The following is a 57,671-nucleotide window of genomic DNA, read 5'->3' as shown; positions in this document are numbered from 1 at the left end:
GCCGGCGTCGCGCGCCAGGGTCGACGGGCTGCACGACACATACACGATACGTTTCGGCAGCAGGTCGGGGCGCACTTGCGACAGGCCGACCAGCGCCTGGCACAGGGCCATGGCGCCATCGCGCGGCGGGTCGACGAGGATGCGATCAAAACGGCCCAAGGCGATCAGGTCGTCGGTGGTGACTTCGAACAGGTTGCGCGTCGAGAACGAGGTTTTTTCCGCCAGGCCATTGGCCAGTGCGTTTTCCAGCGCCCGCTCCGTCAGCGTGGTGCTGCCTTCGATGCCCACCACTGCGCTGCATTGCGTGGCCAGCGGCAAGGTGAAATTGCCCAGGCCGCAGAACAGGTCGGCCACGCGGTCGGTCGGCTGCACTTCCAGCAAACGCAGGGCTTTCGACACCAGCACGCGGTTGATGTGGTGGTTCACCTGCGTGAAATCGACGGGCTTGAACGGCATCTTGACGCCGAATTCCGGCAGCAGGTAATGCAATTGCTTGTCCAGCGGATAGAACGGCACGGCCGTTTCCGGCCCTTTCACCTGCAGCCACCATTGCACGCCGTACTCGTCGGCAAAGGCTTTCAATTTCGTTTCATCGTCCGCCGTCAACGGCGCCATGATGCGCAAGACCATGGCGGTGACGTCTTCACCGACGGCCAGCTCGATCTGCGGCATCTGCTCGAAGATCGACAGCGAAGCAATCAATCCACGCAGCGGCAGCAGCATGGCGGAAATGTGCGGCGGCAGGATTTCGCAGCTATCCATGTCGGCGACAAACGCCGATTTCTTTTCATGGAAGCCCACCAGCACGGCGTCTTTCTTCTTGACGTGGCGCACGGACAGGCGCGCGCGGTAGCGGTAGCCCCACGTCGGGCCATACATGGGGCGCATGATGCTTTGCGGACGCACCTTGCCGATATGCCACAAGTTATCTTCCAGCACGCGCTGCTTGATCGCCACCTGCGCCGACGGCTCCAGGTGCTGCATCGAGCAGCCGCCGCAGTTATCGAAATGCTTGCACTTGGGCGTCACGCGCATGGACGATTCGCGGTGCAGCGCCGTCATGCGGGCCATTTCCCAGTTTTTCTTTTTCTTGAACGTCACAAAGCTGACGCGCTCGCCCGGCAATGCGCCTTCGACAAACACGACCTTGCCCGGCGAGCCGTCTTCGTTTTCAATATGGCCAACGCCACGGGCGTCCATGTCGAGCGATTTGATTTCGATGATATTTTCTTGCATAGCGATCAATAGGTAAGAGTGGGCCAGGACGCAGGGCCGCGCTGGAACTTGAAAGAATCGGGGAAAGGTCAGGCGCCGCGAGCGGGGCGTATGATAGCAGATGCGGCCCCGGAAATACCGGGATCGGGCGTCCTACAATAACGAGTCGCGCACCACGCCGCGCGCCGCCATGGCACGTTTGAGTTTAATCAGGGCTTCCTGCTGGATCTGGCGCACGCGCTCGCGCGTCACGCCCATTTCCTCGGCCAGGGTTTCCAGCGTGGCCGGATCGTCGTTGTCCAGGCCGAAACGGCGCATGATGACGACGCGCTGCTTGTCGGGCAGCTTGGTCAGCCAGTCGCGCACCAGCACCGTCATTTCATGGTGTTCCGCGCGCGCGTCGGGGCTGTCTTCGCTGGCGCCGGGCAACATGTCCATCAGCGACGACTGCGGATCGTTGTCGAGCGGCGCGTCGAGCGAGGTGGCGTGCTCGGACAGCGCCAGAATATCCTGTACCTCTTCCACGGGACGGCCCACCAGGTGGGCGATGTCTTCCGCGGTGGCATCCTTGCCATCGTGATGCTGGGCTTCCAGGTGATACTTGCCGCGCAAAATCTGGTTCAGTTCGCGCACCATGTGCACGGGCAGGCGCACCGTGCGCGCCTGGTTCATGATGGCGCGCTCGATGCTCTGGCGTATCCACCAGGTGGCGTAGGTGGAAAAACGGAAGCCCCGTTCGGGTTCGAACTTGTCGATGGCGCGCATCAGGCCGATGTTGCCCTCCTCGATCATGTCGAGCAAGACCACGCCGCGGTTGATGTAATGCTTGGCGATCGATACGACCAGGCGCAGGTTGTGCTCGATCATGGTTTGCCGGGCTTCGAAATTGCCCTGCTTGGCCAGCGTGGCGTAATGCACCTCTTGCGCCGCCGTCAGCAATGGCCGCGTACCGATCTGGTTCAGATAGTGCTGCGTGGTATCGGTCGACAGCTCGGCCGCCAGCACTTTTTTGAGTTCATCGACACTTTCGACCAGCACGCTGACACTGGCCGCCTCGCCGCCCTCGCCCGCGTCGACGGCATCAATACCGTCGAGTTCGCCGGCATCGTCCGTCACGACTTCGTCTGTCCCGTCTTCCGGCAGGTCCGGCTCATCGTCCAACTGATCGTGCGGCGCGTGTGTCATTGCTTTACCTAACGGTTAGGCAGGAATTTCGAAGGGTCGACAGGCTTGCCCTGCTGGCGGATTTCAAAGTGCAGCTTCACGCGGTCGGCATCGGAATCGCCCATTTCGGCGATGGCCTGGCCTTTGTTGACGTTCTGCCCTTCCTTCACCAGGATGCTGCGGTTATGCGCATATGCCGACAATAAACTATTACTGTGCTTTACGATGACAAGATTACCATAACCACGGATTCCGCTCCCGGCATACATGACTTTTCCCGCGCCGGCCGCCACCACCTGCTGGCCCGCCTTGCCCGCGATATCGACGCCCTTGTTCTTGCCTTCATCGAAAGTGCCGATGACCTTGCCTTCGGACGGCCACATCCAGCTGATCTTCTCGTCGCCAGGCGCCGATGCCGCAGGGGCTGCCGCGGCGGCGGCCGGTGCGGCGGCGACAGTTGCGGCCGGCGCTGGCGCCGGCTTGGCGTCGGCACTGCCGCCCTCGGCGCGCAACTCGGCCAGGGCGGCGTCGGAATACGCGCGCTTCTCGCCGCGCGGGCCGGTTTTCTTCGGCACGACGGGTGCGGCCGGCTTGGTTTCCGTCACCGGCGGCATGACGATGGCCGATGTTTGCGCGCCGCCCGTGTCGCCATTCGGCGGCAACACGCGCAATACCTGGTCGACCTTGATGTCGTTCGGGTTGCTCAAGTCATTCCAGGCCACCAGGTCGCGGTAATTCTGGCCGTGTTCCAGGGCGATGCGCAACAGGGTGTCGCCGCGCTTGACCGTGTAGTAGGCCGGGTCGCGGTCGCGCGGATCGCTGGCGGCGGCGCTGCTGCTCGATGTATGGCGCTCCACGACGGGTGCCTGGACGCCCGTGGTGCCGCAACCGCTCAACAGCGCGGCCAAGGTGAGGCTACATAGAAGTATGTTACTTTTCTTAATCATTCGCATGTAATTGTATGTCCTGCTTGCTAGCTGATCCGGGGATCATATGGTGCCCGGGCGCAAAGGCACGAAATGGCAGTCTTCCAGGGTCTGGCTGGTCCATTCCATTTTCCCCACCCGGGTAATGAGTTGTAAGTGTTGCAATTTAGCCCCCACCGGCGCAACCAGACGCCCGCCGGGCGCCAGCTGTTCCAGCAAGGCTTGCGGGACTTCCAGGCCGGCTGCGGCAAGGATGATCCCGTCGAAGGGCGCCGCCTGCGGCAGGCCAAGCATACCATCTCCGTACTGCAAGCGCAGATTTGACACGCGCAGCGGGCGCAGATTGGCCTTCGCCAGCTCGTGCAGGGGCCGGATGCGCTCGATCGAATACACCTCTTTCGCCACCAGCGACAGCACCGTCGCCTGGTAACCGCAGCCCGTGCCGATCTCCAGCACGCGCTGCAAGTTGCCGCCCTGGCGCATCACTTCGATCATGCGCGCCACGATATACGGCTGCGAAATGGTCTGATGGTGGCCGATGGGCAAGGAGGCGTCGATATACGCCTGCGACGCCAGCGCCTCGTCCATGAACAGATGGCGCGGCACGGCTTGCATGGCGTCGAGCACCACCTGGTCCTTGACGCCCTGTTTCGCGATGCGCGCCACCATTGCCCGGCGCACGGCCTCCGACACGAGCGGATTTTGCCGTGGCGGCGACAGCACCGCCGGCTGCGCCCGCTCATTGGCGATGGCCTGGGCACGCGACGGCGCGATGGGCAGCGTGGCGCCATGGTACGGCGCGCCTCCCCTGGCCGCATTTTGCGCCGCATTCTGCGTCGCCGTCTGCGGCGTGGCAATGCGCGACTGCGCCAGCGACTGCCCCCCGCCCTGCCTGGCGGGCTTGCCGGCCAGCGAATCGAGGGTCAGGGGGAAGGTACGCGGCTTGTCAGTCATAGTGAGCGGTCATGCCAGGCCTTTTGCCAGTGCATCGAGTTGGGTGGTATGGGTCAGGTCGATCTGCAGCGGCGTGATCGAGACTTGTCCATGTTCAATGGCGTAAAAGTCCGTGCCAGGACCGCCTTCCTTGGCGGCGCCGGCAGGGCCGATCCAGAAGATTTCACGGCCACGGGGGTCGAGGGCGCGGATCACGGGCTCGGCCGAATGGCGCTTGCCCAGGCGCGTGGCGACCACGCCTTGCAATTGTTCATATGGAATGGCGGGGATGTTCACATTCAGCAAATACGGTTTCTGCAGGGCGTCGAACTGGCGCTCGACGATTTCCCGTGCCACGCGGGCGGCCGCGTCCAGGTTGGCCCAGCCGAACTGCGACTGGGAAAAGGCGATGGCGGGAATGCCGAACAGATAGCCTTCCGTGGCGGCCGCCACGGTGCCCGAATACAGGGTGTCGTCGCCCATGTTGGGACCGTTGTTGATGCCGGACACCACCAGGTCGGGGCGCTCGATGAGCATGCCCGTCAGCGCCACGTGCACGCAGTCGGTGGGCGTGCCGTTGACAAAATAAAAGCCGTTGGCCGCCTTGTGCACGGACAGGGGCCGGTCCAGGGACAGCGAATTGGACGCGCCCGAACGATTGCTGTCGGGCGCCACCACGACGATTTCCGCAATGGGCGCGAGCGCGTCGGCCAAGGCCGCCAGGCCTGGCGCCAGGTAACCGTCGTCGTTACTGATAAGAATTCTCATAACGAGATTTTACCTGAAGCAATGCCAACACTGCGCGTGCCACGCGCCGAATGGCAGCATTATTTATGCCGCCGCGCTGACATGGCGCAAGGCGTCAGCGCTGCTCGATGCGCGCTTCCGATAACGCCCCTTCCAGCGCCTGCACTTCATCCTCCTGCAAGGCCAGCAAGGCATTCAGGTCGCCTTGCAATTTATACATTCTTTTCATCTGCGCCATGCCGCGCCTGCGCAGCTTGCCCGGCACGCCCGGGCGCAGCAGACCGGACTTCAAATGTTCGGCCAGTTCGCCCGCCTGCGCATACTGTTCGCGCTCGATCATGCCTTGCAACATCGAGATCATGCTGGCCAGGGTGTCCGGCTCGGCCACGTCCTGCCCGCTGGCGCGGCCGGCAAGGATGGTTTCCTGCAAATGCCGGGCGCCGTCCAGCACGCTGTCCGCATGTCCCGTGACGGGCGCATTCAGCAAGCGGTCGCTGCCGCTGAGCACGGCGTCTTCCAGCAGGCGCGCCGCCTCGCTGTCGCCCTGCTGCTGCAGGGTGCCGGCCAATTGCTTCTTGCTGTGCAAGGTATCGAGGTGGTCTTCGCCCAGCAGGCGCGCATGCACTTCCAGCACCTGCTCCTGCACGCTGCGCGCCGCATCGAGCTCGCCACGCCGCAGCAGCGCCTCGGCCAGCTTGCGCTGGCTCATCAGGGTTTCAGGATGGTCGAGCCCGTGCGTGCGCTCACGCGCCGCCACCTGGTCTTCGTGCAACTGGCGCGCGCCGGCCCAGTCGCCCTGCCCGGCCACGATATCGGCCAGCAAGTCGCGCGTGGCCAGCGTGGCCGCATGGTCGCTGCCCAGGCGCCGCTCCTGCACCTGCAGCACGGCAGCGAGCAGGCGCCGCGCGCCTTCCAGGTCGCCTGCGCGCCCCAGGGCCTGCGCCAGGGCCAGCTTGCTGCGCAAGGTATCGCCATGCTCGGCGCCAAACAGGCGCTCGCGCGCCGCCACCACCGTGCCCAGCACTTGCTGCGCCTGCGCCAGCCGCCCCATGCGCAGCAAGGTGGCGGCGCGGCCATCCATCGCTTCCAGCGTCAGCGGATGCTCGCTGCCCAGCTGGCGCGCGTAGCTTGCCAGCACGGCATCGCGCAGCAGCAGCGCCGCCGCCAGCTCCCCCTGCAGCAACAGCGTTTGCGCCAGGCAGGCCCGGGCGGCCAGGGTGTCGGGATGCTCGCTGCCCAGCACGCGCTCGCGCACGTCGAGTACGTCTTCTTCCAGGAAGCGCGCTTCATCGAGCTTGCCCAGCTGGCGCAGCAGGCGCGCCATGCCGCTCTTGCACGCCAGGCTGTCGGGATGCTCCTCGCCCAGCAGGCGTACGCGGATCTCGACGCTCTGGCGAAAGGCATCGAGCGCCTGCGCGCTGCGCCCGTCCTTGCGGTACAGCTCGCCCAGGCGGGCCAGGTCGCGCGCCAGCGGCAGGGCCACGGCGCGGCCCGGTCTGAGCAGCAAGGCCTGGCGCGCTTCGCCGATGGCGCCCAGCAAGGCGATTTCACGGCTCGATTGCCAGGGAAAGTAGCCGCCCGTCATCCAGTGCAAAAAGGCTTCGAAGGTGCGCGTGAGAGAAAAGCGGTCGCCGCCCTGGTCGATGCGCACGGCCAGCTGTTCGCCATAGGCAAAGGTTTTCGTCTGCTGCAGCTGGACTTCGTCGAAATAGCTGTCGAGGGCAATCTGCGGCAAGCCGTAGGAGGTGCGCAGCAGGCGCTCGAACATGGGCTGGAAGCCGGCGATGCCCTTGTGCGCGTCGCCGCGCCGCCACTCTGCCCGCTGCGCACCATCGCCCATTTCTATGCGCGAAGGCAAGGGGTAGACGAGCAGCGGACGCTGTTCATCCTCATGACTGCGGCGGTATTCGATGGCACGGGTGACGAGCGCGTCGACGCCTTCCAGGCTTTGCCGGTTCGGCGTGAAGACCACCACCAGCTTTTTCGGCAGCAAGGTGGTGCAGATGCCGGCGCTGTCCGTGCGGCCGGTGCGCGAATCGACCAGCACGTAGCGGAAATGCTGGGCCAGGGTATCGGCGAAGCAGCGGAACAGGGCCGGGCAAGTGTCGAACAGCTGATCCCAGCGCATCTGCGCCAGGCGTTCGCTGTAGCTGGCATCGAAACGCCCCGCGCGCATCAGGTACAGCGGGCTGCCCTGGTCGACGCGCACCACGTATTGCTGCCAGTCGATGGCGTCGAGCACGCGTTGCGCCAGCGCCGCATCATCGCGGCCTGCGCCCTGCCCGCCGCCATTTTCAAGGCTGATGCGCTCGAGCTGCTGGCGGCACGCCTCGAAGAACTCGAGCACGCCCGGCCGTTCCTCGTGCTGCTCGAAATAATGGTGCAGGCCCGGCGCTTCCATGTCCCAGTCCAGCATCAGCACGGGCACGCTGGCGTTTTCACGGCGCGCCAGCAGGACGGCGATGTTCGACAGGGCCATGGTGCGGCCGGTACCTCCCTTGTAGGAATAGAAGGTGACGACTTCGCCAGGGGCGCTCAAAGGCGGCAGGGAGAGGCGTTGGCATTCCATGACAGGACCTTTTACGTGATTAACGCGGAAAGTGGGGAGGCGGAATGGCGCGCCATTCCGGTGGAATATCGGGCAACACGAAACGGCTGCAATCGTGGCCGGGCGGCGTTGACCGCTTGAGCAAGTGGTAATGCTTGGCGATGCGCTGCACGATGCGGTCGATGTCGGGCAAGTATTGCGGATTCGACTTCAGGTCGCCGCTGGCCAGCGTATAGCCGGAGAAATCGACGTACAGCCCCGACTCCGTGATTTGCGGTGGCAAGCCGTCCGGATGGCGCGTCATGATGATGGGGATGATCAGGTGGCTGGGCAGCTCATACCAGGCGCGCCGCTCCTGTTCGATTAGTTGCATGGCAGCAAATTCACGCCGCGTATAGCCGTGCGCTTCATATTTGGGCGTGTACAGCACGATCATGCAGACGCTCTGGCACATGGCGCGCGCCACGCGCAGGTCGATATCGTCGCCGCCGCCCAGTTGCTCGCTGTCGATGAACAGCACTTCTTCACGGTCGAGGTGCGGTTCCAGATAGCAAGCCAGCGCCTCGATGAGATCATTCTTGAACTTGTTCATGAACGCATATTGGCAGTGTGCATAGCTCAAGAAACAGCCGTAGCGGATCTCCATGGCATCCCCCTGTTCCCCGTGCGGCGCTGCCATCGCCGCGCCTTCATCCTGCAAGGCATGAGCTCACTGTAGACCGCCCGGCAACAAGCCTGTTTGCGCTGGCGCAAAGATGTGTCCGGCGTCCTGGACATGGCGGAAAAAGCCAGAAACTGGCGCGATCACGCCCATTTCTGGCATGACTGGCGCGCAGGCAAACACGGCGCAAAAACGCCAGGGGCTTGATAACAAAGGGAAATATGCCGGCGCGCAACTGGCGCCGGCAACGAAGACTTAAGCGCCCTTGGCGGGCAGGTTGCGGAAGAACTCCACCACTTCGTTTGTGTCGCGCGTGCGCTTGAACGGTGGCAGGCTTTGCCAGATGCGCTTGCCGTACGGCTTGGAAATGAGGCGCGGATCACAGATCATCAGCACGCCGCGGTCGCCCTCGTCACGGATCAGGCGGCCTGCGCCCTGCTTCAGGTTGATGATGGCTTCCGGCAGCGAATGGTGCATGAAACCGTTCTTGCCCTGCTTTTCCATCACTTCGATGCGCGCCGCCAGGACCGGGTCGTCGGGCGGCGCGAACGGCAGCTTGTCGATGATCACCAGAGAGAGCGCATCGCCGCGCACGTCGACGCCTTCCCAGAAGCTTTGGCTGCCGATCAGCACGCCATTCCCGGCGGCGCGGAACTGGTCCAGCAATTCCGTGCGGCCCTTGTCGCCCTGCACGAACAGGGGGAAGTTCAGGCCGCGCTGCTTGAATTCGTCGGTCAGGCGCTCGGCCGCGCGTTTGACGGCCCGCAAGGTGGTACACAGGAAAAAGGTGCGCCCGCCCGCCGCCTCGATGATGGGCAAGGCGCAGTCGATGACGGCGTCCGTGTAGCCCAGCGAGTTCGGTTGCGGCAGGTTTTGCGGCACGAACAGCAAGCCCTGCTGGCCATAGTCGAAGGGGCTCGGCCACGTATGCGACGGTTCGCCCGTCAAGCCCATCTGTTCCGAAAAATGCTTGAAATCGTTCTTCACGGCCAGGGTGGCGGACGTGAAAATCCAGCTGCGCGGCGTGCCTTCGCGCTGGTTGTTGAAGATCGGCGCGATCGACAACGGTGTTTTATGCAACTGCAAGGAGCTGGAAAACGCCTCCACCCAGAACACGGCTTCTTCGCCGGCCGCCACTTTCGCCTTCGGATCGAACTTCCAGCCGCTCAGCTGCTGCGCCAGTTCGACGCCGCGCACGCGGCACTGTTCCAGCGTTTCCGCCCGTTCCGCCTGGGTTTCCAACACGGCCACCATGCCGTCGAGCTCATCTTTGAGCGTGTCGAGCGCGGGAAAGAAGTCGCTCGACGGGGCGATTTGCGGCAGGGACAGGCGCACGATATCCTGCGAGAACGTCAGGCGCAGGTCGCGCGCCGCCTTTTCCACCACCGTCACCGTCTTGGCCCAGTCGATGCCGCGCGCGTGCGCCAGGCCCTCGGCCAGCACGTCGCGGCACAGTTCCAGGATTTGCGAGGTCGACACCGTGTTACCGAAGAACAAAGTGGCCGTGTCGGGCAGCTGGTGCGCCTCATCGAAGATGATGGTATTGGCCGAAGGCAGCAATTCCGCCACGCCCGTGTCCTTCAGGGCCACGTCGGCAAAGAACAGATGGTGGTTGACCACCACCACATCGGCCTGCTGGGCTTCCTTGCGGGCCTTCATCACAAAACAATCCTGGTAATACTGGCACTCGGCGCCCATGCAGGTGTCGCGCGTGGACGTCACCAGGTTCCAGATCATGGCGTTTTCCGGCACCTTGGCCAGTTCCGCCTTGTCGCCGGAGCTGGTCATCTTGATGAAGCGCGAGATTTCGCGCAAATGCCCCACGTCGTCGCGCGAGGTCATGCGCCCGTTCTGCAGGGTGCGTTCCAGGTGATAGTGGCAGACGTAGTTCGAGCGGCCCTTCAGCAGGGCCACCGAGACGGGTGCCTGCAGCGCGGCGCGCACGGTGGGGATATCGCGCAGGAACAATTGATCCTGCAAGTTCTTCGTGCCGGTGGAAACAATGGTCTTGCCGCCCCACATCAGGGCCGGCACCAGATAGGCAAAGGTTTTACCTGTGCCCGTGCCCGCCTCGGCGATCAGCGTGGTCTGGCTGTCGATGGCGTGGGCGATGGCCTTGGCCATTTCCGTTTGCGAACGGCGCGGCTTGTAGCTGCCCACGGCGGGACCGAGCGGGCCACCGGCACCGAACAGGCGCTCGATGTCGGCATCGTGCTTGCCAGGCGCCGCCTGCGGTTCGGCTGGCAGATCGGCAGGCTGGCCTTCTGGGTTTACGGGCAATAAATTGTGATCGGTCAAAATATACTTAGGTGAAGGCTGGACTGGACGCTACTGGCGCCCCTCAGGCGGGAACGTCGGGCACCAACTGCATTTTCAGCAAGGTGATGTGATCCTTCAATTGCAATTTGCGCTTTTTCAGGCGGCGCAGCTGCAGCTCGTCATGGTGACCATCGAGTATCAGCAACTCGATGACGGCATCGAGGTCACGGTGCTCCACGTTGAGTTCAATCAGGCGCCGCTGTATATGCTGTGCATCGCTCATGTGTTGCGTTCCAGGCAGTGTTGGTAACAGGCGCGCGCAAGGTACGCAGGCAGCCATTGATGCCGGCATCACCGGCAAGTGCATAGTTTAACCCGCCGCGCGCGTTAGGGCACGCCATTTCCGGCATGCCCCACGCGCGCAGCTCTTTCTTATTTGGCAGGAGGTACAGGCACAACAACGGCCGGCGTGCTGGCAGCATCCGCGGCCGCCTTGGCAGCCTTGGCCTGCGCTTCGGCCTGGCGCTCGGCCAGGCGTTGCGCCACTCTTTTCTGGCGCGCCACGGCGTCAGCCTGCTTGCGCGCATAGTCTGCCTCGCGGGCCGCGCGGCGCGGCGCGTCGGCGGCATCGGCGGCGGCCTGTTTCGCCACCTTCGCCGCTTGCGCAGCTTCGCGCTCGGCAACGCTCTTGCCTTCCGGCTTGGGCGGCGCCGGCTCGGGCGCGACGACCTTCACAGGCTTGGGCATGGCCGCAGCCCGCTGCTCGGCGTCCAGGCGCGCATCTTCCTGCGTCCTGGCCAGGTCGATGTCGCGCAGGCGCACGGATTCGGCCCGCTTGAAGTAATTCGCTTCCGCGTCGACGGCGCGCAGGCGCACGAGGATCAGGCGGCGCTTTTCCTTGGCCTTGTCGAGGCAGTTATTCACGAAAAACCTGTCGTAGCACTCCAGTTCCCGCGCGGCAAACTCATTTTCCGCCGCCTCGCGCTCGCTGGCTGACTGCTTCAGCTTGGCGTCCGCTTCCTCCACCGACAAGGTGGCGGGCACCTGCGGTGCGCCAACCTCATCCAATGCCGCGGCCCCCTGGTGCGCGCAGGCGGACAACGCCAGGACCAGGCCCAGCGCGGCGCCCAGCTTGTATAGTGTATTTGCCATCATCTTCATTATCCCTGCCTCAAACGATCGCGTCGGCCGCGCCGCGCTGTTCTTTTTCCATGTATTCGCGCGATTGCATCTCGATGATACGCGAAACGGTACGGTGAAACTCGTTGGCCAGCATGCCGTTCGTGTACAGCTGCTCGGGCGCCACTTCGGCCGACATGATCAGCTTGACCTTTTGATCATAAAACACGTCGATCAGCCAGGTGAAGCGGCGCGCTTCGGACGACTGCGCCGCCGACATGGCCGGTATGCCGGACAATATCACCGTATGGAAGCGGCTGGCGATTTCCAGGTAATCATTTTGCGAGCGGGGTCCGCCGCACAGGGTGGCGAAATCGAACCAGATGATGCCGCCGGCGCGGCGCAGGCAATGGATTTCGCGGCTCTCGATGCGGATGCGCGCGTCTTCGTCGGCCGTCTCGGCGATGCGCGTGTAGGCGTCGCGCAAGGCCCGGTCCGTGTCCGCGCCCAGCGGCGTGTAGTAGCTTTCCACCTGTTCCAGCGCGCGGCCGCGGTAATCGACGCCCGCGTCGACGTTCATCACGTCGAGCTTGTCCTTGAGCAGCGCGATGGTCGGCAGCATGCGGTCGCGGTGCAGACCGTCCGGATACAGCAGGTCCGGGTCGTAATTCGAGGTCATGATGAACGACACGCCATTGGCGAACAGGGCCGACAGCAGGTTGTACAGGATCATCGCGTCGGCGATGTCGGAGACGTGGAATTCATCGAAACAGATCAGGCGGTATTTCTTGGCGATGCGCTTGGCCACTTCGTCGAGCGGGTCGGCCACGCCTTTCAATTCATCGAGCTGCTGGTGCACGCCGCGCATGAATTCGTGGAAGTGCAATCGCGTCTTGCGCACCAGGGGCACGACCGAGTAAAAACTATCCATCAGGAACGATTTGCCGCGCCCTACCCCGCCCCACATGTACACGCCTTTCGGCACGGCGGGACGGTTCAGCAGGCGCTTGAAGGTGCTCGAACGCTGGCCCTTGTAGGCCACCCACTCGTCATAGCACAGCTGCAGGCGGTCGACCGCGCGCCGCTGGGCGGCATCGGCCTTGAAATCACGCTTCTGCAACGCGTGCTGGTAAAACTCTTCTACGTTCATGGGATTCGCTTTAACGCACAAGGGCGCCGGCGGAAAAAATCCGCGAGCGCCCCTGTAGGACTAACTACAATTAAAAGTTCAACGTGCGCTTGTCAACCGCCAGTGCCGCTTCCTTGGTCGCTTCCGACAAGGATGGATGCGCGTGGCAGATGCGCGCGATGTCTTCCGCCGAAGCCTTGAATTCCATCGCCACGACGGCTTCGGAAATCAGTTCGGAGGCCATCGGGCCGACGATGTGCACGCCGAGGATTTCATCGGTGGTCGCATCGGCCAGGAATTTCACCATGCCCGAGGTATCGCCCAGCGCGCGCGCACGGCCGTTGGCCATGAACGGGAAGGTGCCGGCCTTGTAGGCGATGCCTTCCGCCTTCAGGGTTTGCTCGGTCTTGCCGACCCACGCGATTTCCGGCGAGGTGTAGATCACCCACGGAATCGTGTTGAAGTTGGTGTGGCCATGCTGGCCGGCGATACGCTCGGCCACGGCAACGCCTTCTTCTTCCGCCTTGTGCGCCAGCATCGGGCCGCGCACGACGTCGCCCACTGCCCAGACGTTCGGCAGATTGGTCTTGCAGTCGCCATCGACGGCGATGAAGCCGCGCTCGTCCAGCTGCAGGCCGACCTTGTCGGCACCCAGGCCATTCGTGTTCGGCGTGCGGCCGATCGAGATGATCAGTTTGTCGAACACGGCTTTTTGCGCTTCGCCCTTGGCGTCCACGAATTCCACGGTGACGTCTTTCTTGCCTGGCGTGATCGCGCCGATCTTGCAACCGAGGTTGATCTTCAAGCCTTGCTTGATGAACAGCTTCGACGCTTCCTTGGCGATCTGCTCGTCGACGGCGCCCAGGAAGACCGGCAGGCCTTCGAGCACGGTGACGTCGGAACCCAGGCGGCGCCAGACGCTGCCCATTTCCAGACCGATCACGCCGGCACCGATGACGCCCAGCTTGGCGGGTACGGCGTCGATGGTCAGTGCGCCCGTGTTCGACAGGATCAGTTTCTCGTCAAATGGTGCGCCCGGCAATTCGCGCGCGTTCGAGCCCGTGGCGATGACCACGTGCTTGGCCGTCAGGGTTTCGTTGGCTGCGCCCGTCACGCTGATCTCATACGTGCCAGCGGCGGCGGCGGCGAAAGCGGCGCGGCCGTGGAAGAAGGCGATCTTGTTCTTCTTGAACAGGTACAGGATGCCGTCGTTGTTTTGCTTGACGACCGTGTCCTTGCGCTTGAGCATCTGGCCCAGGTTCAGCTTCAGGCCGGCGACGTCGATGCCGTGCTCGGCGAAGCTGTGGCCCGCGTGTTCGAAATGCTCGGACGATTGCAGCAGCGCTTTCGACGGGATGCAGCCGACGTTGGTGCAGGTACCGCCAGGAGCGGCGCCGCCCTTGGCGTTCGACCACTCGTCGACGCAGGCGACGGAAAAGCCCAGCTGCGCTGCGCGGATGGCGGCGATGTAGCCGCCAGGGCCCGCACCGATGACAACTACGTCAAATTGTTTAGTACTCATGTTTTGTTATTCCAATCTCTTCGTCTGGTACGAAAATCCACAATAGAAGGTAAATCACCACGCCGAAGCCGAAGGTCAATGTAAACAGGACGAAGACGAGACGCCAGATCCACGCTTCCATGCCGGAAGCGCGGCCCAGGCCACCGCAGACGCCACCGAGCCAGCGGTCGTTGCGCGAACGGCGCAGGCGGTTGAATTCCTGCACCAGGTCGTTCGACGCGTTCGACGGGCCGGAGGCGGAGGGACTGTCCGATTTATCCAGGTTGATATTGCTCAGGAGCTTGGCTTTCGCTTGCGCGAATTCCGCGTCGCTCAGGGCGCCCGCCAGGTGCAACTCGTGCAGACGCTTGATTTCTTCAGAGACGTTCATGGGAATCCTCTTTCATTGAGATCAGCCAGCTGCGTCTTCTGGCAAGGGGTATCAGCTACATTGCCCCGGCGGCGACGCCGGGGGACTACAGTGCTTACAGGTCCAGCAACAGGCGTGCGGGATCTTCCAGCGCTTCTTTCATCGCCACCAGGCCCAGGACGGCTTCGCGGCCGTCGATGATGCGGTGGTCGTAGGACATGGCCAGGTAGTTCATCGGACGCACCACGATCTGGCCGTTTTCGACAACGGCGCGGTCCTTGGTCGCATGCACGCCCAGGATGGCCGATTGTGGCGGGTTGATGATCGGGGTCGACAGCATGGAGCCGAAGGTGCCGCCGTTCGAGATCGAGAACGTGCCGCCCGTCAGGTCGTCCAGGGTCAGCTTGCCTTCCTTGGCTTTCGCGCCGAATTCACCGATTTTTTTCTCGATGTCGGCGATCGACAGCTGGTCCGCATTGCGGATGATAGGCACGACCAGGCCGCGTGGCGAACCGACAGCGATGCCGATGTCGAAGTAGCCGTGGTAGACGATGTCGTTGCCGTCAACGGAGGCATTGATGATCGGGTATTTTTTCAGGGCGGCGACGGCGGCCTTGACGAAGAAGGACATGAAGCCCAGCTTGACGCCGTGCTCTTTCTCGAACTTGTCCTTGTACTTGTTGCGCAGGTCGATGACCGGCTGCATGTTCACTTCATTGAACGTGGTCAGGATGGCGTTCGTCGATTGCGATTGCAGCAGGCGTTCGGCGATACGTGCGCGCAAGCGGCTCATCGGCACGCGCTCTTCAGGGCGGTCGCCCAGGCTGGCGGCCGATGGCGTGGCAACTTGCTGCAGCGCCGGCTTGGCGGCGGCTGGCGCCAATGGCGCGACAGCTGGCTTGGCGGAAGCGGCCAGGGCGTCGCCCTTGGTCACGCGGCCGTCTTTGCCGGAACCGGCGACGTCGCCAGCGGACAGACCTTTTTCGGACAGGATCTTGGCAGCGGCAGGCATGGCGACATCGCCTTTGGTGGCAGCGGCTGGTGCGGATGCGGTCGCGGCGTCCTGGGCGGCGGCAGCCAGGGCTGGCGCAGGCACGGCGGACACTTCCATCGGGCTGACCTTGGCCGAGCCATCGGTATCGATGATGGCGATGACTTCGCCGGCGACGACAATGGCGCCGTCAGCCTTGATGATCTGCACGATCACGCCAGCGGCGGGCGCCGGCAGTTCCAGCACCACTTTATCGGTTTCGATATCGATCATGTTTTCGTCGCGCGCGACTGGCTCGCCGACTTTCTTGTGCCATGCCAGCAGGGTCGCTTCTGCAACCGATTCCGACAACTGGGGAACTTTGACTTCGATTTGTGCCATGTAAAACTCCGTTTATTTTGTTATTGCGGCGCCGCCCCTGCGTAGCAAGGGCGGCGCTCCGTCACGATGTATGCGAACAGGCGCCATGCATACACATGGCGCCCGTTACCCTGCCACTTACTTGGTCAGGATAAAACCCTTCAGCTTCGAGAATGCCGTTTCCAGCAGATCTTTTTGCTGGGCGTAGTGCTTGTCATAGTAACCGACAGCAGGCGACGCCGAAGCAGGACGGCCGGCGTAAGCCAGACGCTGACCCGATTCCAGGCCTTCGAAGATGTTGTGCTGGATCTGGAACCAGGCGCCCTGGTTTTGCGGCTCGTCCTGGGCCCATACCACTTCGACCAGGTTCGGGAACTTCTTCAGTTCAGCTGCGAACGACTTGTGCGGGAACGGATACAGCTGTTCCAGGCGCACGATGGCCGTGTCGGTCTGGCCGCGTGTCTTGCGTGCGTTGACCAGGTCGTAGTAGACCTTGCCCGAGCAGGCGACGACGCGCTTGACTTTCTTGGCATCGATTTTGTCGTCGACTTCGCCGATCACGGTCTGGAAACCACCCTTGGCCAGGTCGGTCAGCGGCGAACCGGCATCCTTGTTGCGCAACAGCGACTTCGGCGTCAGGATGACCAGCGGCTTGCGGAACTGGCGCACCATCTGGCGGCGCAGCAAATGGAAGATCTGCGAAGCCGTCGTCGGCTGCACCACTTGCATGTTGTTGTCTGCGCACAGCTGCAGGAAACGCTCGGGACGCGCGGACGAGTGCTCAGGACCCTGGCCTTCGTAACCGTGCGGCAGCATCATGACCAGGCCCGAAGCGCGGCCCCACTTCACTTCGCCGGAGCTGATGAATTGGTCGATCACCACTTGCGCGCCGTTGGCGAAGTCGCCGAACTGGGCTTCCCAGATCGTCAGCGTGTTCGGTTCAGCGGTCGAGTAGCCGTATTCGAAGGCCAGTACGGCTTCTTCGGACAGCACCGAGTCGATGACGGTGAACGGCGCCTGGTTGTCCGACACGTTTTGCAGCGGAATGTAGGTACCGGCATCCCAGCGCTCGCGGTTCTGGTCATGCAAGACGGCGTGGCGGTGCACGAAGGTGCCGCGGCCCGCATCCTGGCCCGTCAGGCGGATGGCGTAGCCGGACGATACCAGCGAAGCGTAGGCCAGGTGTTCGCCCATGCCCCAGTCCAGGTTCATTTCGCCGCGGCCCATGGTGGCGCGGTCGCCCAGGACTTTTTCCACCAGCGAGTGGACCTTGAAGTCTTCCGGCACGGTGGTGATGCGCGTGGCCAGGCGTTTCAGCTCCGTCATCGGCACGGCGGTGTCGGCCGAATCGGTCCATTTCTTGTTCAGGAACGGCAGCCAGTCGACGGCGTACTTGTTCTTGAAGTTCGAGATGACCGGATCGACGGTATGCTTGCCGGCGTCCATGGCGTCGCGGAAAGCGGCCACCATCTTGTCGCCGCCATCGGCAGGGATCACGCCTTGCGCCACCAGCTTGTCCGCGTACAGCTTGCGGGTGCCTGGATGCTGGCCGATCTTCTTGTACATCAGTGGCTGCGTCAGTGCCGGCGTATCCTGCTCATTGTGGCCCAGCTTGCGGTAGCAGATGATGTCGAGGACGATGTCCTTCTTGAATTCCATGCGGTAGTCGAGCGCGATTTGCGTCGCCAGCACCACGGCTTCAGGATCATCGGCGTTGATGTGCAGGACCGGTGCTTCGATCATCTTGACGACGTCCGAGCAGTACAGGGTCGAGCGCGCATCGCGCGGATCCGAAGTGGTGAAACCGATCTGGTTGTTGATCACGATATGCACCGTGCCGCCCGTATGGTAGCCACGGGTTTGCGCCAGATTCAGCGTTTCCATGACCACGCCCTGGCCGGCGAAAGCGGCATCGCCGTGCACCAGGATAGGCAGCACTTGCGCGCCCTGCGCGTCGCCGCGGCGATCCATGCGGGCCTTGACGGAACCTTCGACCACAGGGTTGACGATTTCCAGGTGCGACGGGTTGAACGCCAGCGACAGGTGGACCGGGCCGCCCGCGGTGGAGATGTCCGACGAGAAGCCTTGATGGTACTTCACGTCGCCGGCAGGCAGGTCGTCGCCATGCTTGCCTTCGAATTCTTCGAACAGTTCCTGCGGCGCCTTGCCAAGGGTGTTCACCAGTACGTTCAGGCGGCCGCGGTGGGCCATGCCGATGACGATTTCCTGCACGCCTTTTTCGCCGGCGCGCTGGATGGTTTCATCCATCGAGGCGATGAAGGTTTCGCCGCCTTCCAGGGAGAAGCGCTTCTGGCCCACGTAACGGGTGTGCAGATAGCGTTCCAGGCCTTCAGCCGCGGTCAGGCGGTCGAGGATGTGGATTTTTTTCTCTGGAGTGAAATTCGGGGTGGAGCGGATCGATTCCAGTTTCTCTTGCAACCAGCGCTTTTCGGCCGGGTCGGAGATGTACATGAATTCGGCGCCGATCGAACGCGTGTAGGTATCGCGCAGATAGTTCAGCAGATCGCGCAGGGTGGCGGTCTCGGGGCCAAAATAGGTATTGCTGATGTTGAACACGGTGTCCATGTCCGCATCGGTGAATCCGTAGAAGCTCGGCTCGAGCTCAGGGATCATCGGACGTTCCTGGCGTTGCAGCGGATCCAGGTTGGCCCAGTGCGAACCGAGGTAGCGGTAAGCGGCGATCAACTGTGTCGCGGCGACGCGCTTGCGGCCCATTTCAGCATCGAAGGAAGCGGTCACGGTGCGGATCGGACCAGCTTTTGCGCGCTCGGCGAACGAGGCGACGACGGAGGCATGCGCCACGTCAGGCTTGTTGCTGCCATCGACGGCAGGCACGTGCTGCATCGCGTCGAAGTAGGAGCGCCAGTTATCGGGTACCGAGCCTGGGTTGTTCAGATACGCCTCGTACAGGTCTTCCACGTACGGAGCATTCCCACCGAACAGGTAGGAGTTGGTCGTTAATTGCTGCATATATTGCTCACCTTTCTTCGCGTTTCGCGAGGAATTAGCGGGTTAATCTAACCTTCCGCGACACGGCCTGACCGGTTAGCGGATTGCACATCAAGTTGTGGGGAAGGGCTTTTTTATTGCACCAGCATTCTGCATACCGTCATTTAGAATAGCACGCGGTATTGTAACGCAACAACGACAAGTTGAATTTTATTTGGCAAGCAAATGTAAGCTGCGTGCTGATTTTACCGGGCTTGCCAGCCTGTTACTGTTGCGCTTACGGCACTTTCACACCCGCGCTGGCGTGCCGCTTGCGCCCGACTGGTCTGCCCGGCAACGGCGCCGCCGCGATGGCCGCCAGCCAATCGGCATCGCCGGCAAACCAGTCCACCAGGAAGTCGAGCATGGTGCGCAGCAGCGGCGACATGTGCTGGCGCGAGGTGTAGATACCATAGATGCCCATGTCCTGCGGCACGTAAGCGGGCAGCAGCTCCACCAGTTGCCCGCTGGCGATCAGCGGCGCGGCCGAATAGCGCGGCTGCATGGCGATGCCCGCCCCCGCCACCGTCGCCACCAGCAGCACCAGCGACTCATTCGCCGACAGGCGGCCGCTGACGGGGACAGTGAGCGCTTCCCCGTCGTGCGTGAACTGCCACAGGCTCTTGCCGAAATACGTATAGGTCAGGCAGTTATGCAGGGCCAGGTCTTGCGCCCGGCGCGGCGTGCCGTGCGCCGCCAGATACGATGGTGCGGCGCACACCACCGAGGCGCAACTGGCCAGCTGGCGCGCGATCAGGTTCGGTTCGAGCGCGTTCGTGATGCGGATCGCCAGGTCGATGCGCTGCTCCACCAGGTTGACGGCGCGGTTCTCCATCTGCAGGTCGACGGCGGCGCGCGGGTAGCGCCGCAGGTAAGCGGTCACTGCGCCAGCGAGCGCCGTCTGCGCCAGTGATTGCGAGCAGGTAATGCGCAGCAAGCCGTGCGGCGTGTCGACCTCCCCGGGCGAGGCGACGGCCATGGCGCCGGCCACTTCCAGCATCTGCCGGCAGCGCGCCAGCGTGGCCTCGCCCGCGTCCGTCAGGCTCAGCCGGCGCGTGGTGCGATGCAGCAGGCGCGCCCCCGCCCACTGCTCCATCTCGGCCAGGTAGCGCGTCACCATGGCGCGCGACATATCGAGCGCCTCGCTGGCGGCCACCATGCTGCCACGCTCGGCGATGGCGACGAATACTTGTGCGGCGGTGATGCGATCCATGCGGGTACTCCCTTGATTCATCCGATCCATGCAACTAAGTATTGCAATCTACCCTATTTGTCGCATTTGGTCGAAAGGATAATATGCAGCAAGAGTATCGAATATCGAAAGAATCCTATGCTGGCACGCGCCGCCCGCCCCTCCGGCACCCTTGACGCCTTCCGCCTGGACGTGCTGGGCCGCGCGCCGTCCACCTCGCTGCTGCTGAGCGGCATGGCCGATGCCATCCTCGTCAATGCCCAGTTCCTGCGCGACGATGCGGCGCAGTTAGCGCACACCATCACCGCCAGCGGCAAGCGCCTGACCACCATCTATATCAGCGCGGCCGAACCGCAAGCCTATTTCGGCCTGGGCGTGCTGCAGCAAGCCTTTCCGCACGCCGACATCCTGGCCAGCGGCGCCACGGTCGAGGCAATCCGGCGCCAGGCCGGCGCCAGGGTCGCCCACTGGGGCGGCATCCTCAAGCACAATGCGCCGCGCCGCATCGTCATGCCGCACATCCATGAGGGCGCCAGCCTGCAGCTCGAAGGCGGCAGCGTGTGCCTGCAGTCGCTGCTGGCGGCGCTCGACTGATCCGGGCATCTTCCGCGCATAAAAAAACGGGCCGAAGCCCGTTTTTTGTTTGCTCGATACCGCCGTGGATTAACGCTTGTCCAGTGGCAGTACTTCGCGCGTGGTCGAACCGACGAACAGCTGGCGCGGACGGCCGATTTTTTGCTCTGGGTCGGCGATCATTTCGTTCCACTGGGCGATCCAGCCGATCGTACGGGCCATAGCGAAGATACCGGTGAACAGCGACACAGGGATGCCCAGCGCCGATTGCACGATGCCCGAGTAGAAGTCGACGTTCGGGTACAGTTTGCGCGACACGAAGTACTCGTCGTTCAGCGCAATCTTTTCCAGTTCCATCGCCAGCTTGAACAGCGGGTCGTCTTGCAGACCCAGTTCTTGCAGCACTTCGTAGCAGGTTTCACGCATCAGCTTGGCGCGTGGATCGAAGTTCTTGTACACGCGGTGGCCAAAGCCCATCAGCTTGACGCCGGAGTTCTTGTCCTTGACTTGCTCGATGAAGGCAGGGATGTTCTCGACGGTGCCGATTTCCTTCAGCATGTTGAGTGCCGCTTCGTTGGCGCCACCGTGGGCAGGGCCCCACAGGCAGGCGATACCAGCAGCGATACAGGCGAACGGATTGGCGCCCGACGAACCGGCCAGACGGACGGTCGATGTCGATGCGTTTTGCTCGTGGTCCGCGTGCAGGATCAGGATGCGGTCCAGGGCGCGCACCAGCACGTCGTTGACCTTGTACTCTTCGCACGGATTGGCGAACATCATGTGCATGAAGTTGGCGCTGTACGACAGGTCGTTGCGTGGGTACACGAACGGCTGGCCGACCGAGTACTTGTAGGTCATGGCGACCAGGGTTGGCATCTTGGCGATCAGGCGGATGGCCGACACTTCGCGGTGACGCGGGTCGTTGATGTCCAGCGAATCATGGTAGAACGATGCCAGCGCGCCGACGGTGCCCACCAGGACCGACATCGGATGCGCGTCGCGGCGGAAGCCACGGAAGAAGAATTGCATCTGTTCGTGCACCATCGTGTGCTTGGTGACGGTGTCGACGAACTTGGCTTTCTGCGCCGCGTTCGGCAGTTCGCCGTTCAGCAGCAGGTAGCACGATTCCATGAAGTCGGCGTTGACGGCCAACTGTTCGATCGGGTAACCACGGTACAGCAGCTCGCCCTTGTCGCCGTCGATGTAGGTGATCGACGAGTTGCAGGCGGCCGTCGACATAAAGCCTGGGTCGTAGGTGAACTTGCCGCTACCGGCGTACAGTTTGCGGATGTCGATGACGTCCGGGCCAACCGTGCCTTTGTAGATTGGAAATTCAAGCGATGGGCTGCCATCGGAGAACGACAGGGTAGCTTTTGTGTCAGAGATATTCATGGGCTCTTCCTTCTCGGGAGTGAGTCGAAATTAAAATCAAAAATTCTGGCTGCAATTCGCACAGCAATTCGGCAGTGCTACAGCGCGCCACTCGCACCGTTTGCAATATATCGCCCAGGCGTCTAGGCAATGCGCAGTCGTTGCAGCAGTGCGCGCACATGCGGCAGATCGACTTCGCCTTCCGGCTCTTTACGGGCCAGTACCAGATCCATTAATGCATTGTCCGATAAATCCAGCAAACGCGTCAGCGCGTCAACTTCTTCATCGGTCAATTCGGTTTCATACGCATCGAGAAAACGGGTCAGGATAATGTCGTTTTCCAGCAAGCCACGGCGTGAACGCCAGCGCAGGCGGGCGCGGTTGGCCGGGTCGGCCTGATGCGAGGACAAAATTGATTCTGTCATTTGGTTTACCACTTTACGTACTGCTTTGCAGGCGCCGCCTGCAGACAAGAGAGGATACCCTCTTCCCGCAAACGGCGCCCGGCGGACGCGATCAGACGAATCAGATCGCGCGGCGGACCATCAATTCCTTGATCTTGCCGATCGCCTTGTTCGGGTTCAAGCCTTTCGGGCAGACGTCGACACAGTTCATGATCGAATGGCAGCGGAACAGGCGGTACGGGTCTTCCAGGTTGTCCAGACGCGCGCCGGTGGCTTCGTCGCGCGAATCGGCGATGAAGCGGTAGGCTTGCAGCAGGCCGGCCGGGCCGACGAATTTGTCCGGATTCCACCAGAACGACGGGCACGACGTGGAGCAGCATGCGCACAGGATGCACTCGTACAGGCCATCGAGTTCTTCACGCTGTTCCGGCGACTGCAGGCGCTCTTTTTCAGGCGGGATCGAATCGTTGATCAGGAAAGGCTTGATCGAATCGTACTGCTTGAAAAATTGCGTCATGTCGACGATCAGGTCGCGGATGACTGGCAAACCTGGCAACGGACGCAGCACGATAGGCTCCGACAGTTCGTTCAGGTTGGTGGTGCAGGCCAAGCCGTTCTTGCCGTTGATGTTCATCGCGTCCGAACCGCACACGCCTTCGCGGCACGAGCGGCGCAGGGCCAGCGAGTCATCGACGTCCGCCTTGATGCGCTGCAATGCATCGAGCAGCATCTTGTCGGTGTCTTTCAGTTCGACCGTCAGGTCTTGCATGTACGGCTTGGCATCCTGGTCAGGATCGTAGCGGTAAATTTTGAATTTAAGAGTGCGTGCCATGGTATAGCCTTAGAAAGTACGTGGTTTCGGTTTGAAGGTATCAACCGTCAGCGGCTTGGTCACGACTGGCTTGTATGCCAGTCGGTTGCCTTCCGAATACCACAGAGTGTGCTTCATCCAGTTGTCGTCGTCACGTTGCGGATAGTCGTCCTGGGCGTGGGCGCCGCGCGATTCCTTGCGGGCGGCTGCCGAAACGATGGTCGCTTTCGCCGTTTCGATCAGGTTGTCCAGTTCCAGCGCTTCCACGCGGGCCGTGTTGAAGACCATCGATTTATCCTTGAAGGAGACGTGCTTGCGGCGCTCGTCGAGCTTCATGATTTCTTCGACGCCCTTGTTCAGCATCTCGTCGGTACGGAACACGCCGCAGTACTTCTGCATCGTTGCGCGGATGTCGTTCGCCACGCCCTGCACGGTTTCCGAACCGGTCGAATTTTCCAGGCGCGCCAGGCGGCCCATGGCAAATTCGGCGGCGTCGGCTGGCAAAGGCTTGTTTTCCTTGGCTTTCAGGCCGCTGTTGACGATGTGGTTGCCGGCCGCGCGGCCGAAGACCACCAGGTCGAGCAGCGAGTTCGTGCCCAGGCGGTTGGCGCCGTGCACGGACACGCAGGCGCATTCGCCGATCGCGTACAGGCCATTGACGATCTTCGCCGAATTATCCGGACCGGTCGGGGTGACGACCTGGCCGTGGATGTTCGTCGGAATACCGCCCATCTGGTAGTGAATCGTCGGCACGACAGGAATCGGTTCCTTGGTGGCGTCGACGTTGGCGAACTTGTGGCCGATTTCCAGGATCGACGGCAGGCGCTTGGCGATGGTGTCGGCGCCGATATGGCGCAGGTCCAGCATCACGTGGTCCTTGTTCGGACCGCAGCCACGGCCTTCCTTGATTTCCTGGTCCATCGAACGCGAGACGAAGTCGCGCGGCGCCAGATCCTTCAAGGTCGGCGCATAGCGCTCCATGAAGCGTTCGCCTTCGCTATTGATCAGGATGCCGCCTTCGCCGCGCACGCCTTCGGTGATCAAGACGCCCGCGCCGGCCACGCCGGTCGGGTGGAACTGCCAGAATTCCATGTCCTGCAGCGGCAGACCGGCGCGTGCCGCCATGCCCATGCCGTCGCCCGTGTTGATGAAGGCATTCGTCGAGGCGGCGAAGATGCGGCCTGCGCCGCCCGTTGCCATGACCGTCGTCTTTGCTTCCAGGATCATGCATTCGCCGGTTTCCATTTCCAGCGCGACGACACCGATCACGTCGCCTTCGGCGTCACGGATCAGGTCGATGGCCATCCATTCGACGAAGAAGTGCGTACGGGCGCGCACGTTGCGCTGGTACAGCGTGTGCAACAGGGCGTGACCGGTACGGTCGGCTGCCGCGCAAGCGCGCTGCACCGGCTTTTCGCCGAAGTGGGCCGTGTGGCCGCCGAAGGGACGCTGATAAATGGTGCCGTCAGGGTTGCGGTCGAATGGCATGCCGAAGTGTTCCAGCTCGTACACGACCTTCGGTGCTTCACGGCACATGAATTCGATGGCATCCTGGTCGCCCAGATAGTCGCCACCCTTGACGGTGTCGAACATGTGCCAGAACCAGTTGTCTTCGGCCATGTTGCCGAGCGACGCGCCGATACCGCCCTGCGCCGCCACGGTGTGCGAGCGGGTCGGGAAAACTTTCGACAAAACAGCGACGTTCAGACCGGCTTCAGCCAGTTGCAACGACGCGCGCATGCCGGAACCGCCGGCGCCAACGATGACCGCGTCAAAGCGGCGGGTAGGGATTGCAGATTTATATGCTGCCACGATTACACACTCCAGAGTATCTGTACCGTCCAGCCGGCACAAGCGATCAACCACAGCATGGTGGCAATTTGCAGGGTCAGACGGAGGCCAGCGCTTTTCACGTAGTCCATCCAGATGTCGCGTACGCCGACCCATGCGTGGTAGAACAGGGCGACGAAAGTCACCAAGCTGAACAATTTAAACCACTGCTGTGCGAACAGACCAGCCCAGCCTTCATAGCTGAAGTTGCTGCCAGTCAAGAAAGAAATCAGCAGGATGGCCACATAAGCCACCATGACGATGGCGGTGACGCGTTGCGCCAGCCAGTCGCGCAAGCCGTAATGGGCACCGACGACGAGGCGTTTCGGTCCGATGTTATTGTCTGCCATTAAAATACTCCAAACAGTTTCAAAGCGACCAATACCGTCAACACCACGCTCACGACCAGTACGGACGTCGCGGTCTTGCGGGCCGAATCTTTTTCGATGGCAACGTGCACATCCATGAACAGGTGACGGATGCCGGCGCAGAAGTGGTGCAGGAAGGCCCAGACCAGAGCCAGGGTGATCAGCTTGACGAACCAGTGCGAGGCGATGCCCTGGAAGTAAGCGTAGGACATTTCGGAACGCAAGCTCTGTTCCAGCATGTACAGGATGCAGGGCAGCAGGGCGAACATGATGAAACCGCTGATGCGATGCAGGATCGAGACGATGGCGCCGACGGCCATGCGGTAGTTCGACAATTCGGTAACATGAATGTTACGGAATTCCGGCCGTTCTTTTTTTGGTACTTCTCTTACGGCTTCAGACATAACAAAAACCTCCCCTTGATAACTAAATATTGAAGCGAAGCCGCGATTTTCGCCGATTTTCGCAACCCACACCAATATCTATTGTTGCATATAACCAAAATGGTTTTTTACTACAAAATATCGCGCTACTTTCCGTAGTTCACGTAATTTAATTACAGAATCGCCGGCAAAGCACGGCCCGCCGGAGCGGGCCATGCTTTAGCTGCGCTTTCTGCTGTCTCCGCTGCCCGCCTTGCGACAGGCATCTTGCAAGCGATGCACTTCAGCCTTGCTGCTTGTCCGGGCACCCGCAGGCGCCCCGCCGCTTCAGCTGAGTTCATTCTGATAATGATGGCGACTGGTCAGATACAAGCCCCGGCGCAGTTCGACCGGCTTGTCGCCGTAGGTAAACGACACGCGCTCGGAACTGAGCAAGGGCGTGCCGAGGTCAATATTTAACAATTGCGCGGCGCCCGCGTCGGCGCACACGGCGCGGATCTGTTCGGACGCGCGGATCATGCGCGTGCCAAATTCCGTTTCGAACAGGCCGTACATGGGGCCCTTGTATTCCACCAGGCGCTCGGCCGTCAGGCCCTTGAAGATCAGGCCGGGCAGCCACAGCTCCTCGACGATGGTCGGCACGCCGTCGAAATACTGCACGCGCTTGATGAAGATGACGGCGTCGCCGGACTTCAGGTCCATCAGGCGCGCCACGTCGGCCGGCGCGCGCACGCGCTTGACTTCGATAAATTTACTTTCGGGATAATGCGGCACGCCTTCGTCCGGCACCAGGCGCAGGAAACGGAAATGCGCGCGCGCCTCATGGTGGGTGGAAACGAAGGTGCCCTTGCCCTGGCGGCGCATGACGAGGTTCTCGGCGGCCAGTTCGTCGATGGCCTTGCGCACCGTGCCCTGACTGACCTTGAAGCGCCCTGCCAGCTCGACTTCGCTGGGAATGAGCTCGCCCGGCTTCCACTCGCCCGATTGCAGGCTCTGCGTGATGAGCGCCTTGATCTGCTGGTACAGGGGACTGAAGGTGGGCGAAGCGCTGGCGACGGGCATGGCCGGCGTAGTGGTATTGACGCTGGCCACCACGGTGACGGGCGTGCTGGCCGCTGCGGCGGCGGGCGTGGCCGGGCTGCCCGCGGTCGGACTGACCGCCCCGCTTGCAGCAGTGGCATTATTGGTCAGATTGGACGAGGCGGAATTCATAGTCCGACATTTCAACACAAATCACTGCCCGCGTCCAGTAAAACACTCGTAGTTATCTGTCTTATATAAGACATAAGATATGATTGACAGATACAGATCGGAGGCCTAAACTGCCTTCGATAAAACTTGTGAGCCAGCGTTTTATGTTGTCGGCCAGCCACTCTGGCCTCGTGCAGCACGAGCGTGACGGCGGCGTACACCAGCAATTCGGTGGCGCGTGCCGGTTTTGGTATCATTATAGTTTTTCCGGATAAGCGTAAGCCCAGCTTCAAGCCCGTTTTCTTTCCCATTTTTGGAGATTCATCATGGCTAAAACCCCAATGCGTGTTGCAGTGACCGGCGCCGCCGGCCAGATCGGCTACGCCCTGTTGTTCCGCATCGCCAATGGCGACATGCTCGGCAAAGACCAGCCTGTCATCTTGCAACTGCTTGAAATCCCGGACGAAAAAGCCCAGAAGGCGCTCAAGGGCGTGATGATGGAAATCGACGACTGCGCCTTCCCGCTGCTGACGGAAATGACCGCCCACTCCGATCCGCTGACCGCCTTCAAGGATGTCGACGTGGCCGTACTGGTTGGCGCGCGTCCACGCGGCCCAGGCATGGAACGCAAGGACCTGCTGGAAGCGAACGCCCAGATCTTCACGGTACAAGGCAAGGCGCTCGACGCCGTCGCTTCGCGCAATGTCAAAGTCCTGGTGGTCGGCAACCCTGCCAACACCAACGCTTACATCGCCATGAAATCGGCACCGTCGCTGCCGGCGAAAAACTTCACCGCCATGCTGCGCCTGGACCACAACCGCGCGCTGTCGCAAGTCGCTGCCAAGACCGGCACCGCCGTCAAGGATATCGAGAAGCTGACCGTCTGGGGCAACCACTCGCCAACCATGTACGCCGACTACCGTTTCGCCACCGTCAACGGCAAGGCCGTCAAGGACCTGATCAACGACCAGGAATGGAACGCCAACGTGTTCCTGCCGACCGTCGGCAAGCGCGGCGCGGCCATCATCGAAGCGCGCGGCCTGTCGTCGGCAGCGTCGGCGGCGAACGCCGCCATCGACCACATCCATGACTGGATGCTGGGCACGGCTGGCAAGTGGACCACCATGGGCGTACCTTCCGATGGCTCGTATGGCATCCCTGAAGGCACCGTGTTCGGCTTCCCGGTCACCACCGACAACGGTGAGTACACCATCGTTCAAGGCCTGGAAATCGATGCATTCTCGCAAGAGCGCATCAACCTGACCCTGAAAGAGCTGACCGAAGAGCGCGAAGGCGTGAAGCACCTGCTGGCTTAAATCCAGTATTGGCGGCGCGGCCTGAGCGCCGCCCGCCAAGAAGGCCGCCCCGCGAGATTCGCGGCGCGGCTGTTTTATCAAGTAGTTTTTACCTGCAGAAATGCCTTAAGCATGCACCCTTCCGAGGTTTTATTCCAAGGCAAACGCCAGCCGCTGTTGCTCGCCGCTTGCGACCACTACGCCGGCTCTGAAAAGCTGATGCGTAAATCGATTGCTTTGCAACAAGAGCTTGGGCCCCTGTTCGACATCACGTTCGACTGCGAGGACGGCGCCAGCGCCGGCAATGAAGAGTCCCACGCCCACATGATCGCCGGCCTGCTGGCCAGCGACGAGAACCAGTTCAACCGCATCGGCGTGCGCGTGCACGACGTCGACAGCCCTTTTTTCGCGCGCGACGTGGAAATCATCTGCAGCGCCGCATCGCGCCTGGCCTACATCGCCGTGCCCAAGGTGGGCGGCGTGCAGGATGCCATGCTGGCCATCGACCTGATCAACCTGCACGCGCGCCGCGCCGGCCGCGACAACCTGCCCGTGCACATCCTGATCGAAACGCATGGCGCGCTGCGCGACGCCTACGCGATCGCCGCCCTGCCCCAGGTCGAATGCCTGTCCTTCGGCATCATGGATTTCGTTTCGGCCCATTACGGCGCCATTCCCGCCGCCGCCATGCGCACGCCGGGCCAATTTACGCACCCGCTGGTGGTGCGCGCCAAGCTCGAAGTGGCGGCCGCCTGCCACGCGCACGGCAAGGTGCCGTCGCATAACGTGACGACGGACGTGCGCGATTCGGCCGTGGTGGCCAACGACGCCCAGCGCGCGACAGCCGAGTTCGGCTATACGCGCATGTGGAGCATCCACCCGGACCAGATCAAGCCCATCATCAAGGCCTTCACGCCGCGCCTGTCCGAAGTCAACGAGGCCAGCAACATCCTCAATGAAGCGCTGCGCGCCAACTGGGGACCGATTGCGCAAAATGGCCGCTTGCACGACCGCGCCAGCTACCGATATTATTGGACCGTTTTGCAACGCGCCAAACTGGCGGGCCTCGGCCTGCCCGAGGCGGCCGCTGCATTGCTCAACACCCCCTCTTCCAGCTCCACTGAAAACTGACAGGAATTACACGATGTCCCTCTCCAAATTAGCCATTGCCTGCAGCGTCGCGCTGGGCGCCATGACCCTCACGCTGACGCCAGCCAGCTTCGCCGCCACGGCAGAGGCAAATCCCAAGGCAGTCAAGGCCAAGGCCAAGCCAAAGGCCAAGACCACCAAGGCCAAGGCGGCCGTCAAGGAAGACCATCCGCTCGCCATGTCGGTCGCCGACAAGGAAGAAGCCGATGAACCGAACACCGCAGGCTCGGCCTCCACGGATTTCAATTGTGAACTTGGTAATAAAATTACCATCTACACCAATGCGACTGACGACAAACACATCGCCCTGCGCTGGAAGAAGCGCCTGCACCGCCTGAGCCGCGTTGGCACCACCACCGGCGCCAACCGCTTCGAAAACCGCTTGTACGGCCTGGTCTGGATCGGCATCCCGGCCAAAGGCATGCTGCTCGATTCCAAGCAGGGCCGCCAGTTGGCCAATGAATGCAAGGATGCGGAGCAAGCCAAGCCGGCGGCAGTGCTGGAAGCGGCGCCATCGCTGGGCGTCTTGCCAGTCACCGGCGGCTGATGTGCGTAGCAAGGGCCTCTTCGGGGGCTCAGTCATGTTTTGTAATTTGAATAATCAATAAATAGACGATACCCAACAAGGAGAGGTCATGTCCCGCAACACTCTGAACACGCTCAAGGACTTTAATATTTCGGATAGCAAGAAGGGCAAGCTGTATTCCCTGCCGGCACTGGAAAAAAGCCTGGGCATCAATGTCTCCCGCCTGCCAGTGTCGATTCGTATCGTGCTCGAATCGGTATTGCGCAACTGCGACGGCAAAAAAGTCACCGAAGAACACGTCAAGCAATTGGCGAGCTGGGGCCCGACCGCCGAGCGCACCGACGAGATCCCGTTCGTAGTGGCGCGCGTCGTGCTGCAAGACTTCACCGGCGTACCGCTGCTGGCCGACCTGGCGGCGATGCGCAACGTGGCCGCCAAGATGGGTATCGACGCCAAGAAGATCGAACCGCTGGTGCCGGTCGACCTGGTGGTCGACCACTCGGTGACCATCGATCACTACCGCGAAAAGAAAGCGCTGGACCTGAACATGAAACTGGAATTCTCGCGTAACAACGAGCGTTACCAGTTCATGAAATGGGGCATGCAGGCATTCGACACCTTCGGCGTCGTGCCACCAGGCTTCGGCATCGTCCACCAGGTCAACCTGGAATATCTGGCACGCGGCGTGCACCACGCAGGCAAGAAAGCCGGCGACGTGTACTACCCTGACACCCTGGTCGGCACCGACTCGCACACCACCATGATCAACGGCATCGGCGTGGTCGGCTGGGGCGTGGGCGGCATCGAGGCGGAAGCCGGCATGCTGGGCCAGCCAGTCTACTTCCTGACGCCTGACGTGATCGGCGTGAACCTGACCGGCGCGCTGCGCGAAGGCTGCACCGCCACCGATCTGGTGCTGACCATCACCGAATTGCTGCGCAAAGAGAAAGTCGTCGGCAAGTTCGTCGAATTCTTCGGCGAAGGCACCGAATCGCTGACCCTGACGGACCGCGCGACGATCGCCAACATGGCACCGGAATACGGCGCGACCATGGGCTTCTTCCCGGTCGACGACGCGACCATCGATTATTTCAAGGGCACCGGCCGCAGCAAGGCTGAAATCGCCGCGTTCGAAAGCTACTTCAAGGCGCAAAACCTGTACGGCATTCCAAAAGCGGGCGACATCGACTACACCCGCGTGGTGGAACTGAACCTGGCCACGGTCGCACCGTCGCTGGCCGGCCCGAAACGCCCGCAAGACCGTATCGAAATCGGCAACGTCAAGGCGAACTTCGCCGAACTGTTCGCCAAGCCAACGAGCGAAAATGGTTTCAACAAGAATCCGGCCGACCTGAACGCCGTGTACGAAACGACCAATAACGTCAAAGTGTCGAACGGCGACGTGCTGATCGCCGCGATCACTTCGTGCACCAACACCTCGAACCCGAGCGTGATGCTGGCTGCCGGCCTGCTGGCCAAGAAAGCCGTCGAAGCCGGCCTGAAAGTCGCACCGCACATCAAGACTTCGCTGGCCCCTGGCTCGCGCGTCGTCACCGAGTACCTGACGGCCGCCGGCCTGCTGCCGTACCTGGAAAAACTGGGCTTCGGCGTGACCGCCTACGGCTGCACCACCTGTATCGGCAATGCGGGCGACCTGACGCCTGAGCTGAACGCCGCCATTGCCACGCACGACATCGTCGCGTCGGCCGTGCTGTCGGGTAACCGCAACTTCGAAGCGCGTATTCACCCGAACATCCGCTCGAACTTCCTGGCCTCGCCACCGCTGGTCGTCGCCTACGCCATCGCCGGCAACATGACGCGCGACCTGATGACGGAACCTGTCGGCAAGGGCAAGGGCGGCAAGGACGTCTACCTGGGCGACATCTGGCCGACCTCGGCTGAAGTGTCGGCCATGATGAAGTTCGCCATGAACGCCAAGGTGTTCAAGGACAACTACGCGGACGTCAAGGGCGCGCCAGGCAAGCTGTGGGAAAAAGTCACCACCGTCTCCGGTCAAGTCTACAACTGGCCGAAATCGACCTACATCGCTGAACCACCGTTCTTCGACAACTTCTCGATGACGCCAGCGGCAGTGGCCACCGGCATCGAAGGCGCGCGCGCGCTGGGCGTGTTCGGCGATTCCATCACCACCGACCACATCTCGCCAGCCGGCTCGATCCAGGAAAATGGTCCTGCAGGCAAATGGCTGAAGGAAAACGGCGTCCTGAAAGCGGACTTCAACTCCTACGGCTCGCGTCGCGGTAACCATGAAATCATGATGCGCGGCACGTTTGCCAACGTGCGCATCAAGAACCGCATGATCCCTGCGAAAGCGGACGGTTCGGCGGTCGAAGGCGGCATCACGATCCACCAGCCTTCCGGCGAAGAAATGTCGATCTACGACGCAGCGATGAAATATGTTGCTGAAGGCACGCCAACCATGGTCTTCGGCGGCGAAGAGTACGGTACGGGCTCGTCGCGCGACTGGGCGGCCAAAGGTACGCAACTGCTGGGCGTGAAAGCCGTGATCACCCGTTCGTTCGAGCGCATCCACCGCTCGAACCTGGTGGGCATGGGCGTGCTGCCGCTGCAATTCATCGGCGACGACAGCGTGCAAACCCTGGGCATCACCGGCAATGAAACCTTCGACCTGAAAGGCCTCGAAGGCGAAATCAAGCCACAACAACTGGCTACCCTGGTGATCCACCGCGCCGACGGCACCAGCGTCGACGTGAAAGTGCTGCTGCGCATCGATACGCCGATCGAAGTCGATTACTACAAGCATGGCGGTATCCTGCCATTCGTATTGCGTCAACTGCTGGCCGAGTAATCAGCCCAGCTGTGAGGTAAGATAAAGCGCCGGTTCCGACCGGCGTTTTTTTTCGTCCTGCCGCCCCGTTTTTACTTGAATTTTCGACTATTGGCATGATCTAAGAACAGCTTACGTATTGCGTGCGGCCGAATCCTCTACAATACGGTTATAAGGGTTTATCATTGTTTGACTGATCCATTTTTTTCACTTTCCGAGACTCTTATCCCGCTATGCGTCGTCCTTCCAAAGATTCATCCCATAAACTGACTGCCGACAGCCAGCGCCTGGTCACCTTTGCCCAGGCGATCGTACAGGCAGCCAGCCGTCTCGAAGAGCGGTCCTGGGAACACAGCCTGGATACGCAGCTCCAGAAATTACTCAAAACCGGCCACCAGGACACCATCGACAACACCCTGGGCAGCCTGTTCAAGGAAGACTTGAACGCCTACGACGTGCTGATGGACTGCGTTGAAGCCGTCAGCGAATCGACCGTCATCACGCACGAAGACGTGCGCTACGACGCCCTGCTGGTCGCCGTGCCCATCCTCGCGTGGACGCGCTTTTCCATTGCTTCCGGCCCGATGGCCGGCGATGCGCACGGCGTATTGTCGGCGCATTTCGCCGCCCACCTGCTGGCCGACGGCACGAAGATGGCCATGGCGCCGACCCTGTACTCGATCGACCAGCTGCCGCGCAGCCACGTCGAGACCTATGTCAAGACGCAGAAGCTGGCACTGGCCGCGCTGAAAGGCACGGCCGTCAAGCCCTCCAGCAAAGAGGCGGAAACGGCGCCCTTCCTGGCCGACACGCGCTACCTGCTGGTGGCCGTGGTGGCCCCAAGCGGCGCACCGCTGTTCCGCTGGCAGACGCCGGCCAGCCAGCTCGACTTCATCGCCGAGCGCAGCGCCGCCCTGGAACAATGGCGCACGCAGGCGACGCCGACCATCGCCCGCCTGCTGCCCGGCTGCGGCCTGGAACTGCTGCTGCCGGAAGCGTACTATGTGGCCTGCCGCGAAGCGGACAAGCTGATACGCCCCGTCTCCGTGCGCGCCGCCGTGCACTACCTGACGCACACCTTGGCCGTCGAGCCGTCGGAACTGCGTGCCGTCATCGCCGGCTTCGGCGAAGAAGCGGCCGATAGCCAGGTGGACGAGTATCGCATCGCCTTCACCCTGCGCCAGGCGCCGGACGTCATCTACGGCATCGTCTGGCCCCTGTACGGCCAGGAAGACGAGGATGGCACGCCGATCGAAGGCCTGATCCAGGTCGGCATCGCCGCGCTGGACAAGCAAAAGACGCCCGTCGATGAAATCATCGAGCACCTGAACGCCGCTGGCGTGACGCAGATCAAGCGCCACGCGGAACGTTTTGTCGGTGAATACTGCGACGATTGCGGCGCGCCTTTGTTTGCCGACCCTGTCGGTGAGCTGGCGCATGCGGAAATGCCCGAGGATACGCCACAGGGTACAGAGCATTTCCACTGATGCTGTAACGGTGTTGTCGGATTACGCCGTACCGGCTAATCCGACCTACGATGCCGGTACGGGCTGTAGGTCGGATTAACGCGCAGCGCGTAATCCGACAACACCACCAGCGCAGGCAAAAAAGGCGGAACCGAGGTTCCGCCTTTTTCATTGCAACGTCATTTACAACACCATCACCACTGTGAAAACGGGTGGCGGATCAGGTTTGCGTTGTAGTAGCGCGCATCGCCCGACACTTCCGCGCCGATCCAGTCGGGTTTCTCGAAGGGCTGGTCTTCCGAAGCCAGTTCGATCTCGGCCACGATCAAACCCGCATTCGCGCCCAGGAACTCGTCGACTTCCCACACCATGCCCGCGTGCTCGATGCGGTGGCGGTATTTTTCGATCAGCGGCTGTTCGCACAGGCCGTCGAGCAATTCGACGGCGTCGGCCAGCGGAATCGGATACTCCCACTCGCCGCGCGTCGCGCCCACGTTCGCGCCCTTGATGGTCAGCATCGCCTGGTCGCCCTCGATGCGCACGCGCACCACGCGCTCGCGCGCGGACGACAGGTAGCCCTGGCGCAGCAGCACCGCCTGGCCCAGGCCGCGCCAGGCCTCGCCGGCCAGCAAAAATTTACGCTCGATCTCGACACCCATGATCAACGCCGTTCAATCCAGCGACAGCAGGATAGGCTGCAGCATGGCTGCGCCCAGGGCCGCGCTGCGCGCGCCGTTCCAGCCCACGCTTGGATCCGGCAAGTCGGCGTTTTCCTTGAACGGCATTTCCAGCGTCAGCGCCAGGCAGCCGAAGTGGTGGCCGATATATTTCGACGCCAGGGTCAGCATGTCCGACTTGTACTTGCTGGCCGCGTAGCCGAACTTATCCTGGAAGTCGGGGCTGGCCTGCTTGTAGCGCTCGATGAAGGCTTTCTGGTGCGCCGCCTGGGCCGGGGTGAAGTTTTCCAGCATTTCGTTGCCGGCCACGAAGTTGTACGGCAACGCTTCATCGCCGTGGATGTCGAAGAACATATCGACGCCCGTTTCGTGGATCTTGTTTTTCACGCACAGCACTTCCGGGCTGGACGCCAGCGAAGGCGTCATCCATTCGCGGTTCAGGTTGGCGCCGGCCGCATTCGTGCGCAGGTTGCCGCGGATGGAGCCGTCCGGGTTCATGTTCGGCACGATGTGGAACACGGCGCGCTGCAGCAGTTTGCGCGCGATCGGATTGGCGTCGTCGAGCAGCGAGTCGATCAGGCCTTCGACGAACCATTCGGCCATCGATTCGCCCGGATGCTGGCGCGCGATGACCCAGATTTTCTTTTCCGCCTGCGGGTTGCCGATGGTGACCATATTCATGTCGCGGCCGTCGACCGTGCTGCCCAGGTCGGACACGCGCGCCAGCGGATGCTCGGCCACTTCGCCCAGCAGGCGCAGATGGCGTTCCCACGAATACGGTTCGAAATACGCGTAGTACACGCTGTCGAGTTCCGGCGTATGCGAAATCGTCATGACCTGGCCGTCGAACGAGGTCGGCACGCGGAACCAGTTTTCGCTGTCGTAGCTGGCCACGGCCTGGTAGTCTTCATAACCGGCCGGATAGGTGGCCTGGCCCGCGTTCAGGATGCGCAGCGTGCATGCCTGGTCCCGCGCGCCCTGCAGGCGGAAGTGGAACCACTGATGGATGTCGGCGTGGCTATCCTTGCGCAAGTTCAGGTCGATGGCACCTACGCTGGTGGCGCTTAGCACCTCGATGGCGCCCGAGTCGAAGTTCTGGCTGATTTTAATGGTCATGTAATGATCCCGTCCAAATGTAAGAGTTCCGGCGTCGCCTCGTGGGCTACCGCCGTCGCGCTAAAAACGCAGTGTAAGCTATCCCGCTATTTTCCGCCCTTTGGCCCCGTTAGCAAAGCCTGGGCGGGCGATTTATGCACCAATCCGGGGCATCGATGGCAAAGCGCCGGGCAAAAGGGCGAAAAATCGGTGCTCTGTCGCATCGACCGGACAAAAAACTGAATTGTAACAATGCCAGACACATTGGCAGCCCATCGCCATCCTATAATTCTTGCTTTCATTGAGTCGCCAGGAAAGAGTCGTGGACAAGAAGTTGACCAATATTCAGGAAAGAAAGTTACGCGAGGCCCAGTCGCGGCGCGAACACATCATCGATGTCGTGAAAGATCTCATCAAGAAGGGCGGCGCGCGCGCCGTCTCCATCCGCAAGGTGGCCGAGGCGGCCGGTTTTTCCACCACCGTCGTGTACGCCCTGTTCCGCGACAAGGCCACCCTGATCGCCCAGGCCATGGACAAGGACTTGCTGGAACTGGTGCGCGCCATGCGTGCCGCCTGCGCCAGCAGCGTTGACCCATGGGAACGCATCAGCCTGGTCGGCCGCGCCTACATCGAGTACGGTTTCCAGCATCCCGACGAATATTCGCTGATCTTCATGGAATTGCGCCCGCATGCGGAAATCGACGCCGTCGAAGTGGAACACGGCAATATCGAGCAGGATCCGTATGCGTATGCGCTGCACCTGTTCGGCGAACTGGCACAGGCGGGCCAGGTGCGCCAGGACGAGCCGGCGCTGCACACGATGACGCAAATCTTCTGGCAAGCACTGCATGGCCTCGTGTCGCTGCGCATCGTCATGGATGCGGGCGACCCATGGACGCCGCACCCGGAAATGAATGCGCATATCGACGACTTGCGGGCCGTCGTCACGACAGGCATCCGCCTGCGCTTTGCACCGGCTTCCTGACGTTTGATCCAGCGCAAACCATCCCGGCAGAAAAGGCGGACAGTGGAGTGAAGCCGCCTGCGCTGATGCAGCGCGGCTCGCGCGAAGGAGTGCGACATGAACGAAGCCTATGCCACGGACCGGCTTGACAAACAGCAAAGCGCGAACAATGCTGTACGCATGGAAGCGCGACTGACAAAACTGGAAACGGACCGAGAACATGACCGGCTATGGTTCAAGACCCTGGAACAGCGTCTTGGCGAGGGCCTCGACAATGTACGCACGGAGTTGCGCGACGAATCGCAGTTGCTGCGTACCGACCTGACGCAATTTCGCGGCGATTTGCGCGGCGATTGCCACGCCCTGCGCACGGAACTGGGCGACATCCGCAAGCACATGCACACCCACTTCCTGTGGTTCATGGGCATACAGGCCACCACCACGTTTGCCCTGCTGGGCCTGGGCGCCAAGGCGCTGCATATGTACTGAATAGTGAAAAAGGCAGGCGCGGTGCCGCACCGCCCTGCCCAGTCTTGCTGTTAACGAAGCTTATTGCGCGAAGCTTACTGCGCTTCAAGCATGCTCTGCGTTTCCTGATAGCGCGTATGCCACGACAGCGCCTGCTCCAGGATGTGCGGCGTGTGACCGCCGCGCTGGCATGCCGCGTCGTAATACGCGCGCAATTGCTCGCGGTAGTCGGGATGCGTGCAGCGCTCGATGATAAGCGGCGCCCGCTCGCGCGGCGCCAGGCCGCGCAAGTCCGCATAACCCCACTCCGTCACCAGCACGTCGACGTCATGCTCCGTATGGTCCACATGCGAAACCATCGGCACGACACTGGAAATGCGTCCGCCCTTGGCCGCCGATTTCGACACGAACATCGATACTTGCCCGTTGCGCGCAAAGTCGCCCGAGCCGCCGATGCCGTTCATCATGTGCGTGCCGCACACGTGCGTGGAATTGACGTTGCCGTAGATATCGAATTCCAACGCCGTGTTCAGCGCGATGATGCCCAGGCGGCGCACGATTTCCGGGTGATTGCTGATCTCTTGCGGGCGCAGCACGATTTTCGAGCGGTAATGGTCGATATTGTCCATCAGCTTTTGGTGCACGGCGGCCGACAGGGTGATCGACGAGGCCGAGGCGAATGCCAGCTGGCCCGAATCGAGCAGCTCGATGGCGCTGTCCTGCAGCACTTCCGAATACATGGTCATGTTCTGGAAGGGCGAACCGATCAGCCCATGCAGCACGGCGTTGGCGATGGTGCCGATGCCCGCCTGCAGGGGCAGCAATTCCGGACCCATGCGCCCGGCAGCCACTTCGCCTTCGAGGAAGGCGATCACGTGGCCGGCAATCGCCTGCGTTTCCGCGTCGGGCGGCAAGGCGTTCGACGGACTGTCGGGGCTGTCCGTGATGACGATGGCGGCGATGCGGGCCGGATCGATGGCAATGGCCGTGCTGCCCAGGCGCTGGTCGACGCGCGTGAGGGGTATCGGTTCGCGCCCTGGCAAGGCTTGTGGAATGTAAATGTCGTGCAAGCCTTCCAGCGCCAGCGGCGTGGACAGGTTGATTTCGATGATGACTTGCTTCGCCTGCTGGGCGAAAGCGGCGGAGTTGCCCACCGACATGGTCGGGATGATGGCGCCGGCCGCCGTGATGGCCGTCGCTTCGATGACGGCGATATCGACGGCGGCCAGGTTGCCCGAACGCAGCTGCTCGGCTGTTTCCGACAGATGCTGGTCGATGAACATGACTTCGCCCTTGTTGATCTTGCCGCGCAAGACCGGGTCGACCTGGAACGGCATGCGGCGCGCCAGCACGCCCGCCTCGGCCATCAGGCCGTCGCTGCCGTTGCCCAGCGAAGCGCCCGTGATCAAGGTCAGGCTCAACGGGTCTTGCAGGGCGCGCTCGGCCAGCGCGCGCGGCAGGGCCTTGGCGTCGCCGGCACGGGTGAACCCGCTCATGCCGACACGCATACCGTTGTGGAACAATTTGGCTGCCTCATCGGCGCTCATGATTTTGCTGAGCAAGCCTGGGTGGCGGATACGGTCCTCGTACATCGTGATGCTCCTGATATTCTTAATATTCTCAAACTGGATGGCTGTCATACACCAACCCCATAAGTGGATTCAGTATAAAATCCCGCTTACATGCATGGCATGAATTAATTTCGCCAAACCCAGTCGATATTTTCATGCTTCGCCGAGGCGAGCCCCATCTTGGATATCCGTTCCCTGCGCTATTTTGTCGAAACCGTGCGCCTGTCGAGCTTTACGCAGGCGGCGGAATCACTGCACCTGACCCAGTCGACCATCAGCAAGATGGTGCGCCAGCTGGAAGAGGAAGTGGGCGCCCAGCTGCTGGTGCGCGACGGGCGCAAGCTGACGCTCACCGACACGGGCCGCATCGTCTACCAGCACGGCCAGGAAATGCTGGCGAACATGCGCCAGCTGACCCTGGAAGTGCGCGACACCCAGGCCTTGCAGCGCGGCAGCCTGACGGTCGGCATCCCGCCCATGATCAATGTGCTGTTTACGCCCGTCTTAAAAGCCTTCCGCGCGCGCCATCCGCACATCAGCCTGACCCTGCAGGAAGACACGGGCCAGCAGATCGAGCGCAAGGTGGCGGCCGGCGAGCTGGAAATCGGCATGACGGTGCTGCCGGCCGACCCGGAACTCGACCTCGTGGCCGTGGAAGTGGCCAGCTACCCGATCTGGGCCCTGGCCGAACCGGGCACGTTCCAGAAAAACCGCACGACACTGCCCTTCAAGGCGCTGGCCGACTTGCCGCTGGTGTTACTCAAGGATGATTTCGCCCTCACGCGCAGCCTGCGCCAGCATTTCGCGCAGGCGGGCTTCACGCCGACCATCGCGGCGCAGAGCGGCCAGTGGGACTGGCTGGTGGCGATGGCCTCGGCCGGCCTGGGCGTGGCCCTGCTGCCCGAGCCGTTCATCCACCGCCTGGCCGGCGAACCTCTGGAGGCGGTGCGCCTCGTCGAACCGGAAGTGGCGTGGCAGGTGGCGCACGTCTGGAGCGGGCGCTATCTGTCGCACGCGGCGCGCGCCTGGCTCGAAGTGTGCCAGGACGTGCTGGGCACGCAGTTCGCGCACTGACGCAAAAAAAAGGGTGGCCGAGGCCACCCTTTATATTGATAACGCTACCTTGCTTACTTGGCGTCGTCGTTGTACATGCTGGCGTACTTCCAGCCGAAGTACAAAATGAACGTGTAGCACAGGGCCGGCACGAGGAAGGACAGCTGCAGGTTGATGAGGTCGGCCAGGAAGCCCTGGATGAACGGCACGATGGCGCCGCCGACGATGGCCATGCACAGGATGCCCGAACCTTGTCCCGTTTGCGCACCCAGCTTGTTCAGGGCCATGCTGAAGATAGTCGGGAACATGATGGAGTTGAACAGGCCGACGGCGATCAATGCCCACATGGCCGTGTGACCGCTGGAGAACACGGCGACGAGGATCAGCGCGATGACGATGGCGGCGTTGAAGGCCAGGGTCTTGCCCGGGCTGACATAGCGCATCACGGCAAAGCCGACGAAGCGGCCCAGCATGGCGCCACCCCAGTAATAACTGACGAAATAAGCGGCGTCGGCGTGGCTGAGGCCCGCGATATGGCTCTCGCCCAGGAAGTTGATCAGGAAGCTGCCGATACTGACTTCACCGCCCACATACAGGAAGATGGCCAGCGCGCCCAGCACCAGGTGGCGGTGCGACCAGATCGAGACCTTGTGGCCATCCTGCGCCAGGGCGGCCGCATCGTCGGCATGCGAAATCTTCGGCAATTTTGCCAGCGCGAACAGCACGGCCAGGATCACCAGGGTGGCGGCCAGCACCAGGTACGGGCCTTGCACGGAAGCGGCTTCCTTGGCGCGGTAGGCCAGTTGCTCGGCGGCAGGCAGCAGGTCGAACTGCTGCACCGTCAGCACGGTGCCGGACAAAATCAGCATGCCGCCCAAGGCTGGCGCCACGGTGGTGCCCAGCGCGTTGAACGCCTGCGTCAGGGTCAAACGGCTCGACGCCGTCTGCGGGTCGCCCAGTTCCGTCACGTACGGGTTGGCCGCCACCTGCAGCACGGTGATGCCGGCCGCCAGGATGAAGAAGGACAGCAGGAACAGCGCATAGCTGCCGGTGGACGCCGGGTAGAACATGGCGCAGCCGGCGGCGGCGATCAGCAAGCCGGCGACGACGCCGCGCTGGTAGCCGATTTTCTTGATCAGCATGCCGGCCGGCAACGAAACGATGGCGTAGGCGCCAAAGAAGCAGAACTGCACCAGCATCGCCTGGACATAGGTCAGGGTGTAGATCGAGCGCAGATGGGGAATCAGCACATCATTTAGCGAGGTCAGCAGTCCCCACATGAAAAACAGCACCGTGACAATGATCAGGGCGCCTGTATTGTTTTGCGTGCCGGCCTGCGCGCGCGGTGCGCCCAGTCCCTGCTTTACGTGTTCCATACTTTCTCCATTGTTCTATCCAAGATTGTCGTGCCCTGCCCTGGCCCATCGCTTGCGGGGGCACCGCCAGGCAGCGGCAGCGTTCGTGTTTGAAAGCAACATCTTCGCAAGGCCGAGCGCGTAGTAAAACTACCTTGCTGCGGCCGCATTATGCCCGAAAGGCCCCGGATTGCGCAGGTTTCCCATCAATTATTCGATAATTGAATAGCTGACATTCGAAATCAAAAGTAGCCTTATAACTTGAAATCGCTATACTTATATTGCAGTGCAGCACAACGCGGCACGCCACACTAGGAGTCTGCCATGTCTACCGCATTTACTTACCACACCACGCAAAACAGCAATATCGTCGCCACCCTGGTCCATGCCGCCAAACGCGTCGGCGCCTGGCTGAACCAAAGCAGCGACCGCCGCGAACGCGCTTACGAAGAAGCCTACCTGGCCGAATCGACCGACCGTTACGACCTGGAATATCGCATGCGCGAACTGGCCCGCGCCAACCCGCAGCCAAGCTGGATGAGCGGTCTGAGCCGTTAAGAGTGCCGCCGTACCCAGCTACTCATCGGCTGTTGCAGTATCCATAGCGCCATCCTGCTCGCCTTGCGCTTGAGCACAGGATGGGCTATACAGGCGGAATGAAAACGCCCATCACCATCCTCGCCATCGCCGGCAGCCTGCGCGCCGCCTCCCTGAACACCGCGCTGCTGCGCGCCATCGCCCGGCTTGCCCCAGCGGAATATGCAATCCGCATCTATCCGGGCCTGGGAGAATTACCCCTGTTCAATCCCGACCTCGACGCCGACAGCCTGCCAGCCGTGACGGGCCTGCGCGACGCCATCCTCGCGGCCGACGTGCTGCTGCTGGCCAGCCCCGAGTACGCGCATGGCGTGAGCGGCCCCATGAAGAATGCGCTGGACTGGATGGTGGGAAATGAATCATTCATCGACAAACCGCTGGTGCTGCTGAACGCCTCGCCGCGCGCCACGCACGCGCAGGCGGCCCTGCGCGAGACGGTGCGCACCATGTCGGCGCGCCTGATCGACGAGGCCTGCATCAGCCTGCCTTTGCTGGGCTCGGGTCTCGATGCCGACGGCATCGCCGCGGACCCGGCATTGCGCCGGGCCATCCTCGATATGCTGCAGTGCATCAGGTCATTTTCATGATCCTCTGCACGTTTTGCTATCAGTTCATCTAGTTTTACTACGTACTTCTACGGACCGCTCAGTGCGGGATCATGCCGGTGAAAACGTAGGCCTGCAGCATGGTGATGATGCCGATGATCACGGCAAACAACAGGCTGTGCTTCAAGGTGAAGCGGAACAGGTCCGATTCCTTGCCTACCAGGCCCGTTGCGGCGCAGGCGACGGCGATCGATTGGGGCGAAATCATCTTCGCCGTCACGCCGCCCGTCGTATTGGCCGCCACCAGCAAGGTGTCGGACACGCCGATCTGGTGCGCCGTGGTGTTTTGCAAGGAGCAGAACAAGGCGTTCGACGACGTGTCGGAACCCGTCAGGAAGACGCCCAGCCAGCCGAGGAATGGCGAGAAGAACGGGAACGCGGCGCCGCTGCCGGCCAGCAGCAGGGCCAGGGTGGACGACATGCCCGAGTAATTGGCAACGAAGGCAAACGCCAGCACCAGGCCGATCGACAGCACGGGACGGCGCAATTCCACCACGGTTTCCACGAAGGCCTTCATGCCATCGCGCGGCTTCATGCGCAGCATCAGCATCGACAGCACGGCCGTCAGCAAGATCGCCGTGCCCACGGCCGACAGCAAATCGAGCTTGAACACGGCGTCATACGCCTTCGGCACGGTCACGATGGGCATGGTCTTGATCACCAGCTGGTCCAGGTACGGCACGTGGATCTTGATGACCAGGCTCGATAGCGCCCCGCCGGCGGCAAACAGGGCCTTGAAGCCGGGCAGGCTCCACACGGTGACGATGGCCGTCAACAGGCCGAACGGCGCCCAGGCGCGCATGGTCTGCGCCATCGTATAGGGCGAGGCGGCGCGGTTACCGCTGCCGCGCACGTCCGCCTTGCCTGCGCCGCCGCCAAAACCGGACAGCGCGGCCGTGCCGCCGCCGACGGCATGGGCCACTTTCGCATTCTTCGGCTGCCACACTTTCAGGAACAGGGTCAGCGACACCAGGCTGACGAGGGCCGAGGTGATATCCGGCAGTTCAGGGCCGATATGGTTCGAAGTGAAGTACTGGGTCACGGCAAAGCTCAAACCCGTCACCAGCGCGGCCGGCCATACTTCGCGCACGCCGCGGAAACCATCCATCATGAACACCAGCCAGAACGGCACCAGCAGCGACAGCAGCGGCAACTGGCGGCCCGCCATGGCGCCGATCAGGAACGGGTCGATGCCTGTCACCTGGCCCGCCACGATGATGGGGATGCCCATGGCGCCAAAGGCCACAGGTGCCGTGTTGGCGATCAGGCACAGGCCCGCCGCGTACAGCGGGTTGAAGCCCAGGCCCACCAGCAGGGCCGAGGTGATGGCCACGGGCGCGCCGAAACCGGCCGCCCCTTCCAGGAAGGCGCCGAAGGCAAAGCCGATCAGCAGCACCTGCAGGCGCTGGTCGTCCGTGACCGACAGCACGGAGGCGCGGATGATGTCGATCTGCCCCGTCTTGACGACAATTTTATACAGGAAGACGGCCGTGACGATGATCCAGGCGATGGGCCACAAGCCGTACGCGAAGCCATAGCCGGCCGCCGCCAGCGCCTGCGGCACGGGCATGCCGTAGGCGAAAATCGCCACGGCCAGCGCCAGCGCCAGCGTGACGGCGGCCGCCACGTGGCCCTTGATGCGCAACGCCGCCAGGGCGATGAAGAAGAAGATGATGGGAATCGCTGCCGCCAGTGACGACAGCCACAAGCTGCCGAGCGGGGTGTAAAGTTGGGTCCAGGTTTGCATGTCGGGTCTCCTCCGGTGGATGCGGGTTAAGTGAAAAAACGGCTTTTGATGTAATTGTGTGTAGCGTGTTTTTTGCGGTGCTGCGGTGTTGCCGGGCCGGGTTATTCTTCCTGCCCCCGCGCATTGAGCAGGTCGGCCAGGCTGCGCGGCGCCGGTTTTAAAGGCTTGCGGTGCTGCGTCCAGCCCAGTTGCGCGCGCGGCGTCAGCAGCCGCAGCCGCGTGGCGGCCCAGCGGAACAGGCGGTAGCTGGCAGGGCGCGCAAAGGCGCCGCTCCAGAAACGCCAGATCAGGCTTTCGCCGCGACTGAACTTGGCGCCCTGGCCGCGCAACGGATGCGTCACTTCCTCATGCGGATTGCGGTTCGCCTCCGTGCGCAGGCGCACCAGCAGCTGCGGAATCGGGATGCGCACGGGGCACACCTCGCCGCAGGCGCCGCACAGGCTCGACGCCGTGGCCAGGTCGGCCGTCGCATCAAGTCCCAGCAAGTGGGGCGAAATGATCTTGCCGATCGGCCCCGGATACGTGGTGCCGTAGGCGTGGCCGCCGATGCGCGTGTAGACGGGACAGTGGTTCATGCAGGCGCCGCAGCGTATGCATTGCAGGGTGGCGCGCAGCTGCTCGTCCGCGTAGGCCTGGCTGCGGCCGTTATCGAGCAAGACCAGGTGCACTTCGCGCGGCCCATCCTGTTCACCTTCGCGGCGCGGGCCGGAAATCAGGTTGAAATAGGTGGTGATGGCTTGCCCCGTGGCCGAGCGCGTCAACAAGCTGGCAAGCGGCACGATATGTTCGAGCTTGGCCACCACCTTTTCCATGCCCATGATGGCGATGTGCACTTCCGGCACGGACGTCGTCAAGCGGCCATTGCCCTCGTTTTCCACCAGCCACAGGGTGCCCGTGTCGGCCGCCGCGAAGTTCACGCCCGACAGGCCGATGTCGGCCTCGACGAAGGCCTGGCGCAGGGCGCGCCGCCCCGTCTGGATCAGGCTGTCGACGTCTTCCGTGTAGGGCGCGTCGGGGATATGCTCGGCGAACAGGCCGGCGATGTCCGCGCGGGTCTTGTGTATCGCCGGCATGACGATGTGCGACGGCTTTTCGCCGGCCAGCTGCACGATGTACTCGCCCATATCCGACTCCAGGCACGTCATGCCGCGCGCTTCCAGGTAGTGATTGAGCTCGATCTCCTCGCTGGCCATCGACTTGCCCTTGATGAAGCGCGTCGCCTGGTTGCGCTGCGCGATGGCGTGGATGATGGCGTTGGCCTGCTCGCCATCCTCGGCCCAGTGCACCTGCACGCCGGCCGCCGTCAGCTTGTCTTCCAGCTGCACCAGCAGGTCGGGCAAGCGCGCCAGCGCGTGCTGGCGCACGGCTTCGCCGATGTCGCGCAGGCGTTCGAGTTCGTCGCCGTCGGGGAACTGGGCGCTGCGCTTGTCCTGTAAAAAATCCATGGCGCCGCGAAAACTTTGACGCAGCTTCGGATCGTCCAGCGCGGCGCGGGCACGCGCATGGAAGTCTGCCGGTTTGACGAATTGCAAGGGCTTGGCGTTCATGGCTGGCCTCCTTCATGGGCTGACAGATCATCAATGATCAGCACCCACAGCCAGCGCGGGCCGTGTGCGCCATAGGCCAGCGTTTGCTGGATATCGGAGGTTTTCGAGGGACCCGACACCAGCACCAGGTTCGCTGGCATGCCGTCCGCCCAGCGCTCGGCGCGCGCCGCCGCATGCAAGTCCGCATGCAGCGTGCTGGTATAAACAAGGCAAACGTGCAGCGGGGGCGCCAGCGATACCGTGCGCGGCGTGGCCGCGTCGGGCGCGATGACCAGGGTGCCTGTGGCGGCGATGCCGGAACGGGCGACGGTGAAACCCGCGTCGACGCTGTCGAACAACTCTCCCTTCCACTGCGCCAGCGGACGGTCAAAGGACAGCGTTTCCACGCCAGCGGGCAAGGCGGCGCGCAAGGCCTGCCCTTCCACGCTGGCGGTATCGAGCAGCAAACGGCGCACGCCGTGCGCACCGAGACGCTGCGCCAGCAGGGCAGGCCAGGCGTCCATGCTCACGCAATCGACCTGCGCGTGCGAAGCGCGCAAAGCGGCCTGCATGGCGTCGAGCTGCTGGCGCGGCGACTGCGGCGCTGCGGCGCGGCGCGCCTGGTAATGGCTGTCGATGGCCGTATCGATGGCCTCCACCGCTTCGGGCGCGGAAGGCGCGGCGGCGCGCAGCCGTCCCAGCATGCGTTCGCGGGCGGTCAATGCGGTACTCATGGCGCACCTCCCGTGCGGCGCCACAAGAAGCTGGCCAGGTGCTCGACGGGCAGCGGCGCGCCCTGGTGCTGCGCGGCGTGGCCGATATTGAGCAGGCAGCCGCAGTCGGCCGAGACGAGCCGGTCGCAGCCCGTGGCGCAGGCCGAGGCGATCTTGTCGCTGACCATGGCGCCGGAAATGTCCGGGTGTTTCAATGAAAACGTGCCGCCGAAACCGCAGCATTCCGATTCGCGCTGGTGCTCGATGCGCGTCACGCCGGGCAAGGCGTCGACCAGCGCCACGCCGTGCAGCCGGGTGCCCATTTCGCGACGCGCGCCGCACGAGGTATGCAGCACCACGTTTTCATCGGCCTGTCCGGCGCCAGAAAGGCTGACCAGGTCGAGTTTCAGCACGCAGACGAGAAATTCGCTCAGTTCATACACGCGTTCGGCCAGTTCGACCGCCTTGGGGCCGGCCACGGGGTCATCCTGGAACAGCTGCGGCCAGTGATGGCGCATCATGCCGGCGCAGGAGCCTGACGGCACGATCACGGGCCACGGTTGCGCAAACAGGTCGAGCTGGGCGCGCGCCACGGCACGCGCCTGCTCCGGGTTGCCGCTGCTGTAGGCGGGCTGGCCGCAGCAGCTCTGGCCGCGCGGATAATGCACCAGCAAGCCTTCCCGCTCCAGCAGGCGCACCGCGTCGAGCCCGGCCTGCGGCACGAACAGGTCGACCAGGCAGGTGGCGAACAGGTACACCTGGAGCGGTGCGGGGGGATAGTGGCGCGGCTGGCGCGGGTCTGGCTGCATGAGTGTGTCTCCCCGGCGCTCTGTGTGTTGCTGCGGCGCCGCTGTGTGTTGTTAAGAATGACTGCTTCACGCATAATTCCAGCTTCTTCGAGCCACTTCAAATTGCTCGGACCACTTGAAAACAACAAACGAGACAACAGCGATGGCGACAGGCATGCAAACGCGGGGCAGGGTCGAAACGGTGATGCGCAGGCTGGAGACGGCCCTGCTGGACGGCAGCTTGCCGGCGGGCGCACAGCTGCCGGCCGAGCGCCTGCTGGCACTGCAATATGGGGTCTCGCGCAATACCGTGCGCGAAGCGGTGCAACGGCTGGCGGCGCGGGGCCTGGTGCGCAGCCGGCGCGGCGCCGGCGTCTTTGTGACGGATCAATTGCGCACCGGCATGGCTTCGCCGTGGAGCCAGCTGGTGGCTGACCACCCCGCCCTGCGCGACGACATCCTGGAATTTCGCCGCGTGCTGGAAGGGGCGACGGCCTATTTTGCGGCGCAGCGGGCCAGCGCGGGCGAGCGCACGCAGATCATGGCGCTGCTGGCCGAGCTGGAACAGGCACGCGCGGTCGACGACAAGCACGGCGAGGCGCAGGCCGATGCGCGGCTGCATGAAGTCATCGCGCAGGCATCGCACAACACCATGTTTTTACACTTGCACACCAGCATCATCGGCATGCTGCGCGAACATATCACCCTCAATGGCACGGGCTTGCGCCAGCAAGACGACGCCACCTCGCTGCAACTGCTGTCGCAGCACCGCACCCTGTGCGAGGCCATCTGCGCCAGCCAGCCCGAGGAAGCGCGCACGGCCATGCAAAGCCACATCGATTTCGTGCGCACGCGCGTGACCAGCGACGAATAGGGCGACTGGTAGGACCAGTCTACGGCCACAGCGGCGGCGAAAACTGCTAACATCGCGCGCCGCCTTTGATTTCATCCTGCCATGACCGTCCTCGCTCACACCCATCCGCTGGTACGCCAGCTGGAAAACGACTTGCTGCCCCTGTTCCGCGCTGCCCTGCCGCCACTCGCGGCCGCCGCGCCGCAGGTGCTCGCCTCCGTGTTCGCCTTTTCCAGCGGTACGGCCAGCGCTTTCGAGGATTATCATTTCGGCATTTCCTGCCTGCTGGAGGAAGTGCCCGAGGATGCCCCGGAAGAAGTCGCCCTGCTGGTCAGCGTCACGGGACTCGAGGCCGGCGCCCGGCTGAGCGCACAGGTCGTCTGGGGCCAGCCATCGGGCCGCGTGGAAGCGCAGGCCGAGTTACAGGCAGGCGACCTGCCTGCCCTGCATGCGGCCCTGCCCGGCCTGCTGGCCAGCTTGCAACAGGCAGCCAGCCGCGGCGCACCCGCAATATGACAGGCGCATGAAAAGTGACAGGAAACAACAACTTACGATTTCCTCAGCGCAACTTTGTTGACTTCCACTAGCCCTAGCCCCTATCCTTTCAGTTACGTTTGGTGAGCATGTGTGCATGTTGCAGAGAGCATGCAGACGGCGTCGCCTTGCTTGCGCAAAGTCCCCCGCATTTATTTATCGCAACCATCAGGGCAACGTGCCTGGACGGCCGCTGCCAGCAAATACGGAGCCGACTGCCATGCCATCGAACCGCAACTTTCCGGGAAAAACCTTGCTGGGCTGTGTCTTCCTGCTCGCCGCCCTGCCCCTGCAGGCGCAGACCACGGACGGCACTGCCGCCACCATCAGCGCCAATGCCAGCCTCACCTCGCAATACATTTCGCGCGGCTTTCGCCAGACCTGGGGTAAGCCGGCCCTGCAGGCGGGTGCCGACTACGCGCACCCGAGCGGCTGGTCGCTGGGGACATGGGCGTCCACCGTCAGCGACCGTTATATCCAGGATGCAAGCTTCGAATGGGACCTGTACGGCGGTTACGGCGGCACGGTGGGCGAGCTGGGCTACAGCGTACTGGCGTATTACTACAAGTATCCGGGCGCCGTCTACCGCGCCACAGGCGTCAAGTACGACTATGGCGAACTGTCGCTGGGCCTGAGCTACAAGATGCTGTACGCCAAGTACAACCGTACCGTCACGCCGGACTTTTTCGGCATCACGCATGCGCGCGGCACGGGCTACCTGGACGTGGGCGCGAATGTCGACCTGGGCAATGCCTGGACCTTGAATCTGCACGCCGGCAATGGCCGGGTGGCGGGCACGGGCAATGCGATATGGAACTGGCGCGACGCCAAGGTCGGCGTCACCAGGGCCTTCGATGGCGGCTGGAGCCTGAGTGGCGCCGTGACGCGCGCCTGGGGCGCCACCGACGCCTACGATCATTACACGCTGGGCATCCCGAATGCGGCGGGCCGGTTCGACACCTCGAACCCCGCCGCGACCACCTTCGTGCTGGCCATCAGCAAGACTTTCTAGCCGCACTACCCGCGACGCCCGAGACACCGATACCTCTCCCCATCAAGGAACAGCCTCATGCAACTATCACTGAACAGCAAAATCTGCGTCGCCGCCACCGCGCTCGCCATCCTCAGCCTGGGCGTCACGGCGGCGGTGATCGGCTACAAGAGCAGCGCCAGCGCCGAGGCCGCCGCACTGGAACTGGCGCGCACGTCGGCGCGCGAAGTGGCGGGCGCGCTGCAGGCGCGCATCGCCAGCAACCTGGCCAGCGTCAGCAGCCTGGCCGGCGCCATGCGCGGCACGAAAAGCGCGAACCTGCCCCTGCAGCGCGAGCAGATCAATGAACTGACCAAGGCCACGCTGACCAGTTCGGAAGACTTGCTGGGCGCGGCCGTGACGTGGGAACCGAACGCGCTCGACGGCAAGGATGCGGAATTTGCCAACCAGAAACCGAACTACGACGCCAGCGGTCGCTTCATGCCCTACTGGACGCGGGGCGCCGGCGGCAAGCTGCAAGTCGAACCCATCGTCTTCGATCCGAAGCCGGGCGCCAACGACTGGTACGACGTGCCCAAACGCACCGGCAAAACCTTCTTTACGGAACCGTACATCTACCCCGTCGACGGCAAGGATGTGCTGATGGCCTCGCTTGTCGCCCCCATCATGATCGACGGCGGCTTCAAGGGCACGGCCAGCGCCGACTTCATGCTCACGCGCCTGGCGAAGATCCTGGCAGGCCTGAAAGTGATCGAGGGCGGCAAGCTGGCCCTGATCTCGAACGGCGGCCTGTACGCCAGCCATCCCGCACCTGAGCGGCTGGGCAAGAAGGCCGACGACGTGCCGGCTGCCGGCCTGGAAAAGGTGCGCCAGGGCCAGGCGTATGAATACGAGGACGACAAGGGCTACATCCACCTGCTGCAGCCGCTGCAGATCCACCCCGATATCGCGCCGTGGAGCGTGGAACTGAACTTCCCGAAAAGCGTGGCCACGGCTTCGGCGCGCGACCTGATGATCTACACCCTGATCGTCGCCCTGCTGTGCGCGGCCGCCACGGCCGGCATTTTGATCCTCGTCGTCAACCAGCTGACGCGACCGCTGCGCACCCTGGGCCGCACCATGACGGACCTGTCCAGCGGCGACGCCGACCTGCGCGTGAAGCTCGAAGTCAAGGGCACCGACGAACTGGCCGTGATCGGCAAGGGGTTCAACGCCTTCGTGGAAAAGATCCACGCCGTGCTGCTGCAAGTGCAAGCGAGCGCCGACAATGTGGCCCGTGCCAGCGCCGAAATTGCGCAAGGCAATAACGACCTGTCGGCCCGCACGGAACAGCAAGCCAGTTCGCTGGAAGAGACGGCCGCCTCGGTGGAAGAGCTGACGGGCACGGTGAAGGAAAACGCCGACCATGCGCGCCAGGCGAATCAACTGGCCGCTTCCGCATCGAGCGTGGCGCAGAAGAGTGGCGAAGTGGTCGGCAAGGTGATAGCAACCATGACCTCGATCAATGACTCGTCGAACAAGATCGTCGACATCATCAGCGTCATCGATGGCATCGCCTTCCAGACGAATATCCTGGCCCTGAACGCGGCCGTGGAAGCGGCGCGCGCGGGGGAACAGGGACGCGGCTTCGCCGTCGTCGCCACGGAAGTGCGCAACCTGGCGCAACGCTCGGCGGCGGCGGCCAAGGAAATCAAGCTGCTGATCGACGATTCCGTGGGCAAGGTGGCCGCCGGCAGCAAGCTCGTCGATGAAGCGGGCGCCACCATGGAGCAGGTGGTCGACAGCGTGCGCAAGGTGACCGCCATCATGGCCGACATCAGCGTCGCCACCACCGAGCAAAGCGACGGCATCGCCCAGGTCAACCAGGCGCTGGCGCAGATGGATGGCGTGACGCAGCAAAACGCGGCCCTGGTCGAGGAGGCGGCGGCGGCCGCCGAAAGCTTGCAAGACCAGGCCAGCCATCTGGCCCAGGTGGTCAGCGTGTTCAAGCTGGGCGAGCAGGTGCGCCAGGCGGCGCCGGCTGCAAGCGTGGCCACGCCGCGCGCCACGCCGGCAACAACACCGGCGCCCGCCAAGCGCCTGAGCGTCGCCAAGCCGCAGGCAACGCCGCGCGCGGCCGCCAAGGCACCGGCTGGCGATGACTGGGAAGAGTTTTAAGCGGAGCGCGGCGACGCTAACCCGCAAAGATACCCCTCTTTGCGGGTGGAGCAGCAGCATGGCGCGTTTTCGTAAGTTTCCATAAAGAAATATTTTATATAATGCAGTATCGTCCTCCTGGGAAAGATATTGATCTAAATCAAGTCGCTGATAGATTTGGGGAGAATTGCTCCCTATCAATACTCCTATAATCAGGCCGCGTTGACGGCAGGCACTGCTGCCGGATGAAAAAGGATGATGCATGAAAAAATTATTGGCAGTATTGGCCGGCTCGGCCGCGGCACTCTTGACCGGCTGTGGTGGCGGTGGCGGCGGTACGACACAGCGGCTTGCCGGCGATTCCGGCAGCGCCTCGCCGCTGGCAGCGTATATCGGCACCTGGCAGTCGGCCTGCGACGATCACGACCGTCAAACGCTGGTCATCGCGTTCAAGAGCGACGGCAGCGGTTCGCTGGAACTGACGCCGACCGGCGAGACTTACTTCAAGGCCGATTGCTCCGGCCCCGTGGTCGCGACAGACAGCATCAACGCGAAGATCACCGGCAAGCCGGACGGCACCGCCGACATGCTGATCAAGCTGGCGGAAAATGCCGCGGCAACGAGCTTGCGCGTCGACAAGATCACCTCTTCGGCCCCTGCCTACAGCTACCAGCGGACCGGCGCCACTGTGAAATATGTGCTGCGAGCAAACCAGCAACAGTGGTGCGTTGACGTGGACAATGGCGAATCGTGCATGTGGGATGAAGGCATGCAAGCTGCACAAAGCATCCCCGGCGGCCTGTCCTTGCGCGGCAACGACCTGTTTACGGTGATGCTGGACAAGGGTGCGTATGTACTGGACATGCACTACGTGAAAAAATAAGTGCGCGATCGGCTGTGGGGCCACCCAGCCCTGCGGCTTGCCGCGGCCGCGCCATAGACTTGAGGCCGTTGGCGAGTGTATGTGCAGAATCGAACATACATTGCGAAAACAGAAAGCTATCCTGTTGAAAAACAGGAGCTTGCCATGTCGTCTAACGCCTTTCCCCTGCCGTCCAACACTGCGCTGGCCGCCCTGCTGCAGCCACAGGACAACACTTTCCACCCGATCGACGGCTTGCAGCGCCTGCGCCACGCGGGGCTGGACCAATTACCCTTGCCCGGCCACGGCGCCACCCTGCAGCGCTGGCAAATGCTGGCCGCCATCGCCGCCATCGACCTTTCCCTGCTCAAGCTGTACGAGGGCCATACCGATGCGCTGGCCATCCTGGCGGAAATCGACGGTCCCGGCGTGCCGGCCGGCAGCAGCTGGGGCGTATGGTGCGCGGAAATGCCGGGCGCGCGCGTGCAGTTGCAGCAGGCGGCCGATGGCCGCTATGTGCTCGAGGGCCGCAAGGCCTGGTGCTCCGGGGCGAAGGGACTCAGCCATGCCTTGATCAGCTGCTGGAATGAGGACGGCCAGGCTTGCCTGGCCTCCGTGGCGCTGTCGCAGCCGGGCGTGCACGTCACGGATGAAGGCTGGCAAGCCGTCGGCATGCTCGCCTGCGCCAGCGTCGACGTGACCTTTTCCGGCGCGCGGGCCTTTCCCGTGGGCGCTCCGGGCGCCTACCTGGAGCGCCCCGGCTTCTGGCACGGCGGCGCCGGCATCGCGGCCGCCTGGTATGGCGCGGCCTGCGCCGTCGCCGGCCACCTGCATGCGCGCGCGCAGCACGCCGCGCCCGATCCCGTGCGCCTGGCGCAACTGGGGCAGATCGACTGCGCCTTGCGCGCCGCCGGCGCCCTGCTGCGCGAAGGCGCCGCCGAGATCGACGCACAGCCGCAGCGCGACGCCATGGGCCTGGCGCTGCGGCTGCGCCTGACGGTGGAAGACGCCGCCACCCTGGTCCTGCACCTGGCCACGCGTGCGCTGGGCGCCGGCCCCCTGTGCCGCGATGCCCGCTTTGCACGCCTGGCGGCCGACCTGCCCGTCTTCCTGCGCCAGAGCCATGCCGAACGCGATCAGGCCGTGCTGGGCGGTATCGTCGCGGGCGCCGAAGACCATCCGTGGGCGCTCTGACATGCTGGCCCAATCCGATACGCAAGCGCGCCGCATCGAAGGCAGCGGCACGCCGGACCAGGTATGGCTATCCTGGCCGGGGCTGAACGACCTGCCCTGCATCGGCGCGCACGCACTGGTGCCGCCAGGGACGCGCGCCGTCATCGTCGCGCCCCATCCCGACGATGAAATCCTCGCCTGCGGCGGCTTGCTGCAACTGCTGGCGGCGCAAGGCAGCGAATTGCTGTTTATCGCCGTCACCGATGGCGACGCCAGCCACCCGGACTCGCCCCTCTGGCCGCAGGAACGCCTGCGCCAGGTGCGTCCGCAAGAATCCGCGCTGGCGCTGGCCACGCTGGGACTGGCGTCGCCCGCATGGCTGCGCCTGCACCTGCCCGATGGCGGCGTGGCCGGCATGACGCCGCAGCTGAGCGCCGCACTGGCAGCGCAGCTGCGTCCCGGCGACAGAGTCTTCACCACCTGGCGCCTGGACGGCCATCCGGACCATGAAGCATGCGGCCGGGCCTGCGCTGCGGCCTGCGCGGCCAGCGGCGCCACCCTGGTGGAAATGCCCGTCTGGGGCTGGCACTGGGCCGCGCCGGGCGACATGCGCGTGCCGTGGCAGCGCGCGCGCCGCACTGCGCTGCTTCGCCAGCCAGATGCAGGACGACCCGTCGACGGGCCGCCCCGCCATCGTCGCCGGCGACGCCTTGCAGCGCCTGCTACATGCGTGGGAGGTGTATTTTCTATGAGCGCTACTTCCACGCCGGACGACCAGCGCGGCCGCTATTTCGAACAACTGTATCGCCAGGATGCCGACCCGTGGCGGGTGCGCCAGCGCTGGTACGAGGAGCGCAAGCGCGGCCTGCTGCTGGCCAGCCTGCCGCAGCGGCGCTACCGCCACGCCTATGAACCGGGCTGCGGCAATGGCGAGCTGACGGCCGAACTGGCGCGACGCTGCGAACGCGTGCTGGCGGCCGACCTCTCGGCCGAAGCGCTGGGGCTGGCGCAGCAGCGCCTGCTCGACGCCGGATGCGGCGCCAACGTCAGCCTCGCGCAGCACCGGCTGCCGCGGGACTGGCCGCGCATCCTGCCCGGCGCCGAGAAATTCGACCTGATCGTCCTGAGCGAGATCGCCTATTACCTGTCGCCGCAAGAACTGGCGCGCGTGGTCGAACACAGCATCGCCAGCCTGGCGCCGGGCGGCGACATCGTCCTGTGCCACTGGCGCGCGCCGTTCGCGCAGCGCATCGTCTCGACCGTGCGCGTACATGCGGCCTTCCAGGACGCGCCCGGCCTGCACCGCGTGCTGCGGCACGAAGAAAGCGACTTCCTGCTGGGGATCTGGTCGAACGATGCGCGCTCGGTGGCGCAGCGCGAGGGTTTCGCATGATCGGCGTGGTGGTGCCCGTGCATAACGAAGAAGCATGCCTGGGGGCCTGCCTGGACGCGTTGCGCCTTGCCGCCACCTGTCCCTTGCTGCATGGCGAGGCGGTGTGCATCGTCATCGTGCTCGATGCCTGCAGCGACCAGTCGCAGCGCATCGTGCTGACGCATGCCATGCAGGCGGACCTGCGCTGGCGTCTCGACTGCATCGCCATCCATGCGCGGAACGTGGGCACCGCGCGCGCCGCCGGCGCGCGGCAACTGCTGCAGCGCGGCGCTCGCTGGCTGGCCTTTACGGATGCGGATACGCGCGTGTCGCCCTCCTGGCTGAGCACCCAGCTGGGCCTGGACGCCGATGCCGTCTGCGGCACGGTGGCGGTGGACGACTGGTCGCCGCACGGCCCCAGTGCCGCTGCGCTGCGCCGGCACTTCGCCCAGACCTACACCGATGCCGACGGCCACCGCCACATCCATGGCGCCAATTTCGGCGTGCGCGCCAGCGCCTACCTGCGCGCCGGCGGCTTCGCGCCACTGGCCTGCAGCGAAGACGTGGCCATGGTGGCCGCGCTGCAAGAATGCGGCGCGCACATCGCCTGGAGCGCCGCGCCGCGCGTCACCACCAGCGCCCGCCGCCATGCCAGGGCACGGGGCGGCTTTGGCGATACCTTGCTGCAGGTGGTGGCGGAGATGGAAGCGTCACCACACCTGACGCCGACCTAGAGCCTGTCCCAGTAGATGAATACATCCCCTGCTGGCGCCCCTCAGAAGCGGGGACTGCGTTGATCGTCGTCGCGTGGCTCGCCACGCGTCCTCCTCACGCCTTGTCCGCGCTCCTGATGAACTGCCAGCAGAAGACGCTCACTACTGGGATAGGCTCTTAGCGCATCGCCTCCGGCAAACCCGGCGCAAATTCGGCGCCGTGCTTGACCTGCGCGGTGGACGCCTTCAGGGTCGCACCGATCGGCTCGGCGCGGCCCGCCAGGCACTGCCCCAGGAAGTTTTCCGTCACCGCATTGAAAGCGATGTTGTTGACGGGACGGGCGAAGCCATGGCCCTCGTCGGGGAACAGCACATACGTGACGGGGATATTCTTGGCCGCCATGGCCGCCACGATCTGGTCCGACTCGGCCACGTTGACGCGCGGGTCGTTCGCCCCCTGGCCGATCAGCAGGGGCCGCTGGATGTTCTGCGCAAAGTTCAGCGGCGAGCGCTCCTTCAGCAGCGCGCGGCCGTCTTCCGTGGTCGGATCACCCATGCGCTTGTAAAACTGCTGCTTGCCCGCTTCCCAGTACGGCGGAATCGTTTGCAGCAGGGTAAACAGGTTCGACGGGCCGACGATATCGACCCCGCAGGCAAACGTCGTCGGCGTGAACGCCATGCCGGCCAGGGTGGCGTAGCCACCGTAGGAGCCGCCCATGATGGCCACCTTGTCCGCCGTGGTCACGCCGCTCTTGACGGCCCATTGCACCGCGTCGAGCAAGTCATCATGCATCTTGCGGCCCCACTGCAGGTCACCGGCCGAGATGAATTGCTTGCCGAAGCCCGTCGAGCCGCGGTAGTTCACCGACAGCACGGCGTAGCCGCGGTTGGCCAGCCACTGGTGGTAGCCGTTGTAGCCGTAGGTATCGCGCGCCCATGGCCCGCCGTGCACCAGCAGCACCATCGGCACCGCCTGCGTGGCCTTGCCGCCAGCATTCGCCTTCGATGCATGCGGCAGGGTCAGGTAAGACACCAGGGTCAGGCCGTCGCGTGCCTTGATTTCCTGTGGGTACATGGGCACCAGCGGCGCGCCTTCCAGTTCCGGGCGCGTGACGTACAGCTGCGTCAGCTTCTTGGTCTTGCGCTCATACAGCCAGCTCGATGCCGGCGCCGTGACGGTATCGACGCCCACCAGCCACTTGTCGTCGGCTTCCGTGCGCGACGTCACGTTGAACTGGCCCTTCGCATGCTTCTTCAGGAAAGCCAGGTCGGCCTTCAGGTCGTCCGTCAGCGGCAGGTATTCCTGCTGCAGATAGTCGACGGAATAGGCTTGCACCTTGCCCGTGCGCGTGTCGTACAGGGCGTCAGAAATGTCGGCGCGCGGGTCTTGCGCCACCAGCGTGGTCTTGCCGCTGGCGACATCCTGCGCCAGCAGCGCCGAGGTATTGCGGCCGCGCGAGTCGGTCCAGTACAAGGTCTTGCCATCGACCGTAAACGCCAGCGGCGCCGTCGTCTGCGAGTCTTCCAGGCCCACCTCGGTCAGCGGCGTGCTCTCGACCTTGCCGTCCGTCAGGCGGA

The 57,671-nt window shown here is 63.2% G+C and carries 51 protein-coding genes (2 of these 51 only partly in view); 19 read left to right on the top strand and 32 right to left on the bottom strand.

Features of this window, described 5'->3' with window-relative positions; translation table 11 throughout:
- From rlmD to KY494_RS25805, 16 genes are all read right to left on the bottom strand, one after another.
- Positions 1-1,236 carry the 5' portion of a 23S rRNA (uracil(1939)-C(5))-methyltransferase RlmD gene (rlmD, locus tag KY494_RS25880; protein ID WP_219133713.1) on the bottom strand. It extends 105 nt beyond the left edge of the window, so 1,236 of the gene's 1,341 nt are visible here — the first part of the coding sequence; its start codon is at positions 1,234-1,236; its stop codon lies off the left edge, out of view.
- A gap of 132 nt (positions 1,237-1,368) precedes the next feature.
- Positions 1,369-2,400: an RNA polymerase sigma factor RpoS gene (rpoS, locus tag KY494_RS25875; RefSeq protein ID WP_219133714.1), complete on the bottom strand. Its 1,032-nt coding sequence runs from the start codon at positions 2,398-2,400 to the stop codon at positions 1,369-1,371.
- 8 nt (positions 2,401-2,408) lie between these two features.
- A complete protein-coding gene (locus KY494_RS25870; RefSeq protein ID WP_219891747.1) occupies positions 2,409-3,326 on the bottom strand; it encodes a peptidoglycan DD-metalloendopeptidase family protein in 918 nt (305 codons plus the stop codon).
- Between the two features lie 42 nt (positions 3,327-3,368).
- Entirely contained in the window at positions 3,369-4,259 is an 891-nt protein-coding gene (locus KY494_RS25865) for a protein-L-isoaspartate(D-aspartate) O-methyltransferase (RefSeq protein ID WP_219133716.1), read from the bottom strand.
- Positions 4,260-4,268: 9 nt separating this feature from the next.
- The gene (gene surE, locus KY494_RS25860; protein WP_219888688.1) at positions 4,269-5,006 is read right to left on the bottom strand and encodes a 5'/3'-nucleotidase SurE; all 738 of its coding nucleotides are present in this window, start codon (positions 5,004-5,006) and stop codon (positions 4,269-4,271) included.
- Between the two features lie 94 nt (positions 5,007-5,100).
- A complete protein-coding gene (locus KY494_RS25855; protein ID WP_219888687.1) occupies positions 5,101-7,554 on the bottom strand; it encodes a tetratricopeptide repeat protein in 2,454 nt (817 codons plus the stop codon).
- Between the two features lie 19 nt (positions 7,555-7,573).
- Entirely contained in the window at positions 7,574-8,179 is a 606-nt protein-coding gene (locus KY494_RS25850) for a toll/interleukin-1 receptor domain-containing protein (RefSeq protein WP_219891746.1), read from the bottom strand.
- Between the two features lie 270 nt (positions 8,180-8,449).
- Positions 8,450-10,492 carry an ATP-dependent DNA helicase gene (locus tag KY494_RS25845; RefSeq protein WP_375143409.1) on the bottom strand — a complete coding sequence of 681 codons (2,043 nt, stop codon included), beginning with the start codon at positions 10,490-10,492 and terminating at the stop codon, positions 8,450-8,452.
- Positions 10,493-10,535: 43 nt separating this feature from the next.
- Positions 10,536-10,736: a YdcH family protein gene (locus KY494_RS25840; RefSeq protein ID WP_071076266.1), complete on the bottom strand. Its 201-nt coding sequence runs from the start codon at positions 10,734-10,736 to the stop codon at positions 10,536-10,538.
- Between the two features lie 149 nt (positions 10,737-10,885).
- Positions 10,886-11,608 (bottom strand): hypothetical protein, encoded by a 723-nt coding sequence (locus tag KY494_RS25835; protein WP_219888686.1) that lies wholly within the window; start codon positions 11,606-11,608, stop codon positions 10,886-10,888.
- 16 nt (positions 11,609-11,624) lie between these two features.
- On the bottom strand, positions 11,625-12,722 hold the full coding sequence (gene zapE, locus KY494_RS25830; protein WP_219133719.1) for a cell division protein ZapE: 1,098 nt from the start codon (positions 12,720-12,722) through the stop codon (positions 11,625-11,627).
- Positions 12,723-12,792: 70 nt separating this feature from the next.
- Positions 12,793-14,223 (bottom strand): dihydrolipoyl dehydrogenase, encoded by a 1,431-nt coding sequence (lpdA, locus tag KY494_RS25825; protein ID WP_219888685.1) that lies wholly within the window; start codon positions 14,221-14,223, stop codon positions 12,793-12,795.
- Positions 14,213-14,593 (bottom strand): PspC domain-containing protein, encoded by a 381-nt coding sequence (locus KY494_RS25820; RefSeq protein WP_219133721.1) that lies wholly within the window; start codon positions 14,591-14,593, stop codon positions 14,213-14,215. The genes lpdA and KY494_RS25820 overlap by 11 nt, the downstream gene beginning before the upstream one ends.
- Positions 14,594-14,687: 94 nt before the next feature.
- Positions 14,688-15,944 carry a 2-oxoglutarate dehydrogenase complex dihydrolipoyllysine-residue succinyltransferase gene (gene odhB / locus KY494_RS25815; RefSeq protein WP_219133722.1) on the bottom strand — a complete coding sequence of 419 codons (1,257 nt, stop codon included), beginning with the start codon at positions 15,942-15,944 and terminating at the stop codon, positions 14,688-14,690.
- Between the two features lie 117 nt (positions 15,945-16,061).
- Positions 16,062-18,914, bottom strand: coding sequence for a 2-oxoglutarate dehydrogenase E1 component (locus KY494_RS25810; protein ID WP_219133723.1), 2,853 nt, complete (start codon positions 18,912-18,914; stop codon positions 16,062-16,064).
- A gap of 256 nt (positions 18,915-19,170) precedes the next feature.
- Positions 19,171-20,145, bottom strand: coding sequence for a LysR family transcriptional regulator (locus KY494_RS25805; protein ID WP_219888684.1), 975 nt, complete (start codon positions 20,143-20,145; stop codon positions 19,171-19,173).
- 117 nt (positions 20,146-20,262) lie between these two features.
- Here KY494_RS25805 and KY494_RS25800 point away from each other — a divergent pair, with 117 nt between their 5' ends.
- Entirely contained in the window at positions 20,263-20,718 is a 456-nt protein-coding gene (locus KY494_RS25800; protein ID WP_219888683.1) for a hypothetical protein, read from the top strand.
- Between the two features lie 69 nt (positions 20,719-20,787).
- On the opposite strand, the gene gltA is transcribed toward KY494_RS25800, so the two are convergent.
- The 7 genes from gltA to KY494_RS25765 all read right to left on the bottom strand — a co-directional run bounded on the left by gltA (position 20,788) and on the right by KY494_RS25765 (position 27,076).
- Positions 20,788-22,089, bottom strand: a complete 1,302-nt coding sequence (gene gltA / locus KY494_RS25795) for a citrate synthase (protein WP_035820759.1) — start codon at positions 22,087-22,089, stop codon at positions 20,788-20,790.
- 122 nt (positions 22,090-22,211) lie between these two features.
- Positions 22,212-22,493: a succinate dehydrogenase assembly factor 2 gene (locus KY494_RS25790; RefSeq protein WP_034752073.1), complete on the bottom strand. Its 282-nt coding sequence runs from the start codon at positions 22,491-22,493 to the stop codon at positions 22,212-22,214.
- A 100-nt stretch (positions 22,494-22,593) separates the two neighbouring features.
- On the bottom strand, positions 22,594-23,304 hold the full coding sequence (locus KY494_RS25785) for a succinate dehydrogenase iron-sulfur subunit (RefSeq protein ID WP_034752075.1): 711 nt from the start codon (positions 23,302-23,304) through the stop codon (positions 22,594-22,596).
- Between the two features lie 9 nt (positions 23,305-23,313).
- On the bottom strand, positions 23,314-25,095 hold the full coding sequence (gene sdhA, locus KY494_RS25780) for a succinate dehydrogenase flavoprotein subunit (RefSeq protein ID WP_219888682.1): 1,782 nt from the start codon (positions 25,093-25,095) through the stop codon (positions 23,314-23,316).
- Positions 25,096-25,097: 2 nt separating this feature from the next.
- Entirely contained in the window at positions 25,098-25,463 is a 366-nt protein-coding gene (gene sdhD, locus KY494_RS25775) for a succinate dehydrogenase, hydrophobic membrane anchor protein (RefSeq protein ID WP_034752078.1), read from the bottom strand.
- A complete protein-coding gene (gene sdhC / locus KY494_RS25770) occupies positions 25,463-25,885 on the bottom strand; it encodes a succinate dehydrogenase, cytochrome b556 subunit (protein WP_219133727.1) in 423 nt (140 codons plus the stop codon). The genes sdhD and sdhC overlap by 1 nt, the downstream gene beginning before the upstream one ends.
- Before the next feature lie 306 nt (positions 25,886-26,191).
- Positions 26,192-27,076: a GntR family transcriptional regulator gene (locus tag KY494_RS25765; RefSeq protein ID WP_219888681.1), complete on the bottom strand. Its 885-nt coding sequence runs from the start codon at positions 27,074-27,076 to the stop codon at positions 26,192-26,194.
- 305 nt (positions 27,077-27,381) lie between these two features.
- Between KY494_RS25765 and KY494_RS25760 the strand changes: the two genes are divergently transcribed.
- The 5 genes from KY494_RS25760 to KY494_RS25740 all read left to right on the top strand — a co-directional run bounded on the left by KY494_RS25760 (position 27,382) and on the right by KY494_RS25740 (position 34,321).
- A complete protein-coding gene (locus KY494_RS25760) occupies positions 27,382-28,371 on the top strand; it encodes a malate dehydrogenase (protein ID WP_034752084.1) in 990 nt (329 codons plus the stop codon).
- 111 nt (positions 28,372-28,482) lie between these two features.
- Entirely contained in the window at positions 28,483-29,481 is a 999-nt protein-coding gene (locus KY494_RS25755) for a CoA ester lyase (protein ID WP_219133729.1), read from the top strand.
- A gap of 13 nt (positions 29,482-29,494) precedes the next feature.
- A complete protein-coding gene (locus KY494_RS25750; RefSeq protein WP_219133730.1) occupies positions 29,495-30,046 on the top strand; it encodes a hypothetical protein in 552 nt (183 codons plus the stop codon).
- Positions 30,047-30,134: 88 nt separating this feature from the next.
- Positions 30,135-32,855: an aconitate hydratase AcnA gene (acnA, locus tag KY494_RS25745; RefSeq protein ID WP_219133731.1), complete on the top strand. Its 2,721-nt coding sequence runs from the start codon at positions 30,135-30,137 to the stop codon at positions 32,853-32,855.
- A gap of 212 nt (positions 32,856-33,067) precedes the next feature.
- Entirely contained in the window at positions 33,068-34,321 is a 1,254-nt protein-coding gene (locus KY494_RS25740; RefSeq protein WP_219133732.1) for a DUF2863 family protein, read from the top strand.
- A 173-nt stretch (positions 34,322-34,494) separates the two neighbouring features.
- Here KY494_RS25740 and KY494_RS25735 read toward each other — a convergent pair whose 3' ends face one another.
- Positions 34,495-34,959 carry a CYTH domain-containing protein gene (locus KY494_RS25735; protein WP_219133733.1) on the bottom strand — a complete coding sequence of 155 codons (465 nt, stop codon included), beginning with the start codon at positions 34,957-34,959 and terminating at the stop codon, positions 34,495-34,497.
- Between the two features lie 12 nt (positions 34,960-34,971).
- Positions 34,972-36,093: a M14-type cytosolic carboxypeptidase gene (locus KY494_RS25730; RefSeq protein WP_219888680.1), complete on the bottom strand. Its 1,122-nt coding sequence runs from the start codon at positions 36,091-36,093 to the stop codon at positions 34,972-34,974.
- Positions 36,094-36,394: 301 nt separating this feature from the next.
- On the opposite strand from KY494_RS25730, the gene KY494_RS25725 reads away from it, so the two are divergent.
- Together KY494_RS25725 and KY494_RS25720 are read left to right on the top strand one after the other, a co-directional pair.
- Positions 36,395-37,057 (top strand): TetR/AcrR family transcriptional regulator, encoded by a 663-nt coding sequence (locus tag KY494_RS25725; RefSeq protein WP_219888679.1) that lies wholly within the window; start codon positions 36,395-36,397, stop codon positions 37,055-37,057.
- A 96-nt stretch (positions 37,058-37,153) separates the two neighbouring features.
- The gene (locus KY494_RS25720) at positions 37,154-37,525 is read left to right on the top strand and encodes a hypothetical protein (protein WP_219888678.1); all 372 of its coding nucleotides are present in this window, start codon (positions 37,154-37,156) and stop codon (positions 37,523-37,525) included.
- Between the two features lie 74 nt (positions 37,526-37,599).
- Here the strand turns inward: KY494_RS25720 and KY494_RS25715 are convergent, their stop codons facing one another.
- Positions 37,600-39,096, bottom strand: coding sequence for an acetyl-CoA hydrolase/transferase family protein (locus KY494_RS25715; RefSeq protein WP_219888677.1), 1,497 nt, complete (start codon positions 39,094-39,096; stop codon positions 37,600-37,602).
- Between the two features lie 159 nt (positions 39,097-39,255).
- Between KY494_RS25715 and KY494_RS25710 the strand changes: the two genes are divergently transcribed.
- Positions 39,256-40,149 (top strand): LysR substrate-binding domain-containing protein, encoded by an 894-nt coding sequence (locus tag KY494_RS25710; protein ID WP_219888676.1) that lies wholly within the window; start codon positions 39,256-39,258, stop codon positions 40,147-40,149.
- A 53-nt stretch (positions 40,150-40,202) separates the two neighbouring features.
- Here the strand turns inward: KY494_RS25710 and fucP are convergent, their stop codons facing one another.
- Entirely contained in the window at positions 40,203-41,504 is a 1,302-nt protein-coding gene (gene fucP, locus KY494_RS25705) for an L-fucose:H+ symporter permease (protein WP_219888675.1), read from the bottom strand.
- A gap of 303 nt (positions 41,505-41,807) precedes the next feature.
- Here fucP and KY494_RS25700 point away from each other — a divergent pair, with 303 nt between their 5' ends.
- Both KY494_RS25700 and KY494_RS25695 read left to right on the top strand, forming a co-directional pair.
- Positions 41,808-42,041, top strand: coding sequence for a DUF3563 family protein (locus tag KY494_RS25700; RefSeq protein ID WP_080698581.1), 234 nt, complete (start codon positions 41,808-41,810; stop codon positions 42,039-42,041).
- 98 nt (positions 42,042-42,139) lie between these two features.
- On the top strand, positions 42,140-42,667 hold the full coding sequence (locus KY494_RS25695) for an NADPH-dependent FMN reductase (RefSeq protein WP_170840440.1): 528 nt from the start codon (positions 42,140-42,142) through the stop codon (positions 42,665-42,667).
- A gap of 58 nt (positions 42,668-42,725) precedes the next feature.
- Here the strand turns inward: KY494_RS25695 and KY494_RS25690 are convergent, their stop codons facing one another.
- From KY494_RS25690 to KY494_RS25675, 4 genes are all read right to left on the bottom strand, one after another.
- Complete coding sequence (locus KY494_RS25690) at positions 42,726-44,432, bottom strand: lactate permease LctP family transporter (protein WP_219888674.1); 1,707 nt, start codon at positions 44,430-44,432, stop codon at positions 42,726-42,728.
- A 101-nt stretch (positions 44,433-44,533) separates the two neighbouring features.
- Positions 44,534-45,979 carry a LutB/LldF family L-lactate oxidation iron-sulfur protein gene (locus KY494_RS25685; RefSeq protein WP_219888673.1) on the bottom strand — a complete coding sequence of 482 codons (1,446 nt, stop codon included), beginning with the start codon at positions 45,977-45,979 and terminating at the stop codon, positions 44,534-44,536.
- On the bottom strand, positions 45,976-46,692 hold the full coding sequence (locus KY494_RS25680) for an LUD domain-containing protein (protein ID WP_219888672.1): 717 nt from the start codon (positions 46,690-46,692) through the stop codon (positions 45,976-45,978). The genes KY494_RS25685 and KY494_RS25680 overlap by 4 nt, the downstream gene beginning before the upstream one ends.
- A complete protein-coding gene (locus KY494_RS25675; RefSeq protein WP_219888671.1) occupies positions 46,689-47,480 on the bottom strand; it encodes a (Fe-S)-binding protein in 792 nt (263 codons plus the stop codon). The genes KY494_RS25680 and KY494_RS25675 overlap by 4 nt, the downstream gene beginning before the upstream one ends.
- Positions 47,481-47,634: 154 nt before the next feature.
- On the opposite strand from KY494_RS25675, the gene KY494_RS25670 reads away from it, so the two are divergent.
- The 8 genes from KY494_RS25670 (at position 47,635) to KY494_RS25630 (ending at position 56,114) form a co-directional block, all read left to right on the top strand.
- Positions 47,635-48,333, top strand: a complete 699-nt coding sequence (locus tag KY494_RS25670) for a FadR/GntR family transcriptional regulator (RefSeq protein ID WP_258194465.1) — start codon at positions 47,635-47,637, stop codon at positions 48,331-48,333.
- 81 nt (positions 48,334-48,414) lie between these two features.
- Positions 48,415-48,828, top strand: coding sequence for a hypothetical protein (locus tag KY494_RS25665; protein ID WP_219888670.1), 414 nt, complete (start codon positions 48,415-48,417; stop codon positions 48,826-48,828).
- Positions 48,829-49,066: 238 nt separating this feature from the next.
- On the top strand, positions 49,067-49,858 hold the full coding sequence (locus tag KY494_RS25660; RefSeq protein ID WP_219888669.1) for a TorF family putative porin: 792 nt from the start codon (positions 49,067-49,069) through the stop codon (positions 49,856-49,858).
- A gap of 57 nt (positions 49,859-49,915) precedes the next feature.
- Complete coding sequence (locus tag KY494_RS25655; RefSeq protein ID WP_219888668.1) at positions 49,916-51,994, top strand: methyl-accepting chemotaxis protein; 2,079 nt, start codon at positions 49,916-49,918, stop codon at positions 51,992-51,994.
- A gap of 241 nt (positions 51,995-52,235) precedes the next feature.
- The gene (locus KY494_RS25650; RefSeq protein ID WP_219888667.1) at positions 52,236-52,856 is read left to right on the top strand and encodes a hypothetical protein; all 621 of its coding nucleotides are present in this window, start codon (positions 52,236-52,238) and stop codon (positions 52,854-52,856) included.
- A gap of 144 nt (positions 52,857-53,000) precedes the next feature.
- Entirely contained in the window at positions 53,001-54,029 is a 1,029-nt protein-coding gene (locus KY494_RS25645) for an acyl-CoA dehydrogenase (protein ID WP_219133746.1), read from the top strand.
- Position 54,030: 1 nt separating this feature from the next.
- Positions 54,031-55,401, top strand: a complete 1,371-nt coding sequence (locus KY494_RS29925; RefSeq protein WP_258194464.1) for a bifunctional PIG-L family deacetylase/class I SAM-dependent methyltransferase — start codon at positions 54,031-54,033, stop codon at positions 55,399-55,401.
- Positions 55,398-56,114, top strand: a complete 717-nt coding sequence (locus tag KY494_RS25630) for a glycosyltransferase family 2 protein (RefSeq protein ID WP_219888665.1) — start codon at positions 55,398-55,400, stop codon at positions 56,112-56,114. The genes KY494_RS29925 and KY494_RS25630 overlap by 4 nt, the downstream gene beginning before the upstream one ends.
- A 157-nt stretch (positions 56,115-56,271) precedes the next feature.
- Here KY494_RS25630 and KY494_RS25625 read toward each other — a convergent pair whose 3' ends face one another.
- Positions 56,272-57,671 carry the 3' portion of a S9 family peptidase gene (locus tag KY494_RS25625; protein WP_219888664.1) on the bottom strand. It continues 613 nt past the right edge of the window, so 1,400 of the gene's 2,013 nt are visible here — the last part of the coding sequence; the start codon falls outside the window, past its right edge; the stop codon is at positions 56,272-56,274.

This window comes from Janthinobacterium sp. PAMC25594, from assembly GCF_019443505.1.
Taxonomy (GTDB): Bacteria; Pseudomonadota; Gammaproteobacteria; order Burkholderiales; family Burkholderiaceae_D; genus Janthinobacterium.
The sequence above is the reverse complement of the archived record's forward strand: the minus strand, read 5'-3'. Positions and strand labels throughout refer to the sequence as shown.

Coding starts and splice junctions, on each gene's coding strand:
- rpoS (WP_219133714.1), bottom strand. CDS start 2,400: ATGACACACGCGCCGCACGATCAGTTGGACGATGAGCCGGACCTGCCG.
- KY494_RS25870 (WP_219891747.1), bottom strand. CDS start 3,326: ATGATTAAGAAAAGTAACATACTTCTATGTAGCCTCACCTTGGCCGCG.
- KY494_RS25865 (WP_219133716.1), bottom strand. CDS start 4,259: ATGACTGACAAGCCGCGTACCTTCCCCCTGACCCTCGATTCGCTGGCC.
- surE (WP_219888688.1), bottom strand. CDS start 5,006: ATGAGAATTCTTATCAGTAACGACGACGGTTACCTGGCGCCAGGCCTG.
- KY494_RS25855 (WP_219888687.1), bottom strand. CDS start 7,554: ATGGAATGCCAACGCCTCTCCCTGCCGCCTTTGAGCGCCCCTGGCGAA.
- KY494_RS25850 (WP_219891746.1), bottom strand. CDS start 8,179: ATGGAGATCCGCTACGGCTGTTTCTTGAGCTATGCACACTGCCAATAT.
- KY494_RS25840 (WP_071076266.1), bottom strand. CDS start 10,736: ATGAGCGATGCACAGCATATACAGCGGCGCCTGATTGAACTCAACGTG.
- KY494_RS25835 (WP_219888686.1), bottom strand. CDS start 11,608: ATGATGGCAAATACACTATACAAGCTGGGCGCCGCGCTGGGCCTGGTC.
- zapE (WP_219133719.1), bottom strand. CDS start 12,722: ATGAACGTAGAAGAGTTTTACCAGCACGCGTTGCAGAAGCGTGATTTC.
- lpdA (WP_219888685.1), bottom strand. CDS start 14,223: ATGAGTACTAAACAATTTGACGTAGTTGTCATCGGTGCGGGCCCTGGC.
- KY494_RS25820 (WP_219133721.1), bottom strand. CDS start 14,593: ATGAACGTCTCTGAAGAAATCAAGCGTCTGCACGAGTTGCACCTGGCG.
- odhB (WP_219133722.1), bottom strand. CDS start 15,944: ATGGCACAAATCGAAGTCAAAGTTCCCCAGTTGTCGGAATCGGTTGCA.
- KY494_RS25810 (WP_219133723.1), bottom strand. CDS start 18,914: ATGCAGCAATTAACGACCAACTCCTACCTGTTCGGTGGGAATGCTCCG.
- KY494_RS25805 (WP_219888684.1), bottom strand. CDS start 20,145: ATGGATCGCATCACCGCCGCACAAGTATTCGTCGCCATCGCCGAGCGT.
- KY494_RS25800 (WP_219888683.1), top strand. CDS start 20,263: ATGCTGGCACGCGCCGCCCGCCCCTCCGGCACCCTTGACGCCTTCCGC.
- gltA (WP_035820759.1), bottom strand. CDS start 22,089: ATGAATATCTCTGACACAAAAGCTACCCTGTCGTTCTCCGATGGCAGC.
- KY494_RS25790 (WP_034752073.1), bottom strand. CDS start 22,493: ATGACAGAATCAATTTTGTCCTCGCATCAGGCCGACCCGGCCAACCGC.
- KY494_RS25785 (WP_034752075.1), bottom strand. CDS start 23,304: ATGGCACGCACTCTTAAATTCAAAATTTACCGCTACGATCCTGACCAG.
- sdhD (WP_034752078.1), bottom strand. CDS start 25,463: ATGGCAGACAATAACATCGGACCGAAACGCCTCGTCGTCGGTGCCCAT.
- sdhC (WP_219133727.1), bottom strand. CDS start 25,885: ATGTCTGAAGCCGTAAGAGAAGTACCAAAAAAAGAACGGCCGGAATTC.
- KY494_RS25765 (WP_219888681.1), bottom strand. CDS start 27,076: ATGAATTCCGCCTCGTCCAATCTGACCAATAATGCCACTGCTGCAAGC.
- KY494_RS25760 (WP_034752084.1), top strand. CDS start 27,382: ATGGCTAAAACCCCAATGCGTGTTGCAGTGACCGGCGCCGCCGGCCAG.
- KY494_RS25755 (WP_219133729.1), top strand. CDS start 28,483: ATGCACCCTTCCGAGGTTTTATTCCAAGGCAAACGCCAGCCGCTGTTG.
- KY494_RS25750 (WP_219133730.1), top strand. CDS start 29,495: ATGTCCCTCTCCAAATTAGCCATTGCCTGCAGCGTCGCGCTGGGCGCC.
- acnA (WP_219133731.1), top strand. CDS start 30,135: ATGTCCCGCAACACTCTGAACACGCTCAAGGACTTTAATATTTCGGAT.
- KY494_RS25740 (WP_219133732.1), top strand. CDS start 33,068: ATGCGTCGTCCTTCCAAAGATTCATCCCATAAACTGACTGCCGACAGC.
- KY494_RS25735 (WP_219133733.1), bottom strand. CDS start 34,959: ATGGGTGTCGAGATCGAGCGTAAATTTTTGCTGGCCGGCGAGGCCTGG.
- KY494_RS25730 (WP_219888680.1), bottom strand. CDS start 36,093: ATGACCATTAAAATCAGCCAGAACTTCGACTCGGGCGCCATCGAGGTG.
- KY494_RS25720 (WP_219888678.1), top strand. CDS start 37,154: ATGAACGAAGCCTATGCCACGGACCGGCTTGACAAACAGCAAAGCGCG.
- KY494_RS25715 (WP_219888677.1), bottom strand. CDS start 39,096: ATGTACGAGGACCGTATCCGCCACCCAGGCTTGCTCAGCAAAATCATG.
- fucP (WP_219888675.1), bottom strand. CDS start 41,504: ATGGAACACGTAAAGCAGGGACTGGGCGCACCGCGCGCGCAGGCCGGC.
- KY494_RS25700 (WP_080698581.1), top strand. CDS start 41,808: ATGTCTACCGCATTTACTTACCACACCACGCAAAACAGCAATATCGTC.
- KY494_RS25695 (WP_170840440.1), top strand. CDS start 42,140: ATGAAAACGCCCATCACCATCCTCGCCATCGCCGGCAGCCTGCGCGCC.
- KY494_RS25690 (WP_219888674.1), bottom strand. CDS start 44,432: ATGCAAACCTGGACCCAACTTTACACCCCGCTCGGCAGCTTGTGGCTG.
- KY494_RS25685 (WP_219888673.1), bottom strand. CDS start 45,979: ATGAACGCCAAGCCCTTGCAATTCGTCAAACCGGCAGACTTCCATGCG.
- KY494_RS25680 (WP_219888672.1), bottom strand. CDS start 46,692: ATGAGTACCGCATTGACCGCCCGCGAACGCATGCTGGGACGGCTGCGC.
- KY494_RS25675 (WP_219888671.1), bottom strand. CDS start 47,480: ATGCAGCCAGACCCGCGCCAGCCGCGCCACTATCCCCCCGCACCGCTC.
- KY494_RS25670 (WP_258194465.1), top strand. CDS start 47,635: ATGCAAACGCGGGGCAGGGTCGAAACGGTGATGCGCAGGCTGGAGACG.
- KY494_RS25665 (WP_219888670.1), top strand. CDS start 48,415: ATGACCGTCCTCGCTCACACCCATCCGCTGGTACGCCAGCTGGAAAAC.
- KY494_RS25660 (WP_219888669.1), top strand. CDS start 49,067: ATGCCATCGAACCGCAACTTTCCGGGAAAAACCTTGCTGGGCTGTGTC.
- KY494_RS25655 (WP_219888668.1), top strand. CDS start 49,916: ATGCAACTATCACTGAACAGCAAAATCTGCGTCGCCGCCACCGCGCTC.
- KY494_RS25650 (WP_219888667.1), top strand. CDS start 52,236: ATGAAAAAATTATTGGCAGTATTGGCCGGCTCGGCCGCGGCACTCTTG.
- KY494_RS25645 (WP_219133746.1), top strand. CDS start 53,001: ATGTCGTCTAACGCCTTTCCCCTGCCGTCCAACACTGCGCTGGCCGCC.
- KY494_RS29925 (WP_258194464.1), top strand. CDS start 54,031: ATGCTGGCCCAATCCGATACGCAAGCGCGCCGCATCGAAGGCAGCGGC.
- KY494_RS25630 (WP_219888665.1), top strand. CDS start 55,398: ATGATCGGCGTGGTGGTGCCCGTGCATAACGAAGAAGCATGCCTGGGG.